56 protein-coding genes (1 of these 56 running past the window's edge) are annotated in these 57,671 nt (G+C 40.8%); 14 read left to right on the forward strand and 42 right to left on the reverse strand.

Annotated elements, in window-relative coordinates:
* Window positions 1-98: 98 nt before the first annotated feature.
* Window positions 99-1,523 carry an aspartate ammonia-lyase gene (gene aspA, locus ACNQGS_RS17460; protein WP_491488428.1) on the reverse strand — a complete coding sequence of 475 codons (1,425 nt, stop codon included), beginning with the start codon at window positions 1,521-1,523 and terminating at the stop codon, window positions 99-101.
* A gap of 429 nt (window positions 1,524-1,952) precedes the next feature.
* On the opposite strand from aspA, the gene ACNQGS_RS17465 reads away from it, so the two are divergent.
* Complete coding sequence (locus ACNQGS_RS17465) at window positions 1,953-4,367, forward strand: cytochrome P450 (protein ID WP_491488429.1); 2,415 nt, start codon at window positions 1,953-1,955, stop codon at window positions 4,365-4,367.
* Between the two features lie 711 nt (window positions 4,368-5,078).
* Here the strand turns inward: ACNQGS_RS17465 and ACNQGS_RS17470 are convergent.
* Window positions 5,079-5,507 (reverse strand): MarR family winged helix-turn-helix transcriptional regulator, encoded by a 429-nt coding sequence (locus ACNQGS_RS17470; RefSeq protein ID WP_491488430.1) that lies wholly within the window; start codon window positions 5,505-5,507, stop codon window positions 5,079-5,081.
* Window positions 5,508-5,691: 184 nt separating this feature from the next.
* On the opposite strand from ACNQGS_RS17470, the gene ACNQGS_RS17475 reads away from it, so the two are divergent.
* Entirely contained in the window at window positions 5,692-6,933 is a 1,242-nt protein-coding gene (locus ACNQGS_RS17475; RefSeq protein ID WP_491488431.1) for an MFS transporter, read from the forward strand.
* A gap of 52 nt (window positions 6,934-6,985) precedes the next feature.
* Here the strand turns inward: ACNQGS_RS17475 and ACNQGS_RS17480 are convergent, their stop codons facing one another.
* From ACNQGS_RS17480 to ACNQGS_RS17510, 7 genes are all read right to left on the reverse strand, one after another.
* Window positions 6,986-7,828 (reverse strand): aldo/keto reductase, encoded by an 843-nt coding sequence (locus ACNQGS_RS17480; protein ID WP_491488432.1) that lies wholly within the window; start codon window positions 7,826-7,828, stop codon window positions 6,986-6,988.
* 251 nt (window positions 7,829-8,079) lie between these two features.
* On the reverse strand, window positions 8,080-8,862 hold the full coding sequence (locus ACNQGS_RS17485) for a sirohydrochlorin chelatase (protein ID WP_491488433.1): 783 nt from the start codon (window positions 8,860-8,862) through the stop codon (window positions 8,080-8,082).
* A gap of 15 nt (window positions 8,863-8,877) precedes the next feature.
* On the reverse strand, window positions 8,878-9,477 hold the full coding sequence (cysC, locus tag ACNQGS_RS17490) for an adenylyl-sulfate kinase (RefSeq protein ID WP_491488434.1): 600 nt from the start codon (window positions 9,475-9,477) through the stop codon (window positions 8,878-8,880).
* 11 nt (window positions 9,478-9,488) lie between these two features.
* The gene (sat, locus tag ACNQGS_RS17495; protein WP_491488435.1) at window positions 9,489-10,637 is read right to left on the reverse strand and encodes a sulfate adenylyltransferase; all 1,149 of its coding nucleotides are present in this window, start codon (window positions 10,635-10,637) and stop codon (window positions 9,489-9,491) included.
* Between the two features lie 27 nt (window positions 10,638-10,664).
* Entirely contained in the window at window positions 10,665-11,732 is a 1,068-nt protein-coding gene (cysP, locus tag ACNQGS_RS17500) for a sulfate permease (protein ID WP_491488497.1), read from the reverse strand.
* A gap of 16 nt (window positions 11,733-11,748) precedes the next feature.
* Window positions 11,749-12,468 (reverse strand): phosphoadenylyl-sulfate reductase, encoded by a 720-nt coding sequence (locus ACNQGS_RS17505; RefSeq protein WP_491488436.1) that lies wholly within the window; start codon window positions 12,466-12,468, stop codon window positions 11,749-11,751.
* Window positions 12,469-12,543: 75 nt separating this feature from the next.
* The gene (locus ACNQGS_RS17510) at window positions 12,544-12,654 is read right to left on the reverse strand and encodes a YezD family protein (RefSeq protein WP_378581377.1); all 111 of its coding nucleotides are present in this window, start codon (window positions 12,652-12,654) and stop codon (window positions 12,544-12,546) included.
* A gap of 378 nt (window positions 12,655-13,032) precedes the next feature.
* Here ACNQGS_RS17510 and ACNQGS_RS17515 point away from each other — a divergent pair, with 378 nt between their 5' ends.
* Window positions 13,033-13,902: a cation diffusion facilitator family transporter gene (locus ACNQGS_RS17515; protein WP_423801958.1), complete on the forward strand. Its 870-nt coding sequence runs from the start codon at window positions 13,033-13,035 to the stop codon at window positions 13,900-13,902.
* A 74-nt stretch (window positions 13,903-13,976) separates the two neighbouring features.
* Window positions 13,977-14,834: an MBL fold metallo-hydrolase gene (locus ACNQGS_RS17520; protein WP_491488437.1), complete on the forward strand. Its 858-nt coding sequence runs from the start codon at window positions 13,977-13,979 to the stop codon at window positions 14,832-14,834.
* A gap of 190 nt (window positions 14,835-15,024) precedes the next feature.
* On the opposite strand, the gene htpG is transcribed toward ACNQGS_RS17520, so the two are convergent.
* Window positions 15,025-16,905, reverse strand: coding sequence for a molecular chaperone HtpG (gene htpG, locus ACNQGS_RS17525; RefSeq protein WP_491488438.1), 1,881 nt, complete (start codon window positions 16,903-16,905; stop codon window positions 15,025-15,027).
* Window positions 16,906-17,071: 166 nt separating this feature from the next.
* The gene (locus tag ACNQGS_RS17530; RefSeq protein ID WP_491488439.1) at window positions 17,072-18,544 is read right to left on the reverse strand and encodes a PAS domain S-box protein; all 1,473 of its coding nucleotides are present in this window, start codon (window positions 18,542-18,544) and stop codon (window positions 17,072-17,074) included.
* Between the two features lie 349 nt (window positions 18,545-18,893).
* On the opposite strand from ACNQGS_RS17530, the gene ACNQGS_RS17535 reads away from it, so the two are divergent.
* Complete coding sequence (locus ACNQGS_RS17535; protein WP_491488440.1) at window positions 18,894-19,511, forward strand: YitT family protein; 618 nt, start codon at window positions 18,894-18,896, stop codon at window positions 19,509-19,511.
* Window positions 19,512-19,547: 36 nt separating this feature from the next.
* Here ACNQGS_RS17535 and ACNQGS_RS17540 read toward each other — a convergent pair whose 3' ends face one another.
* The 8 genes from ACNQGS_RS17540 to ACNQGS_RS17575 all read right to left on the reverse strand — a co-directional run bounded on the left by ACNQGS_RS17540 (window position 19,548) and on the right by ACNQGS_RS17575 (window position 26,888).
* The gene (locus ACNQGS_RS17540; protein ID WP_491488441.1) at window positions 19,548-19,934 is read right to left on the reverse strand and encodes a hypothetical protein; all 387 of its coding nucleotides are present in this window, start codon (window positions 19,932-19,934) and stop codon (window positions 19,548-19,550) included.
* A gap of 10 nt (window positions 19,935-19,944) precedes the next feature.
* Window positions 19,945-22,161: a molybdopterin oxidoreductase family protein gene (locus ACNQGS_RS17545; protein WP_491488442.1), complete on the reverse strand. Its 2,217-nt coding sequence runs from the start codon at window positions 22,159-22,161 to the stop codon at window positions 19,945-19,947.
* A 330-nt stretch (window positions 22,162-22,491) separates the two neighbouring features.
* Window positions 22,492-23,052 (reverse strand): hypothetical protein, encoded by a 561-nt coding sequence (locus ACNQGS_RS17550; RefSeq protein ID WP_491488443.1) that lies wholly within the window; start codon window positions 23,050-23,052, stop codon window positions 22,492-22,494.
* A 33-nt stretch (window positions 23,053-23,085) separates the two neighbouring features.
* Window positions 23,086-23,685 carry an adenylyl-sulfate kinase gene (gene cysC, locus ACNQGS_RS17555; protein ID WP_491488444.1) on the reverse strand — a complete coding sequence of 200 codons (600 nt, stop codon included), beginning with the start codon at window positions 23,683-23,685 and terminating at the stop codon, window positions 23,086-23,088.
* On the reverse strand, window positions 23,672-24,841 hold the full coding sequence (sat, locus tag ACNQGS_RS17560; RefSeq protein ID WP_491488445.1) for a sulfate adenylyltransferase: 1,170 nt from the start codon (window positions 24,839-24,841) through the stop codon (window positions 23,672-23,674). The genes cysC (ACNQGS_RS17555) and sat (ACNQGS_RS17560) overlap by 14 nt, the downstream gene beginning before the upstream one ends.
* Before the next feature lie 29 nt (window positions 24,842-24,870).
* Window positions 24,871-25,584, reverse strand: coding sequence for a phosphoadenylyl-sulfate reductase (locus tag ACNQGS_RS17565; RefSeq protein WP_491488446.1), 714 nt, complete (start codon window positions 25,582-25,584; stop codon window positions 24,871-24,873).
* Window positions 25,562-26,137: a histidine phosphatase family protein gene (locus tag ACNQGS_RS17570; RefSeq protein WP_491488447.1), complete on the reverse strand. Its 576-nt coding sequence runs from the start codon at window positions 26,135-26,137 to the stop codon at window positions 25,562-25,564. The genes ACNQGS_RS17565 and ACNQGS_RS17570 overlap by 23 nt, the downstream gene beginning before the upstream one ends.
* Window positions 26,094-26,888, reverse strand: coding sequence for a phosphosulfolactate synthase (locus ACNQGS_RS17575; protein WP_491488448.1), 795 nt, complete (start codon window positions 26,886-26,888; stop codon window positions 26,094-26,096). Before ACNQGS_RS17575 ends, ACNQGS_RS17570 begins: the two co-directional genes overlap by 44 nt.
* Window positions 26,889-27,075: 187 nt before the next feature.
* Between ACNQGS_RS17575 and ACNQGS_RS17580 the strand changes: the two genes are divergently transcribed.
* The 3 genes from ACNQGS_RS17580 to ACNQGS_RS17590 all read left to right on the forward strand — a co-directional run bounded on the left by ACNQGS_RS17580 (window position 27,076) and on the right by ACNQGS_RS17590 (window position 29,488).
* On the forward strand, window positions 27,076-28,308 hold the full coding sequence (locus ACNQGS_RS17580) for an MFS transporter (protein WP_491488498.1): 1,233 nt from the start codon (window positions 27,076-27,078) through the stop codon (window positions 28,306-28,308).
* A 14-nt stretch (window positions 28,309-28,322) separates the two neighbouring features.
* Window positions 28,323-28,604, forward strand: coding sequence for a hypothetical protein (locus ACNQGS_RS17585; RefSeq protein WP_491488449.1), 282 nt, complete (start codon window positions 28,323-28,325; stop codon window positions 28,602-28,604).
* Between the two features lie 119 nt (window positions 28,605-28,723).
* A complete protein-coding gene (locus ACNQGS_RS17590; RefSeq protein WP_491488450.1) occupies window positions 28,724-29,488 on the forward strand; it encodes a sulfite exporter TauE/SafE family protein in 765 nt (254 codons plus the stop codon).
* Window positions 29,489-29,544: 56 nt separating this feature from the next.
* Here the strand turns inward: ACNQGS_RS17590 and ACNQGS_RS17595 are convergent, their stop codons facing one another.
* From ACNQGS_RS17595 to ACNQGS_RS17610, 4 genes are read right to left on the reverse strand one after another with little or no spacing between them, the layout of a single operon-like run.
* The gene (locus tag ACNQGS_RS17595; protein ID WP_491488451.1) at window positions 29,545-30,648 is read right to left on the reverse strand and encodes a GerAB/ArcD/ProY family transporter; all 1,104 of its coding nucleotides are present in this window, start codon (window positions 30,646-30,648) and stop codon (window positions 29,545-29,547) included.
* A complete protein-coding gene (locus ACNQGS_RS17600) occupies window positions 30,645-30,863 on the reverse strand; it encodes a hypothetical protein (protein WP_491488452.1) in 219 nt (72 codons plus the stop codon). The genes ACNQGS_RS17595 and ACNQGS_RS17600 overlap by 4 nt, the downstream gene beginning before the upstream one ends.
* Window positions 30,864-30,866: 3 nt before the next feature.
* Window positions 30,867-32,021, reverse strand: coding sequence for a Ger(x)C family spore germination protein (locus tag ACNQGS_RS17605; RefSeq protein ID WP_491488453.1), 1,155 nt, complete (start codon window positions 32,019-32,021; stop codon window positions 30,867-30,869).
* Window positions 32,018-33,577 (reverse strand): spore germination protein, encoded by a 1,560-nt coding sequence (locus tag ACNQGS_RS17610; protein WP_491488454.1) that lies wholly within the window; start codon window positions 33,575-33,577, stop codon window positions 32,018-32,020. The genes ACNQGS_RS17605 and ACNQGS_RS17610 overlap by 4 nt, the downstream gene beginning before the upstream one ends.
* A gap of 163 nt (window positions 33,578-33,740) precedes the next feature.
* Between ACNQGS_RS17610 and ACNQGS_RS17615 the strand changes: the two genes are divergently transcribed.
* Window positions 33,741-34,016: a YqhV family protein gene (locus tag ACNQGS_RS17615; RefSeq protein WP_213140537.1), complete on the forward strand. Its 276-nt coding sequence runs from the start codon at window positions 33,741-33,743 to the stop codon at window positions 34,014-34,016.
* 114 nt (window positions 34,017-34,130) lie between these two features.
* Here ACNQGS_RS17615 and odhB read toward each other — a convergent pair whose 3' ends face one another.
* Together odhB and ACNQGS_RS17625 are read right to left on the reverse strand one after the other, a co-directional pair.
* Window positions 34,131-35,384 carry a 2-oxoglutarate dehydrogenase complex dihydrolipoyllysine-residue succinyltransferase gene (gene odhB / locus ACNQGS_RS17620; RefSeq protein WP_491488455.1) on the reverse strand — a complete coding sequence of 418 codons (1,254 nt, stop codon included), beginning with the start codon at window positions 35,382-35,384 and terminating at the stop codon, window positions 34,131-34,133.
* A 51-nt stretch (window positions 35,385-35,435) separates the two neighbouring features.
* Window positions 35,436-38,324 carry a 2-oxoglutarate dehydrogenase E1 component gene (locus ACNQGS_RS17625; protein ID WP_491488456.1) on the reverse strand — a complete coding sequence of 963 codons (2,889 nt, stop codon included), beginning with the start codon at window positions 38,322-38,324 and terminating at the stop codon, window positions 35,436-35,438.
* Between the two features lie 166 nt (window positions 38,325-38,490).
* Here ACNQGS_RS17625 and ACNQGS_RS17630 point away from each other — a divergent pair, with 166 nt between their 5' ends.
* Window positions 38,491-39,375, forward strand: coding sequence for a LysR family transcriptional regulator (locus ACNQGS_RS17630; RefSeq protein ID WP_213140540.1), 885 nt, complete (start codon window positions 38,491-38,493; stop codon window positions 39,373-39,375).
* Window positions 39,376-39,541: 166 nt separating this feature from the next.
* On the opposite strand, the gene ACNQGS_RS17635 is transcribed toward ACNQGS_RS17630, so the two are convergent.
* The 6 genes from ACNQGS_RS17635 to ACNQGS_RS17660 form a co-directional block, all read right to left on the reverse strand.
* Window positions 39,542-39,865, reverse strand: a complete 324-nt coding sequence (locus ACNQGS_RS17635; protein WP_491488458.1) for a hypothetical protein — start codon at window positions 39,863-39,865, stop codon at window positions 39,542-39,544.
* A 103-nt stretch (window positions 39,866-39,968) separates the two neighbouring features.
* Window positions 39,969-40,994: a patatin-like phospholipase family protein gene (locus ACNQGS_RS17640; protein WP_491488459.1), complete on the reverse strand. Its 1,026-nt coding sequence runs from the start codon at window positions 40,992-40,994 to the stop codon at window positions 39,969-39,971.
* Window positions 40,995-41,301: 307 nt separating this feature from the next.
* Window positions 41,302-41,460 (reverse strand): hypothetical protein, encoded by a 159-nt coding sequence (locus tag ACNQGS_RS17645; protein WP_491488499.1) that lies wholly within the window; start codon window positions 41,458-41,460, stop codon window positions 41,302-41,304.
* A gap of 38 nt (window positions 41,461-41,498) precedes the next feature.
* A complete protein-coding gene (locus tag ACNQGS_RS17650) occupies window positions 41,499-42,407 on the reverse strand; it encodes a DMT family transporter (RefSeq protein ID WP_491488460.1) in 909 nt (302 codons plus the stop codon).
* On the reverse strand, window positions 42,404-42,811 hold the full coding sequence (locus ACNQGS_RS17655; RefSeq protein ID WP_491488461.1) for a MerR family transcriptional regulator: 408 nt from the start codon (window positions 42,809-42,811) through the stop codon (window positions 42,404-42,406). The genes ACNQGS_RS17650 and ACNQGS_RS17655 overlap by 4 nt, the downstream gene beginning before the upstream one ends.
* A 239-nt stretch (window positions 42,812-43,050) precedes the next feature.
* The gene (locus ACNQGS_RS17660) at window positions 43,051-44,289 is read right to left on the reverse strand and encodes an aminopeptidase (protein WP_491488500.1); all 1,239 of its coding nucleotides are present in this window, start codon (window positions 44,287-44,289) and stop codon (window positions 43,051-43,053) included.
* 256 nt (window positions 44,290-44,545) lie between these two features.
* Between ACNQGS_RS17660 and ACNQGS_RS17665 the strand changes: the two genes are divergently transcribed.
* The 4 genes from ACNQGS_RS17665 to ACNQGS_RS17680 are packed head-to-tail and all read left to right on the forward strand — an operon-like array spanning window position 44,546 to window position 47,261.
* The gene (locus ACNQGS_RS17665) at window positions 44,546-45,106 is read left to right on the forward strand and encodes a tyrosine-type recombinase/integrase (RefSeq protein WP_491488462.1); all 561 of its coding nucleotides are present in this window, start codon (window positions 44,546-44,548) and stop codon (window positions 45,104-45,106) included.
* 54 nt (window positions 45,107-45,160) lie between these two features.
* The gene (locus tag ACNQGS_RS17670; protein ID WP_491488463.1) at window positions 45,161-45,661 is read left to right on the forward strand and encodes a cation:proton antiporter regulatory subunit; all 501 of its coding nucleotides are present in this window, start codon (window positions 45,161-45,163) and stop codon (window positions 45,659-45,661) included.
* A gap of 6 nt (window positions 45,662-45,667) precedes the next feature.
* Window positions 45,668-46,924, forward strand: coding sequence for a cation:proton antiporter (locus ACNQGS_RS17675; RefSeq protein ID WP_491488464.1), 1,257 nt, complete (start codon window positions 45,668-45,670; stop codon window positions 46,922-46,924).
* 16 nt (window positions 46,925-46,940) lie between these two features.
* Window positions 46,941-47,261, forward strand: a complete 321-nt coding sequence (locus tag ACNQGS_RS17680) for a hypothetical protein (RefSeq protein ID WP_491488465.1) — start codon at window positions 46,941-46,943, stop codon at window positions 47,259-47,261.
* A gap of 670 nt (window positions 47,262-47,931) precedes the next feature.
* Here ACNQGS_RS17680 and ACNQGS_RS17685 read toward each other — a convergent pair.
* The 11 genes from ACNQGS_RS17685 to ACNQGS_RS17735 all read right to left on the reverse strand — a co-directional run.
* Window positions 47,932-48,651 (reverse strand): LutC/YkgG family protein, encoded by a 720-nt coding sequence (locus tag ACNQGS_RS17685; protein ID WP_491488466.1) that lies wholly within the window; start codon window positions 48,649-48,651, stop codon window positions 47,932-47,934.
* A 4-nt stretch (window positions 48,652-48,655) separates the two neighbouring features.
* A complete protein-coding gene (locus ACNQGS_RS17690; protein ID WP_491488467.1) occupies window positions 48,656-50,080 on the reverse strand; it encodes a LutB/LldF family L-lactate oxidation iron-sulfur protein in 1,425 nt (474 codons plus the stop codon).
* A gap of 39 nt (window positions 50,081-50,119) precedes the next feature.
* Window positions 50,120-50,836 carry a (Fe-S)-binding protein gene (locus tag ACNQGS_RS17695; RefSeq protein ID WP_491488468.1) on the reverse strand — a complete coding sequence of 239 codons (717 nt, stop codon included), beginning with the start codon at window positions 50,834-50,836 and terminating at the stop codon, window positions 50,120-50,122.
* Window positions 50,837-50,999: 163 nt separating this feature from the next.
* The gene (locus ACNQGS_RS17700) at window positions 51,000-51,662 is read right to left on the reverse strand and encodes a YfjL-like protein (protein WP_491488469.1); all 663 of its coding nucleotides are present in this window, start codon (window positions 51,660-51,662) and stop codon (window positions 51,000-51,002) included.
* 96 nt (window positions 51,663-51,758) lie between these two features.
* Window positions 51,759-52,586 (reverse strand): GNAT family N-acetyltransferase, encoded by an 828-nt coding sequence (locus tag ACNQGS_RS17705; RefSeq protein WP_491488470.1) that lies wholly within the window; start codon window positions 52,584-52,586, stop codon window positions 51,759-51,761.
* Between the two features lie 29 nt (window positions 52,587-52,615).
* Entirely contained in the window at window positions 52,616-53,341 is a 726-nt protein-coding gene (locus ACNQGS_RS17710) for an amino acid ABC transporter ATP-binding protein (RefSeq protein ID WP_491488501.1), read from the reverse strand.
* 51 nt (window positions 53,342-53,392) lie between these two features.
* Window positions 53,393-54,049: an amino acid ABC transporter permease gene (locus ACNQGS_RS17715; protein ID WP_378581338.1), complete on the reverse strand. Its 657-nt coding sequence runs from the start codon at window positions 54,047-54,049 to the stop codon at window positions 53,393-53,395.
* Between the two features lie 12 nt (window positions 54,050-54,061).
* The gene (locus tag ACNQGS_RS17720) at window positions 54,062-54,850 is read right to left on the reverse strand and encodes a transporter substrate-binding domain-containing protein (RefSeq protein WP_491488471.1); all 789 of its coding nucleotides are present in this window, start codon (window positions 54,848-54,850) and stop codon (window positions 54,062-54,064) included.
* Between the two features lie 32 nt (window positions 54,851-54,882).
* Window positions 54,883-55,992 carry a mandelate racemase/muconate lactonizing enzyme family protein gene (locus ACNQGS_RS17725; RefSeq protein WP_491488472.1) on the reverse strand — a complete coding sequence of 370 codons (1,110 nt, stop codon included), beginning with the start codon at window positions 55,990-55,992 and terminating at the stop codon, window positions 54,883-54,885.
* A 95-nt stretch (window positions 55,993-56,087) separates the two neighbouring features.
* Entirely contained in the window at window positions 56,088-57,425 is a 1,338-nt protein-coding gene (locus ACNQGS_RS17730) for a hypothetical protein (protein WP_491488473.1), read from the reverse strand.
* A 115-nt stretch (window positions 57,426-57,540) separates the two neighbouring features.
* A protein-coding gene (locus ACNQGS_RS17735) for a pirin family protein (protein WP_491488474.1) crosses the window boundary here: on the reverse strand, window positions 57,541-57,671 show its 3' end. It continues 568 nt past the right edge of the window; 131 of the gene's 699 nt are visible here — the last part of the coding sequence; the start codon falls outside the window, past its right edge; its stop codon occupies window positions 57,541-57,543.

Below are 57,671 nucleotides of genomic sequence, written 5' to 3' on the forward strand. Positions count from 1 at the left end.
TGACGTGCAAATTTTTTTGCACGTTTTTTTTAACCATAGTCAACTTAGCACATACGGTATTAAAAAAAGCGAACAGCTTCACTGTTCGCTTTTGTCTATTAATTCCTATCTAAAAGAGCAGCTCCGGCAATTCCCGGTTTTGTCATTTCATAGATATTGAGGATTTGATCCAGCTCTTCTTCAGTTAAAACATCATGCTGGAGGCACAGCTCACGTACCGATTTCCCGGTCAGGGTAGCTTCCCTTGCAATTCTTGCCGCTGCTTCATAACCAAGATGCGGATTTACTGCAGTAATAATCCCAACACTCTTTTCAACATATTCTTTTAATCTAGCTTCATTCGCTTCAATGCCAGCTAAACAGTAGTCAGTAAACGAACGGAAGCCATTGTTCATGATACTGATAGATTGCAACAGGTTGAAGACTAAAACCGGCTCCATTACGTTTAGCTCAAGCTGCCCTGCTTCCGATGCCAGACAAATAGTATGGTCATTGCCAATCACCTGAAAAGCAATTTGGTTAATCAGCTCAGGCATAACTGGATTTACTTTCCCCGGCATGATGGAAGATCCTGGCTGGCGTGCCGGCAGTGAAATTTCAGCCAGACCTGCCCGTGGTCCTGAAGCCATCAGGCGAAGGTCGTTAGCAATTTTAGACATATTCATCATACATACTTTTAGAGCGGCAGAAACCTCCGTATAGGCATCGGTATTCTGAGTGGCATCCACTAGGTGCTCCGCATTGACCAATGGCAATCCGCTGATTTCAGCCAACTGTTTTACCACATCTTCAATATACTGAGGGTCAGCATTTAAGCCTGTTCCAACTGCAGTTGCCCCCATATTTACCTCATATAAATGGTTCCGCGACTGAGCAATTCTCTTCATATCCCTTTCAAGCACACGGGAATATGCTTCAAATTCCTGACCGAGGCGAATCGGTACAGCATCTTGAAGGTGAGTTCGGCCCATTTTGATTACTGTTTCAAATTGCTTTGCTTTTGCCTTGAAAACGCTGTGCATATACTGCATTGTCTCTAATAATTTGCTTAATAGATTTAGTGTTGCAATATGGATTGCCGTTGGGAAGGCATCATTTGTCGATTGTGACATATTGACATGGCTATTTGGGCTTAAATGCTTATAATCCCCTTTTTTGTGCCCCAGCAATTCAAGTGCACGATTGCCGATCACCTCATTTGCGTTCATATTCATGGATGTCCCGGCCCCCCCCTGAATCGGGTCGACGATAAACTCGTCATGCCACTTCCCTTCAATGATCTCCTCGGCTGCCTGAACGATTTTTTCCCCAAGTCCGCTGTATAAGCGTTTGGTATTCATATTAGCAATAGCTGCTGCTTTCTTGACCATTGCTAATGCCTTAATTAATTCCTCATGGATTCGGTATCCTGTAATCGGGAAATTTTCAACAGCCCGTAATGTTTGAATCCCATAATAAGCATTTTCCGGTATTTCCTTTTTTCCTAAAAAGTCATGTTCTACCCTAGTTGTATTCGCTTCCATTTTTATACCTCGTCTCGTATTTAGAAATTTATTTTAATAGTATTCTATTAAAAATAATAACCTCTACATACTTTATTGTATAACATTCCTACTATAATTTCATTCGTAAAACAAAAATACTTCAAAATATTATTTTTAAAAAATATTACTCTTGCAACAACCACTTTTAAGAAGACGCCATAATCTTCTTAAATATCACTTCACTCCCTTTATAATATACGATATTTTGAAACCGTTTTCAATAATTTGTTTGTTCTTCAGCCTTTTGCGTAAAAACACAAATAAAAAAATTGTAGAAATTTGTCTGAATATTTACTCATCAAATACTTTATATTAGTAATATATACATGGTATAATCTTCTAAAATATTATTTTAAAATTATTTAAAATTAAATTTTTCGAGGAGAAAGGAAGGTTGTAAAAACAAATATGTCTACTTCCGAAATTGCTGCGGTACCGCAGCCGAAAACGTATGGCCCACTTGGTAACATGCCTTTGATTGATAAGGAGGCCCCGACACTCTCCATATGGAAAATCGCGGAAAAATACGGTCCGATTTTTCGTATGGAATTTTTCGGCGGATTTTCTACCATTTTTGTTTCCGGCCATAAATGGGCCGGCGAGGTTCTGAACAGTGGAAAATTTGATAAAAGTTTGCTCGGCGGCCTCCATCAGGTCCGCGAATTCGCTGGCGATGGGCTGTTTACAGGAAAAACATATGAGCCAAACTGGCAAAAAGCCCATAACATTCTTATGCCTTCGTTTAGTCTGTCGGCTATGAAAGGGTACCACTCCATGATGGTAGACATTGCAAGCCAGCTCGTCCAAAAATGGGCCCGGTTGAATCCAAATGAGAGTATTGATGTACCGGATGATATGACCAGACTTACGCTTGATACCATTGGTTTGTGCGGCTTTAACTATCGTTTTAACAGCTTCTACCGTGAAACGCATGACCCTTTTATTATCAATATGGTGAATGCCCTTGATGAAGCCATGCATAAAGGGACCCGCCTTCCGATTCAAGACAAATTCATGGTGAAAAAACGCCAGGAATTCCAAAAGAACATTCAAGCGATGTTTTCCTTGGTAGACAAACTAATCGCTGAACGGAAGGAATCCGGTGATCAAGGGGAAACAGATTTGCTTGCTCGAATGCTAAGCGCTAAAGATCCGCAAACAGGCGAAATACTTGATGATGAAAATATCCGTTACCAAATCATCACCTTCCTGATTGCCGGACATGAAACAACCAGCGGTCTTTTGTCCTTTACGCTTTACCTGCTGTTAAAGCACCCGGAAATTCTGGAAAAAGCCCGCGCGGAAGTTGACCGTGTATTGACAGGAGCAGTTCCAACCTTCAAACAAGTTTTGGAGCTGAAGTATATTCGGATGATTTTAAATGAATCATTGCGGCTTTATCCAACAGCACCGCAATTTACCCTATATGCCAAGGAAGATATGGTTCTTGGAGGTAAATATAAGATAAATAAAAAGCAGACGGTTGCCATTCTCCTTCCTCAACTGCACCGCGACAAAGAAGCTTGGGGTGAAGATGCTGAAGAGTTTCGTCCTGAACGGTTTGAAGACCCGAAAAAAATACCGCATGATGCCTATAAACCTTTCGGCAATGGACAACGTGCATGTATTGGAATGCAGTTTGCCCTTCACGAGGCAACATTATTAATAGGAATGATTTTGCAAAACTTTGATTTAATCGACCATACGAACTATCAATTAAAGATTAAACAAACAATGACGCTTAAGCCGGAAAACTTCACTATGAGCGTTCAGCTGCGTGATAACCGATTAGTTGAATCATTTGTGCCTGCTGAAGAAAAAAGCTCTTCTGCCCTACATTCAGCTAACCAACAATACGATTCTTCAATTGGAAATAATACACCATTACTTGTTCTATACGGTTCCAACATGGGGACTGCGGAAGGAATCGCAAAAGATTTGGCCACTAGTGCTCGTTTTAAAGGTTTTAAAAGTGAAGTAGCTCCGCTTGATGAATACGTTGGCGTACTACCGAAAGAAGGAGTTACGCTAATTGTTACTTCCTCTTATAATGGCAATCCGCCAAAGAACGCTCGGAAGTTTGTCAAGTGGCTGAAAGAGTCTGATGGCGAGGTACTCAATGGTGTTCGTTATGCTGTTTTTGGCTGCGGAGATACGAACTGGGCGAACACCTATCAAAGTGTTCCTAACTTGATTGACGAAAAGCTTGCTGAAAAAGGTGCCAATAGAATATCTCCAAAAGGCCAAGGGGATGCAAGCAATGATTTTGATCAGCAATTTGAAGATTGGCATGAGCAATTATGGCCAAATGTGTTCGAGGCATTAGGGCTAAAAGTTGAAAATAAATCAGAAGACACGAACCAGGCATTGACTGTCCAATTTGTCCATGAAGTACAAACTGCGAAGCATGCTTCAGGAGGTACTGCGGTACAGACTGTGAAAACGCGCAATTCTATTAAGACGGTCGAACGTGTTCTTAACCGCTTCGCATTAGATACAAACACACAGGTTGTCTTGTGCGGGAATCAGCAATTTGCGACCCGGCTGCCACTAGATATCCCTGTCCGAGTCAGCGACTTACTAAGTCTAAAGGTTAATTTGGAAGAAACCGTTACCCGTCCGCAGCTTCAAGAGCTGGCGAAACTTACAGTATGCCCGCCTCATCAAAAAGAATTAGAAGCACTTATTATAAACGAAGATGCCTATAAGGCTCACGTTGTAGACAAAGGCATTACAATGCTGGATTTACTGGAAAAATACCCAGCCTGCCAAATGCCATTTGAAAAATTTTTAGAGCTATTAGCGCCTTATGAGACACACTAAAATAATGAAAAAAGAGGATGACCTGGTCAATAACGGGTTCCGTTTCCTGTCGTAAAACCCGAAAATGCAATCGAAAATGTAACCCAATTTGTACTGCAATTTGGTTCTGTTTTTGCAATTGAAAATAAAATGGCTCAGTTCACTATACTGAGCCATTTTTAGTTACCTGAATACTACTCGATTTAAAGATGCTAATACCCTCTTCTAGGTCTGTGAGGATCCGCTCTTATCGGTTGAAGGGCAGGTCAAGCACCGAGTTTGATAAATAAGCGGAGAAATTTCTCTTAATTAGGAAATAGCACTGAAAATAGCCAAAATAGACGGAAAGATTCCGACTAATGAATCAAAAAACGTGAAAATGGGTAATTTTTCTTTGCTTAATCGGAAAACCTCCGCTTATACCCCCTGAACCCAGCTCAATTATACTATTTAACCGAAAAATCTCCGCTTATTTTTAATATCGCTGGTTACTCAATTAAGGATTAGTTTTGTAAGATAAATTGTATATCAAATTGTGGGGTACAACAGTCATTGTACCCCTACGATTTGTGGTGCATTTCCCTATACAAATTTTTATGTAATTTTCACCCAATTGGGATTACACCAATAAAAATTGAGTGTCAATTTCATAGGCAAATTGGCACTCATTTTAACTTACATTTTTATTTTTTGCGATAGTTAACGGAATCAGTTACCAGGTCCATCCTCTTTTTATTCTTGAATGGCTGCAATATTAAATCTTGTTAAAAGTTTGCCAAATATGGCCCGTTCTTCATCGGACCAGTCCTTTGTCACTTCTCCTACCCTTATCTTCCTCGCTTGTCTCTCTTCTCTTAATTTCCTTAAACCCAATTCAGTAATATCTAAGAAATATGCCCTTCCATCTGTTGGATCAGGAATTCGATATAGGCAGCCTTTTTGTTCTAACGCGGATGCCTGCCTGCTTATTGTGGAAATATCCAGTTGGGATTGTCCTGCTAATGTTTTTACTCCTGCTGGACCATTTGTTGCGATTTGATGTAAGAGAAGATAAGCCGAACGATCAAGATTGCCAATTCTTTTATGGGAAGAGTAGGATGTGATACGGCGAATCATAATCGCCAGTTCAAGTTCGATAGTTTCAAGAGATTCTTCAGACATAATTATCACCTCTTTAGGGTGTCATTTCTTGTTCTTATAATATCATACGAACGCCCCAAATTATAACTTATAGGCGAATTCACTATTGACGTAGTGAAAAATGGTTGTATAATACAAATATATAGTTTCATTATACAACTATTTTTGATACTTACAAAGAAAAGAGAAAACAAGGGGGATTCAGATGTCATCAACATCACAAACTGTTGTACCAAAAACTTCTACTATGTCTTCTATAGAAGAATCAAGTTTACTTAAGCAGCCAAAGGCCGTTTGGGCTGTCTTCTTTGCCTGCATTATTGCCTTCATGGGTCTGGGACTTGTCGACCCAATTTTACCTGCAATCGCTAACCAATTACATGCTTCCCACAGTGAGGTTACACTTCTTTTTACAAGCTATAATGCTGTAATGGCCGTTGCCATGTTAATCACCGGCACAATTTCATCAAGACTAGGCATTAAATGGACATTAATTGCCGGAATTATCATCATTGCTGTCTTTTCAGCGCTTGGCGGCTATTCAAATGGAATCTGGACACTTGTTGGCCTTCGCGGCGGATGGGGCCTCGGTAACGCACTGTTTGTCGCAACTGCCTTGGCGGCGATCGTGTCTCTTTCTAACAGCGGGACCGCAAAAGCCATCATCCTGTACGAAGCTGCTATTGGTTTAGGGATTTCTGTAGGTCCTTTACTTGGGGGCTGGCTTGGGGCCATTTCCTGGAGAGGTCCGTTTCTCGGTGTTGCCACACTTATGATTGTAGCCTTCGTTGGGCTTTTGATATTAATGCCGCGAACACATCAGCAGCAGAACACACACCAAAAGAAAACTTCCTTGCTTGATCCATTCCGCGCCTTAAAATATCGTTCATTATTGGTATTTGGTATTGCTGCAGCGCTTTATAACTTTGGTTTCTTCACCCTCCTTGCCTACGCTCCATTTGTAATGGGTCTTGACGAACATGGCTTGGGGTATGTGTTTTTAGGCTGGGGTATTTTACTTGCCATTACATCAGTTGTTACTGCTCCAAAGCTTCAGCAAAGGTTTGGAACCATCAATTCTATGGGGGCAATGTTAACATTATTTGCGCTAGTCCTTTTGATGATGGGTATTTGGACATCAACGCAATGGGTTATTATTGCGGCTGTTATTTTTGCTGGGGCTTTACTGGGGAATAATAATACGCTTATTACCACTGCTGTTATGAACTCTGCACCGGTAGAACGCTCGACTGCTTCTGCCGCCTATAGCTTCCTGCGCTTTATTGGCGGCGCCATTGCACCATATACGGCCGGCAAGCTTGCGGAAATTTATACACCGTCAACTCCATTTATTGTGGGTGCTGGATTTGTCCTTGTTTCTGTTATATTTATTTTCATGAATCGTCACCATGTCAAGCATGTCGACGATGTGGAATTAGGACATTAAATTAAACGTAAAAAAGCGAACAGTTTTACGGCTGTTCGCTTTTTTGTGTGCTTTATTCAGTAAATCCGTTCATAAAATTATCCGGATCTGGACCGACCCGCTCATCTTTGTTCAAGCTATCGATTCTTGCCATATCCTCTGTTGATAATTCGAAATCGAAAATATTGGCATTTTCTATGATACGCTGCTCTTTGATGGACTTCGGAATTGTAACTACTTTTGATTGCAAATCCCAGCGTAAAATCACTTGGGCCGTGGATTTTCCATATTTCTCAGCGATCTCGCTTAATGTAGGGTCGTTTAATAATTGACCTTGCTTAAGCGGCGACCATGCTTCTAGTTGAATCCCTTCTTTTTGGCAAAAAGCAAGTAAATCCTTTTGAGTTAAGTGTGGATGATATTCCACCTGATTCACCATCGGCTTTATCTCCGCATCCTTTAATAGTTCCTCTAAGTGATGGACCTTGAAGTTGCTGACACCGATGGCACGAACGCGGCCATCCTTATATAATTTTTCAAGGGCTTTCCACGTTTCTTTGAATTTATTTTTCCCTGGCCAGTGAATGAGGTATAAGTCAAGGTAATCAAGACCCAGCTTATTTAAACTAGTTTCATATGCTTGAAGTGCTGACTCGTAACCTTGATCAGAGTTCCATACCTTTGAAGTGATGAATAATTCCTCACGTGAAACACCGGACTCTCTGATGGCCTGGCCAACGCCTTCTTCATTTTGATAAACTGCCGCAGTATCAATGCTGTGGTAGCCATTTTTAATGGCAGCCTTAACAGAGTCAATTACCTCAGACCCTTCCTTCACTTTAAAAACACCAAGGCCAAACCAAGGCATTTCAACACCATTATGTAATGTAGTCGTATCCTTTAAGCTCTTAACCATTGCTCTCACCTTTTTCATGGATTTTTAGGCATATACCAACCTATTATGGCACTTATACCCAATGAAAATTCTATCTCAACAAGAAAATTCAATCCAATAAAAAGCTTATTTGGGAAGCATTTTCGTATATCTGCGAATTATGTGACGATATCAGCGAATATTTCATTTTATCTGCGAATTTCCGAATATATCTGCGGATTTTTCATTTTATCTGCGAATTTCTGAATATATCTGCGAATCCCAGAAAAAACTTATTCATCTTCCATTGCCCGCTTAATAATGATATCTTCAATAACATGGTGCCTGCTCAATTGACCTGTATGTATAATCGAGTACCCTTCTTTTTCTTTTTTACGCACCTTTTGGGCCACTTCCGTTAATAGAAGTCCTGAAAACAGCAAGTAAGGAACGACAATGATTCGGCCCGCAGCCTCGTTGCAGACCGTTTCCAATCCCTCTGCGAACCTGGGTTCAGCGGCAGCTAAATAACAAACAGAAACACGATTAATTCCTAGACGATTTCGGATTCCATCAACAATGTTTGCAAAATCCGCTAATATATCCGGGTCACTGCTCCCTCTGCCGACAAGCAAGATGCTGTCTTTAGCTGTAAGCGTCCCGGCTTCTTCATTAACAAGTTCTGCTAAACCATCAAGAATGTTCCCCTGCACCCCAAAAGGGTCCTTCACTTTTACCTTAACATGAGGATATTTCTCACGAAGCCCTGCCAAGGCATTTGGAATATCCTCTTTAATATGCCCGGCGGCAAGCAGAAAAAGAGGAACAACCGTTATTTCGGCGGCACCCCTTTCTACACATTGCCTGAAACCATCTTCAATCAGCGGCTCAGCCAGTTCCAGAAAACTCATTTCCTGAATCGGCACATCGATTCGGGCCATGACCCTCTGAATAAACGTCCTTGCCTCATCCGCCCCTTTCCTTGAGCGAGTACCGTGTCCAATGTAGAGAATTGCCTTCATGCTGGCTGCTCCTTTCACCTTTTTTCCAATCAAACGGGTACTATGTGATTTCATAGTACCCGCTTCTTGTTAAATAATATTCTTGTCTCGTAAATATCCTAACACTTGTTCCACCGCTTCTTCAACTGTTACCAAATCAGAGCGAATGATGATTTCCGGATTTTCCGGTGACTCGTATGGTGAATCAATCCCCGTAAAATCCTTAATTTCACCTTTACGCGCCTTCACATAAAGCTGCTTGGGATCACGGCGTTCGCATTCATCAAGAGGGCAATCAATGAAAACCTCAATAAATTCCCCTTCTTGAAATAACGCACGGACATTGTCACGGTCGGAACGGAAAGGTGAAATAAACGCAGTAGTGACAATCTGGCCGCTGTCAACAAACAGCTTTGCCACTTCCCCGATCCGGCGGATATTTTCTGTTCTATCTTCTTCAGAAAAACCAAGATCCTTATTTAAGCCGTGACGGATATTGTCACCATCAAGAACGTATTCGTTAATTCCCTGCCTAAACAATTCGTTTGAAACTGCATTCGCAATTGTTGATTTCCCGGAACCAGATAGCCCTGTAAACCATAGTGTGCAGCTTCCATGACCGTTTTGCGCACGTCTGTCTTCTTTTGTAATGGTAGCGTTATGCCATGTAATATTCGTTGATTTGCTCATTTTCCTACTCCTTATACTGTCGCTTTTTCTCTCATTCCTTCAATTAGGACCTCAACCACTTCTTTACGGCTGAAGGTTGCTGGCGGAAGAACTCCTGAGCGTAGCATCTCTCTAACTTTAGTCCCCGACAGAATTACACGATCTTCCTTGCCATGCGGGCAGGTTTTGTCAGAAGCCATACCATCGCATTTTGTGCAAAAGAAGCTGTGTTCAAAGAATAATGGTTTAATCCCAAGTTCCTCTTCAGTGAAATTGCTGAAAATATATTGCGCATCATAGGTTCCGTAATAGTTTCCTACACCAGCATGGTCACGGCCGACAATAAAGTGTGTGCAGCCATAATTTTTGCGTGCAAGCGCGTGGAAAATAGCTTCTCTTGGACCTGCATAGCGCATTGCAGCTGGGTGGACACCAAGCTGGACCCGTTCTTTTGGATAATAGTTTTCCAATAAAACACGATAGCTTTTCAGACGTACATCAGCTGGGACGTCATCAGATTTTGTTTCACCTACCAGCGGGTTTACGAACAAGCCATCAACGGTTTCAAGGGCAGCCTTTTGAATGTACTCATGCGCACGATGAATCGGATTTCTTGTTTGGAAACCAACAACTGTTTTCCAGCCTTTCTCTTCAAAAAAGGCACGAGTCTGCTTTGGTTCGAACCACACATCCCCGAACACGCCTTTTTCAGGTTTCTTAACAAGCACAACTTCCCCTGCCACATAGACAGGTCCTCTTTCAAATAGCCGCTTAACGCCTGGATGAGCAAGCTCTTCCGTTTTATAAACTTCTCTTGCTTCTTTGTTTAAATCCGGCTCATACCATTCGGAAACCTTAATCACACCGTAAACTTCATCGTTATGTTTTAATTTAATTTCTTCGCCGACTACTAAGGATTCTGCAACTTCATAGGATACAGGAAGTGTTACTGGAATGGACCAGATCGTATTGTCGGCTAAGCGCATATTGCTGACAACAGATTCATAATCCGCTTTACCAAGAAAACCTGTTAACGGGCTGAAAACCCCTACTCCAATAAGTTCAAGATCGCTTAAAGCAATCGCATCAATTTCTAATTCTTTTGAAGCATTGGATAAATCATAGTTTGGATCAAAAGCTTGAATAAGTTTGCCTCCGTGAGGTTTTGGTAAAAATGACATGTTTGATATCAACCCTTCTATTTGTTTTTATTTATTTGCAATATCGGTAGGCGCTCCAATCGATGCGGATGTAGTGCGTTTCATTAAGAACAGCACTCCCAAAACAGAGATAAGGACGCCTGCCATGACAATAATCGGATAAAAATTCCGAACTATTACTAATTGAATAATGGTGTATGAGAGCACCATTGAAATAACCGGTGAAACAATCCAGACCGTCAGAAGCTGTACGACAATTCCCTTTTTCAAGACTGATTTGCCGTATTTAGCAAAACCAATCCCAATAATGGAGGAAGTCGTAATTTGCGTGAGCGGAACAGGAATTCCAAACAGCGAAGCAACTGTTACGATGCTGGCACCAGTACCGGATATGATACATCCCTCTTCCAAGCGAAGCTTTGTTATTTTCTTCCCATTGGTTTCAATTACTCGGTGACCGAGCAAGAATGCACCAAGCGCTACGGCCAAACCTCCCCAAAGGACGGCTGTCTCTTTAGACATTAAGGATGCGGCAACAAGGGGGCCAACGGCATTGGCCACATTGTTCATCCCTGCCGAAAAGGCTTCGAACAATCCCATAAAGACGACAAGTACCGCAAGAAGTGGTCCTGCTTTTGGTTTCTCGACAAATTTTTTAATAGGTTTGATTTTTAAAAGATTAGCAGCAAGGATTGCCAGGACGAAAGCTGCAACTGGAGTTAACAGCCAAAACACCATAATCCATAGGAGCTTGCCGACAAAAACGGATTGATAGACAATCCCCGCCCCTACCACGGCGCCCACTGCTACTTCACTTGTCGAGAGGGGTATTCCAAAAATATTCGCTAAAAACAGCGACATAGCTGCTGAAGCTAACACGATTAAGGCAATAGCATTTGTAAAGGTACTGCTTGGAACGATACCGCCGCCAATAGTCTTTACGACCTCACCGCCGCCAAGCCATGCACCGAGGAACACCGCTATTCCACAAAGGAATAATGCCAGTTGTTTTTTGACAACGCCGGCACCATAGGAAATTCCCATCGAAGCAGCTGCCCCGCTGGCCCCGATATTGACTGCAAAAAACAAACCTATCATGATAGCAATGATTGTGATCGTTTTGACCGCCCCCTTACGATGAGTGTAATCCACACTCGGTTTTACTGCTGCCGGTCCAGCGTCCGGCACGGGAATCGCCGTCACCGGCAACTGCTTGCGTACAAGGGAAGCAGCCGATGCTTGGGTAGTTGTGGTCATGCAACTCATTATATGGAAGGTCTTTTTCCCGAATATAGGACCATACCTCATCCCATGTCCAATGAATCAGCGGGCATATTTTAATATTTTTAAATTTTTCATCTTTGTTAACAAACTCAGTATCTTTCCTTGTCGGTGACTGTTCTCTGCGAAGACCTGAAATCCAAGCATCTCTTGCTGTAAGAGTTTCCCTAAGAGGAATGACTTTTCGGATCTGGCAGCATTGGTTAGGGTCGCGTTTCCATAATGCTGTCCCATATTGCGCAGCCTGTTCATCAAGAGATAATGCAGGTTTCTTCTTCTCGATTTTCAATGATGGAAAACGTTCTTCGATCCTTTTGATAACATCATAGGTTTCTAGAAAGTGAAGATCTGTATCCAAGAAAACGATGTGCGCATCAGGTTTTACCTGAGCAATCAAGTCAATCAACACAATCGCTTCCGCCCCAAAGCTCGAAGCATAAACAATTTTATTGTCAGAATAATTTTGATAAGCCCATTCCAATACTGCTTTAGCACCTTTCGTTTCATCTTGAATCGAAAAAGAATCAGAAATGGAATTCCAATTTTCATATGTCACTGCGTTTGTCATCATGCAAGCCTCCTTATTCCTTTAAAAAAAAGGCAGCCTTCAACCATTAATGGTGAAGACCGCCTCTAGTTTGTCTAGTCAGCGTGTTTTATTCGATTGAAGACGAACCTTTTCGTTTTTCTCAATTTGCACAACCTTACCGTCCTGGACAACAAGTGTAATCGATCCGAATTTGATTGATTCGAGCATCGGCCTAAGGTGTGCCGCAATTTCTTGCCATTCATCTGGTGTTTTCAGCCGATTCGCCCCCTTTTCCTAAAAAATTCATCCTATTCCAGGAAAGGCATTTTACTGTTTCAATTCCTTAACATTAATCCCACTAGACCAATAGGAATTTATATATATAGTTGATGAAATTAATCCTACTAGACACATAGGGATTTGTCAATATAAATGGTGAAAATATTTTAACTATTTTTTCATCAAAGCAGATATCTGTTTTGCCCATACTAAACTTTTTTTCCTAGTATAAGAATTTTAAGTCAGGACTAAAAAGGTTTCTCTAGACCCACATAATAATAGATTGCTAAGATAATGAAGGGAATGAAAAGCTAAGGGGCAATACATATGGAAAATGAAAAGTATTTAGCACTAAAAAAAGGAGAACAAGCCGCATATATCAGTATTTTGGCATACATTTTTCTATCCATTTTAAAACTGGCAGTTGGCTATGCATCCGACTCGGAGGCACTAAAAGCCGATGGGTTAAACAACAGTACGGATGTCATCGCATCTATTGTTGTATTAATCGGGCTAAAACTTTCACAAAAGCCTGCAGATAAAGACCATCCATATGGTCATTGGAAAGCAGAGACTGTTGCCTCCATGGTTTCTTCCTTTATCATGATGGCCGTGGGTATTGAGGTGCTATATGATGCGGTTACCACCATCATCAACGGAAAGAGCGAGTCGCCAGACCCCCTTTCTGCCGTGACCGGAATTTTTTGTGGCGCAGTCATGTATGCTGTCTATCATCATAACCATAAGCTTGCTGCAAAAATTAACAGCCAGGCGGTAATGGCTGCCGCGAAAGACAATCTTTCTGATGCTTGGGTGAGCCTCGGAACTGCTGCAGGGATTATTGGCGCTCAATTCAATCTGCCATGGCTAGATCCAATTACAGCAGTAATCGTAGGACTTCTTATCTGTAATACAGCATGGGATATTTTTCGCAATGCCTCCCACAGCTTAACCGATGGATTTGATGTGAAGGAAATGTATTCTTTTAAAAATACAATTGAAGGGATTACTGGGGTTAAAGGAATAAAGGACATCAAAGCACGGAATTATGGCAACAGTGCTGTTGTTGATGTGGTAATCCTCGTCAATTCCAATTTAAATATTCGGGAGGCACATGATGTCGCCACAAAGGTGGAAAATGCCCTAATCAAGGAACACGATGTGTTTGATGTTAATGTCCATGTGGAGCCTAACTAAGCTGTTTTTGAATAATCGTTTTAAACTGCGGAAAACTATCCCTAAAATTAGGAAATTGATAAGGGGATTGTTTAATGGATAAAGAAATGTCATATGGTAGTGATTATAAATTTATTCCGGCCACTTCTATTGGCAGCGGGGTCGGGATTCAGGTTTTGCCGGATTTATTTTCTTATACCATCCAAATCGTCAATATTTGTTTTGTCGGTAACCCTGATAACGGCGAGTTTGTTTTAGTAGATGCCGGCATGACGGGGTCTGCAGACGAAATTATCGAAGCAGCAGAGGAACGGTTTGGCGAGGGGTGCCGCCCGAAAGCGATTATTTTAACGCACGGTCATTTTGACCATGTTGGAGCAATAATCGAACTGGTGGATCATTGGCAGGTACCCGTATATGCACATGAAATTGAATTGCCTTACTTGGTCGGGCAAAAGAGCTACCCTGATCCAGACCCCAGTGTGGAAGGCGGGATGGTGGCAAAGATGTCAGCGCTGTTTCCGAATGAGCCGATTAACCTCGGTAACCATGTAGAAAAACTTCCTCCTGATGGGAGCGTTCCACATATGCCTGGTTTTCGCTGGATCCACACCCCAGGCCACACACCTGGACATGTTTCCTTTTTTAGAGATGTAGACCGTGCGTTGATTGCAGGAGATGCATTCATCAATGTGAAACAGGATTCTTTATATAAGGTCATGACCCAGGAGGAGGAAATAAATGGTCCTCCTAGATACTTCACAACGGATTGGAGGGCCGCTTGGGACTCGGTTAAAAAGCTGGCTGAACTAAATCCTTCGACAGCGATAACAGGGCATGGTGCTCCGCTGGCAGGCGAGGCATTAACCAGCGGACTTGAGCGGCTGGTAAATAATTTTGATAGCTTAGCGATTCCGGATTTCGGTAAATATGTGGATGGAAATATTCATTAAGCTTGTATATGTTGAGGTTCTATAGACACTTTCCGGTTTTTTACGGAATTATTTGGTTTTAAAGGGTGATCAAGGACATTTCCTTCTGTTTTTCACCTGGTTTTGTCCTTGATCCCGCCTCTACTCTAAAAATGAAGAAAAATAAAAAGGATTGCCGCATCACGTATCACGGCAATCCTTTCATCAATCATTACACCATAATTTTGCAAATGTTATTCGTAAATTCAACCGGATCCTCAATTGGCAGGCCTTCAATTAGCAGTGCCTGATTATACAATAGGTGGGTATACAATGTCAGCTTATCTTTGTCTCCGGCAAATGATTCTTTTAAGGATGCAAAAACCTCGTGATTTGCATTGATTTCTAGTACCTTCTCAGCTTTAATTCCCTGGTTATTCGGCATTGCATTTAGGATTTTTTCCATCTCGATCGAAACTTCCCCATCTGTTGATAAGCAAACCGGGTGCGACTTCAGGCGTTTGGAAACACGGACATCCTTCACTTTGCCCGCCAATGTCTCCTTCATATAATCAAACAGTTCTTTGTTATCCTGCTCTTCTGTTTCCGAATCCTGAGACTTTTCATCTGCCTCAAAGCCTAAATCACCACTAGAAACGGACTTAAACTCTTTATCTTTGTAGCTCATCAGCATTCTAATCGCGAATTCGTCAATTTCATCTGTAAAATAAAGAATTTCATAGCCTTTGTCTGCAACCAACTCCGTTTGCGGAAGCTTTTCGATCCGCTCATTGGAACTGCCAGTGGCGTAGAAAATATATTTTTGGTCCTCCGGCATTCTAGAAACATATTCATCTAACGTTACGAGCTTCTTCTCTTTTGAGGAATGGAACATCAATAAATCCTGCAATTCTTCCTTATGAGCGCCAAATTCGCTATAGACGCCATACTTTAACTGGCGGCCAAATGCCTGATAAAACTGCTCATATTTTTCCCGTTCATTTTTCAATAAGCTTACCAGCTCACTCTTGATCTTCTTATTAATATTTTTCGCGATTAGCTTTAATTGACGGTCGTGCTGGAGCAGCTCACGTGAAATATTTAAAGATAAATCTTCTGAGTCGACCATTCCCTTAACGAAGCTGAAATAGTCAGGCAGGAGGTCGGCGCACTTGTTCATAATTAAAACACCGCTCGAATAAAGCTCTAGACCCTTTTCATATTCTGCAGAATAATAGTCAAACGGCATGCTTTCTGGAATATAAAGAATCGCGTTATAACGGACCGCTCCATCCACGCTGATATGAATATGCTTTAGCGGTTTGTCAAAGCCATACCGCTTTTCCGCATAAAAATTTTCATAATCCTCATTTGTCAGTTCGTTTTTATTTTTCCGCCAAATCGGCACCATGCTGTTGATGGTTTCTTCGACTTGATAATCTTCATACTCCGTTTCGCTGCCCTCTTTAAGACGGCTTTTCGACACATCCATTTTAATAGGGTAGCGGATAAAGTCAGAGTATTTCTTGATAATCGCTTTTAAACGGTATTCCTCTAAATACTCATCATAATTTTCTTCTTCGCTATTATCTTTGATCTTTAAAATAATCTCAGTACCGACTGTTTCTTTTTCACACGGAACGATGGTGTAGCCCTCGGCACCCTGTGACTCCCATTTATAAGCCTCGTCACTTCCTAATGCCTTACTGATGACCGTAACTACGTCCGCAACCATAAACGCTGAATAAAAACCAACACCAAATTGGCCGATGATATCATAGCCATCCTTCAATTCATTCTCACTTTTGAAAGCTAAAGATCCGCTCTTGGCAATCGTACCAAGGTTATTTTCCAATTCTTCCTTGGTCATCCCAATCCCAGTATCAATTAAGCGTAAAGTTCTATTTTCCTTGTCAGCGATTACCTTTATGTAGTAATTGTCTTTATCGAATGCCAAGGAATCATCTGTTAATGCTTTGTAATAGATTTTATCGATCGCATCACTGGCATTGGAGATTAACTCACGCAGAAAAATTTCGCGATGCGTATAAATCGAATTAATCATCATGTCTAATAAACGTTTCGATTCCGCTTTAAATTGTTTTGTTTCCATACCCAATTCTCCTTCCATTTTTACCCTTTCCATCATAATTGCAGGAAGTCAATAAATCAAATGATTAGCACTCTATCACATTGAGTGCTAACAACTATTTAAATATCATAAAATCCAGTTATCGTCAATAAAAAAAACGGACGGTCTTTTCTCCGTCCGCTTCCATTCACTGTATTGGCAGTAATATCTCCATCGTAGTTCCATTTTCATCACTTGCGATATTTATTGTGCCCTTGTGATTTTCAATAATTTGCATGCTAATCATCAATCCTAATCCATTTCCATTATCCTTGGTTGTAAAAAATGGCTGGCCGATTCGTTCGAGATGCTCTTTCGGAATCCCGCATCCTTGGTCAATAAACCGAATCTTTATTTGGTTAGAATCTGTACATTGAACCTCTATGATGATTTCTCCCCCCTTAGGCATGGCCTCAACAGAATTTTTGAGGAAATTAATAAACATTTGCTTAAGCTGGTTTTCATCGCAATAAACTTCAGGGATTTCAGTCAGATAAAGAATATGAATCCCTATATTTCTCATAATTGCCTGTGTATCAGCAAGCGTTTTAACATGTTCCAAAATGGTCGGCAAATCACGTTTCTCAAATTTCATAGACTGCGGTTTCGCTAGCAGCAATAATTCACTGAGAATCAGTTCAATGCGGTTCACTTCAGAATTGATAATATCCAAATATCCAGAATTAAATTCACGGCCTGTATCCATTAGTTTAATAAAGCCTTTTATAGCGGTTAATGGATTTCTTATTTCATGGGCGATTCCAGCGGCAAGCTGCCCTGCTACTGTTAACTTTTCAGACTGGAGAAGCAATTTTTGCGTTCTTTTCTTCTCCATGATGTCCCGAATGATAATATGACGTGCAGGTTCGTTTTGATAAATGGCCGGAATGGCTTTTACTTCGACTTCAATAATCGTTCCATCTAAACGGATCAGCTTTTCCACGATAAAATCAACAGCCGTGCCGTTTTCAACCTTCTTTGCCCGTTGTTTCACGATATCTGAGTAAGGGCTGTCCAAAAAATCGTGTATGCTTTTTCCAATCACTCCATTTTTATCCTTCGCACCAATTAAGTCCACGGCCGTATCGTTGGCAAATAGGATTTGCTCATCTTTAACAATCGCAACGGCATCAGGTGAATGCTCTACAATATCCCGATAGGTATTCTCCCGCTGCTGAATATCTTCCATAAGCTTTTTCCGCTTTTGTTTGAGTTCCGTAATATCCTTGGCTACTGCATAAATCCCCACAATTTCACCATCGATGACAATCGGATAATTTGTCATATTTAAATCAATTAATTTCCCGCTTTTATGAACGATTTGACAATCGAAATTCTGCAATTTGCCATCAATTGCCTTGTAAAAAAATGAAATGGCTCGATCCAGGTGCTCCAATTTCATTACTTTCATATACGTTAATTTTGAAAATTCATCCGAATTATATCCAAAAGTGTGCGCACAAGCAGGGTTTAATGGAATGAAATAACCATCTAAATCCATCGCATAAATAGCATCAGAATCGCATGCGAACAAAGACTGATAGCTATTCAGGCTGCCATTTAAATGCTTTTCTAACAAGATCCGCTTTTCCTTTTTAATATCAGTTATAGAACTTTGCATCACGATCAAAAGTTCCTTTCATTATTTATAAAAAAGCCAAATTAGAAATAGTCAAATGATCCTACTTCCAATTTGGCTTGTCAAAGGTCTAGGTGTACTAGTTCATTTTAACTATTTCATATGATAATAGTCCATTAATCTTATTATAATATTAATCTTAATAATTTTGATTTTCAATCCTAATATTGCAATTTAAAACATTGGTAGATTGGGAAAACTTTGTTTTTTCACAAAATATTCCTACATATTCTTTTTTCTTCGCTCATAAAATGGACAAGAAAGGCATGTCCAGGGAGGTAAAACAGTGAATGGTATGAAGAGTATTTTTAGAGATTATTTCTTTTAAATAATGAAAAAAACAGTATTAATTTACCTATGCTTGCTTTTTGGTGCAACCTTGCAAGGATTGTCAATGTCCATGTTTTTATTTCCCCATTCCATCCCTTCCGGCGGTGCGGCAGGACTGGCCATCTTAATGAATTATTGGTTTGGTTTATCGCTTGGCTTCTCCCTATGGCTAGCCAATATTGTCTTCTTACTTTTTGCGCTAAAATATTTTGGCTATACATGGACATTTCGAACCATTCTATCAGTCGCTACTACCTCCACAGTTGTTAGCGTGATTACAACCCAAATACCACATCATCACGTTCATATGGTGTTTGATATGGTTTGCGGCAGCATCTTTTTTGGCATCGGCGTTGGCCTTTTGATTCGTGCTGGGGCATCAAGCGGCGGGATGGTCATTCCTGCGCTAATGATTGCCACCTATAAAAATTGGAGTCCAGGAAAAGTGATGATGGGCATCAATATGATGATATTTTTATTAACCGGGTTGGTGATTGATTATAAAATTGTCGTGTACGCCATTGTTTGTCAATTCTTTTCAACCAATATTATTGATTTCATTTATGAATTAAGATTTAATCGATTACTTTTCCTTTCTGCCAATTGGCGAAGACGATAAAGAGACTGCCCCAATGTTAAGGGGACAGCCTCTTTTTCACCAAAGTTCTGCAAGTTCCTGAAATTTAGGAGTAATGATATAGCGCGCTTCATCTTTTCCAAATACATTCACAATATGGTACGTAAAAAAGACCAAGCACTGTTTAATATAATCTACCTCTGTTTTAATTAAAACAGGGGTCGTATTATGGAGCATTGTTGCCATTTCATCAAGAGTATCCCCATCCCGGTAGAGGATACTCCAATGGTACTTTTGCTGCTGTATGCTAATTTCTGCGGAGGCTAAAGCGGTAAAATGGGTTTGAAACTCTTGAAGGATCATTTGAATCCGAAATAGGAGCGGATTCACTTCCTGTTTGGACTTTTCTCTGACCACAGATAGAATTTGCTGGCAGGTTTGAATGATTTCTTCTTTATTCCTCACAAACATATCCTCACAGCCCATCGCCAATACTTATTTTCTCAATTCTACATGCCCCGTTCTTAAAATGGGGCTGCTTGGAAATAAGGTCCCAGGTTTCAAGCGTCAACGTATTCGCTGCTTGGTTATCCGTTAAAGTTCCATAGTGGAAGGGGATAAATATAGCCCCTTGTCTGACCGAATCCGTTATTCTCGCGGGAACTTGAATTGAGCCCCTTTTTGTCGTTACCCTTACTAAATCCCCCATTTGGATCTCAAGATTCAACGCGTCTTCAGGATGAATTTCCACATAGCCTTCAGGGGCCGCCAAATGAAGCATTGGTGCCCTCCCAGTTTTCGTCCGCGTATGCCATTGGTAAACCAATCTTCCCGTATTAAGTTCATAAGGGTATTCCTCTGATGGTAATTCTAATGGCGGTGCCCAATCAAATCCATAAAGAATCGCTTTTCCCATTGTCTGCAATGCTTCAAATTCCTCTCGCGTTCTGGCCCTGCCGGTAAGTAATTCCCTGCCATACGATTCCGCCTCATCAACAAAGGTGTGAAACCTGCCATCAGTGTATAAACGTTCTCGGCCATTCGGGTATTTGTCGTTACACGGCCATTGAATTCCTCCTAGTTGTTCCATTTTTTCATACGTCATCCCCGACATATCACATGGCCTTCCTTTTGATACCCGCCTCCATTCATTAAACGCCTCTTCAGGTGTTTTATAGGTGATCAACGGGCTGCCTGCACGGTCCTTAAAGCCCATTCGCCTGGAAAATTCCAGTAATATTTCAAAGTCAGATGGAAGGTTGTAAGGAGGGGCAACCGCTTTCCTTAGTACATTGACCCTTCTTTCCAAATTTGTCATGGTCCCCTCTTTTTCACCCCATAGGGCTGTTGGGAGAACAAGGTCAGCAAGTTCGGCAGTTTCACTTAAAAAAGGATCTTGAACAACAAGAAAAACCTTTTTCATGATATTGACCATTTTGTTTCGATTTGGCAGCGAAACTGCGGGATTCGTAAAAATCACCCAAAACAGCTCGATTTCACCTTGTTCAATTAACTGCATCATCTCAGTAATATACGTTTGCGGGCCGACTGGAAGTGTTGCCGGGTCGACATTCCATAGCTTGGCAATTTCATTAATATGCTTAGGGTTGTCATTGTTTCGATAACCGGGATAAAATCCTGCTCCGCCCACTTCGCGATTTGACATCGCACTCGGTTGACCGGCGTGCTGAAACGGACCAGAACCCGGCTTACCGATTTTCCCCATTATGAGGTGCATGGAATTGACAAGCGTTGCGGCGGCCGTAGCGTCCATACTTTGATAGACACCCTGCAACAGGACAGTCAGGGTAGTTTTTGATGTCCCAATCCATTCTGCACATTGAATCAGCTCTTGTTTAGGAATGTTGGTAATTTGTTCAACTATTTCAGGTGGGTATCTGGCGGCGGTTTCCTTAAGTTTCACAAATCCCACTGTGTGATCTTGGATAAATTGATGGTCAATCCAGTTATTTACAATCAGCAAATGGATGATTCCATTCAAAACTGCAACATTTGTTCCACTCCGTGGCTGAAGAGATAAATCTGCCATTTTATCGCTTAAATCATTCCTTGTATCAATCTCAATAATTTTCGTGCCATTCCTTTTTCTCGCCTCAAGGACCCGTTCCCAAAAGACGGTATTAGTTTCATTAGAGTTACGGCCTAAAAAGACAATCACGTCGGTCAATTCAACATCCTCTTGGCAGGCCGGCGGCCCATCGGAACCGAAGCTTTCGATTAGGGACCATTCGGCAGTTGCCGTACATAGTCGTGTGTTGGCATCAACATGGTGCATCCCTAGTCCGGCCCGGGTTATTTTCGCGATGGTATAGTATTCTTCAAGGTAGGCTTGACCCGTATGATAGATGCCGAGGCCGCCCGGACCCTTCCGACCGAGGATATCTTTTGTTTTGTCTACTAATAAGGCGTAAGCGTCCTCCCATGTAGCGGTCAACAATTTGCCATGATGTCGAATTAACGGCGCCGCCAGACGGTCCACACTATTATTCGCCCACCATTGGTTCTCACCTTTTGGTCCGAGCCGGCCCTTATTTATTGGATAGTGCTCATTTCCCATAATGCCGACAATCTTGTCATTGTTAACGGCAATAAAACAGCCGCAGCCATTAGAGCATATATTACAGGTCGAGTAGACAAGCCGATCGATTTTTCCTTGGGAATAAATATTCATATCCACTCTCGAGGAATCCCAGCCCATCCTGATCACATCCCTATTATTTGGATTTTAAAATTTCAGTCTGCTGCTGAATGGAAGGATATTTAGGAAATCTGCTAACATTTCGATAAGGAAGAAAGGGGGGAATGACTGGAGTCTCGGTTGAATAGATAGGGAGGTATTGTTTTGGAATGCCCGTTTCTTTGCGATATGGCGGCACTAACAATTGTTTTGAAGAAAGGTCGAGAAAATTTTCCATACAATCACTTCTTTCTTGACTATTTCTACAGATTGCTTAATAATATTCGTCTGATACTTTGTTTATTACTTGCTATGCAGATCCTTTTAACTTTTTAAATATCTAGATACCCATTTAAATACCCGCTTGCTTATCCCCATCCATATCAGACTGTAGAACATGGAGAATAAGAAGATGATAAGAGCAATATATAAATTAAATATAGATGAAACTGCTGGCCCTAAAACCGGAAAACGGAGAACGTAAAGCAAAAACATGATACCAATTGAAAGACCAAATCCGCCGGCCAAAGTGATAGAAATCCAACTTTTCCACAGCTTGAATGCAATTCCCAAGGAAAGTCCTAATAATCCTGTTGTAAAAGGAAAGACAAACAACTCGCTAGGCTGGATAATAGCCAATAGGAAAACGGTAATAACATAAGCCATGAACCCAATCCTTATAGACAACCTGGAAGCAAGAACAATGGGCAGTGTTGTTAACATACTAAAGGCATAGCCAATTCCTGTAAAAAATCCGGCGGCCTGCAGGATGGCTGCGATTCCGGCAAGGAGAGATCCTAGTACTAATTTCGTTGTATTGGAGTAATTTTGAGTTAGAATTGATTGGGGATTTTGTCCTGAAATATTATTTGTTCTTTTTTTCACGGTAGCCCCCCAAATAAGGGAAAGGAAGACCTGTTAAAGGATCTTCCTTTCCTTTAAATAATTTAATATTTCTTTTACCGATTCCTCAATCGACATTCGACCTGTTTCAATAATGATTTCCGGATTATCAGGAAATTCGTATGGGGAGGAGATTCCGGTAAATTCGGGGATTTCTCCAATTCTCGCCTTCCTGTACAAACCTTTAGGGTCCCGGTCTTCACAGATTTGAATCGGGCAATTCAAAAAAATTTCAATAAACTCCCCGTTTTCAAACATATTACGAACCTGCGCCCGGTCCTCGAGAAAAGGGGAAATAAAGGCAGAAGAAACGATTTGACCACTGTCCACGAATAGTTTTGCCACTTCCCCAATTCGCCGGATATTCTCTTTCCTGTCACTAACACCAAAACTTAAATCTTTATTCAAACCATGACGAATATTATCCCCATCCAATACATAACTTCTAAAGCCTTCTTTAAAAAGTGCCTGGTCTACAGCATTTGCCAGCGTAGATTTTCCTGAACCTGATAAGCCAGTAAACCAAAGTACGCAGCTTTTATGTCCATTCTTCTGATGCCGGTCTGTTTTTGTGATCGTTGATTGATGCCAGGTAAGATGATTACTTTTCCCCATTTCCTACACCTTCTAGTTTGTAGACTTCCCTCATCCCCTCGATAAGGATTTCAACGACTTCTGGGCGGCTGAATTCCTTTGGAGGCTGCTCGCCATTTTTGAGCATCCCCCTGACTTTAGTACCAGATAAGATGACATGATATTGCCTGTCATGCGGGCAGGTTTTTGCAGAAGCCATGTTCTCGCATTTTTTACAATAAAAGCTATGTTCAAAAAACAGCGGCTTGATGCCAAGCTCCTCTTCGGAAAAATGGGAAAATATTTTTTGGGCATCATAAGTGCCATAGTAGTTTCCTACCCCAGCATGGTCTCTTCCGACAATAAAATGGGTGCAGCCAAAATTTTTCCGGACAAGGGCATGAAAAATCGCTTCCCGCGGTCCGGCGTAACGCATCGCTGCCGGGAAAACGGACAGAAACACCCGGTTTTTTGGATAATAATTTTCAAGTAAGGCCTGATAGCTTTTCATTCTGATTTCGCCCGGGATATCATCTGCTTTTGTCTCGCCGACAAGTGGATTAAGGAACAGCCCGTCAACTGTTTCCAGTGCCGACTTTTGAATGTATTCATGAGCCCGGTGTACCGGATTACGCGTTTGGAACCCAACAACTGTTTTCCAGCCTAATTGCTGGAACATTTCCCTTGTTTGTAAAGGGTCTAAATAAAAATCCTCAAACTGGCCTTTTTCTGGTCTTTTTATGAGTGTGATCGGTCCCGCCAGATAAACAGCAGGACGTTCAAAAAGTTTTTTTACACCTGGATGAGCTAGTTCCGTTGTCTTGAATACCTTTTCAGCCTCTATCCGTTTATCTGGTGAAAACTTTTCGGTTACCTTCATGACACCATAAACCTTGTCATTATGAATGAGGTTAATGGTCTCACCGATTGTTAATTCGGCCGCTTTGGTTTGGTAGACTGCCAGAGTAATCGGCAGTGACCACGGCAGCCCCGAAACAAGCCTCATTTTGTGTACAACCGACTCATAGTCGGCTTTTCCCATGAAGCCTTCAATTGGACTGTAAGCACCGTTTGCGATTAACTCCAAATCGCTTAATTCCAATTTATCGAGTTCAACATAATTGAGAGAATAGTCCACTACATAATTTAGATTGATTCGATTGACTAATTTCCCGCCGTGGGGAATACTCTTATTCAACGGTTTTACCTCCCCAAATTTCTTTATCTCTACGTTAAATGGAGTCCGCACTCCGTTTTTGATTGTCCTGCCCAGCGCCCCGCCCTCTGGTCACCAGAATCAGTAACCGGCTGGGTACACGGTGCGCAGCCGATACTTGGATAACCGTTATCATGTAATGGGTTATAAGGCAATTTGTTTAAGTCGATGTAAGTCAATATATCATCCCAAGTCCAATGAATAAGCGGACAAATCTTGATATTATGGAACCTTTCATCTTTATTGATGTACTGAGTTTGGCTCCTTATCGCCGATTGTTCCCTTCTGAGCCCTGATATCCAGGCCTTTACGCCCTGCAGCGCCTCCTTTAAAGGGGCAACTTTTCTCATCTGGCAGCACAAATTTGGATTATGACGCCAAAGCTCTTCACCGTGCTCCTTTGCCTGTTCCAATAAAGACAGCTTCGGTTCGATCATTGTGATGTTTAATGAAGGGTAGCGGTCTTTCACCTGATTTATTAATTCGTACGTTTCCGAAAAATGCAGGCCAGTATCAAGGAAGATGATTTTTGCCTGTTTATTAACTTTATGAATTAAATCAATTAACACCATTCCTTCTGCTCCAAAGCTACAGGCGTAAACAATTTCCTCGTCATCATATTCCTGATATGCCCACTTTAAAATATCGAAGTAATCCCTGCTTTGCTCGCTAATTTCTGCTATTTTTTGTTCGTCCCAATTTTCATACGTAAGTATCGAAGCCATTCCCACCCCTCCAAATTGATTCTGAATCCATCGTTAACGTTACAAAGGAGTTATTTTCCAATACTACTTTGTTCATCTCATCAATATGACCATGCTTTGAAAAGGAAATCATAGCTCGAATCCAACAGCCATGGCCAAATACTAACATGTTTTTATATTCCTGATATTTCTCCAAGAACATGGAAATGCGTTTTTCGAGGTGATGGATACTTTCACCTAACACCAGCTTGCTTGGGTTCTCTAACCAGGCATCTCCAAATGCTTTAACTAGCGTTGCCTTTGGCTGGCCTTCAAATGGGCCAAAATCTAATTCATCCAATAAGCATTCGATTTCAGGTTGAAACCCATAACATTGTGCTGTTTGTTGTGTTCTTTTTAAACTGCTGGCCAAAACAACTTCAAAAGGGGCAAGCCTGTTCAACATGTTTTTGTTTTCAGCAATGCCCTTTTGAAATCCCTCGGTTAACGGAGAAATTCCGATATCCCTTCTGCCTTGAAGCATGTTATTGTTATTCCATTCGGTTGGCAAATGCCGGATTAAGGTAATTTGCATCCTGCGCCTCCAAATAAAATGTTTCACTTCTTAGGCCGCAGCGCTGTGCTTCCAACATTAGAACATCCGAAAGCTTCACATTGCCCAAATTTACATTTGGCCCAAGTTCCCTAATAAAATACATCTGATGCTTTGCTGATGGCGCCTCGAAAATAATCTTATTCGGATCCAAATCTCTGACTAATTCCTGAATCAGGTCAGACTTAACCGTACCGCATTTTTCATAAATTCCGGAAGTCCCGGAATCACGCCCTTCTGTAATAACGTATTGACAGCCAGCCTCAAGCAATTGCTTGATTTCTGCTCTCCATTCTGAAATGGGCATCTCTTTCTCGGTATCCTTTGAGCCTACCTCGGCAATTACGTTAAATTTATTTTTTAGCAAATAAATCAATTCCAGCCTCTCGTCAAGGGGAATATCCAAGGTCCCATTTGAAACTTCAACCCATTCAATCCCAAGTTCACATAAATAAGAGAGGTATTCCGGGATTTTGTTTTGGTAATAACATTTTTCAAATAATGTGCCGCCACAATAAGGCTTGATGCCGTATTCCTTATACAGGTCCACCTTCTTCTTTAAATTGGGTGTGACATACGCAGAACCAATTCCAATTTTTGCAATGTCAATGATATGGCTGTAATCGGCCAATATATTCCTTAATTCTCCCATTGGAGTTCCGAAATCGGCGACAGAGGTTAACCCATATGTTCTACTGCCGGAAGTCCGTTCAGGAAGTGTTAAAAAATCCATAGGCATTACGCCTCCTCTTTTTTTCTAGGATAGATTATTCAAAAATTAGGTGAATGTGTAGATATTGGGCCTATTCCTCAGAAATTAGGCATTCGCCTTGTATAAACTTATGTCCCCAGTCAAACAATAAAAGAGCTTATTTAAACGATAGGGGTGCACTCCATTGCCAAAACAAAAACACAAAGGCATGACGATTTTTGCAATTGGTTCAATCCCGATGATTTTAGTCCTAGGAAACTCCATGTTAATCCCAATCCTCCCGAAAATGAAATCGGAGCTAGATATTTCTCAATTTCAGGTAAGTTTGGTTATTTCGGTGTTTTCGATTGCAGCAGCAATCTCCATTCCTGTCTTAGGGTATTTTTCTGATCGCTTTTCAAGGAAAGCGGTCATCATCCCTGCCCTAATTTTATACGGAATCGGAGGGCTTTTAGCAGGTGCTGCGGCAGCGTGGTTTGGCGGCTCTTATACATGGATCCTTACCGGCAGAATCATGCAGGGAATTGGTGCAGCGGGAACAGCACCGATTGCCATGGCGTTAACAGGAGATTTATTTAAAGGCGGAGAACAAAGTAAGGTATTAGGGTTAGTAGAAGCATCAAACGGTTTTGGCAAAGTGATAAGTCCAATCATCGGCTCGTTATTGGCCATTATTTTCTGGTACGCCGCCTTCTTTGCTTTTCCGATTTTCTGTTTCTTATCCGTGTTATTAACCATCTTTTTTATCAAGGAAAAGAAAACAAAAAAAGAGCCTCCGCCAGTTGGAAAATATGTAAAAGGCCTTGTTTCTGTATTTAAAACTGAAGGACGCTGGCTTTTTGCCGCTTACTTGACAGGAGCGGTATGCTTATTTACTTTGTTCGGCATTTTATTTTACATTTCAGATATTCTTGAAAAGGACTATCAAATTGATGGAATATTAAAGGGGGCCATCTTGGCCATCCCACTTTTATTTATGACCACAACCTCTTACATTACTGGTAGTAAAATCGGCAAGAGAATGAAGTTGATGAAAGCACTGATTATTATTGGACTTCTCTTAATGACTGGCTCATTTGCATCGTTAATTTTCTTTAAAAAGCTGGTTCCATTTTTTTCTGTACTTGTTATAAGCAGTATCGGAACAGGACTTGTGCTGCCGTGCATTAACAGCTTTATTACCGGCTCAGTTCCGGCAGACAGGAGAGGATTCGTCACCTCCTTGTATGGCTCCGTCCGTTTCTTAGGCGTCGCCATTGGGCCGCCTATCTTTAGTAAATTAATGGATTGGTCTCGGTCCGGAATGTTTTTAACGACGGCCGGTTTAACCCTCATTTGCGCTTTGCTATGTATGGTTCTGATTCATGTAGCGAAAAAAGAGTCTTCGAAGGAAAAGGAAAAGGAAAATGAAACGCTATTTGAAAAATTGCAGTTTACGTAAGGGAGCTGAAAACAGTGCAAATATATTTTTCACCTGAAGTCATTACTCCTCATTTTCAGGTCCTAAATGTTGTCGATTCCACCAATAAAGCAGTCGGCAATGTTGCCTTCTTATTTGATGAGAAAAAACTATTCGTATATGGAATTTTGGAAGAGGAGGGAGTCGGACTCGACTTTAAGGATCTTGTTACCCCTTATATCAAAGGGATGACAAAAGCGAAACCAGGGCATGATATTTTCTCTTGTTTATATGTTGGCTGTAAAAAAATCAAATTAAATGAAGAAGAGGAAAAATAAAAATTTGCAAAGAGGGCGATTGTCCTCTTTTTTATTTTGAATAAATGGGCTGACAAGGCATTTGACTACTTCATATTTTATTGATGAAATGCAGTTTAGAGATATTGGAGTGTTTGCCTATGAGTGTCGGCATCATTATCATGGGGCTTTTCATTGGCTTTATGGTCGGATTAACTGGGGTTGGCGGAGCTGCTCTTTTAACACCAATCCTCATTTTATTAGGAATCAGTCCTTCTATAGCGGTTGGTACAGACTTATTTTATAACTCGATTACAAAGCTATTTGGTTCCATCCAGCATTGGCGGCAGAAAACCATCAATCTTAAACTTGTTAAGTATCTTGCCATCGGCAGCATCCCCAGCGCCCTTTTAGCGGTTGGACTGCTTCATTTATTTGATTCCTTTTTCCATAACCAGGAGCAGATTATCAAGCATGCCCTTGGATATGTACTTATTTTGGTTGCAGCGGCCACCCTATTTAAAACCTTTATGAAAAAGAAAATTGAGTGGAATCCTATGCAGTTGAAGCCCCTGGAGGAAAAAAAGGCACTAACTATAACAATTGGAGCGGTATTAGGCTTTATAGTCGGATTAACTTCAATTGGTTCCGGATCATTATTTGCCATAGCGATGCTTTACTTGTATCGGATGGGTTCGTCGGAACTGGTTGGAACAGATATAGCCCATGCATTTTTGTTAGTTACCGCGGCTGGTTTTATGCACGCTGGAATCGGCAATGTCGATTATTTATTAACACTGAATCTGTTATTAGGCTCCATCCCTGGAGTTCTAATTGGAAGTACATTATCATCAAAGTTTCCTGCAAAGCCACTAAGAACGATCATGGCATTAATGATTTTATTCAGTGGGATCAAATTAATCTAGCAACAAGTTATATCCCATAAAGAAACACGGCGTTTATACCGTGTTTCTTTCCCCATTCAAGACGTATTAGCTGGTTTAGTTTCCTTCCTTTTAAGAACCGTTCTTTTCAAAAAAAGAAATAAAATAACAATGGATCCTTCTAAAAAGATTCCAAGTGAATTCCACGCATAAAACGAAAAATGGATATGTTCCATGCTGTTTTTAAACAATAGAATCGATAAATACCCGAGTGTAAACGCAATCGGGACAAGAAATTTATTTGTATTGGATTTATAGAAATAACTAAAACAAAAATTAATCACATACATTAGAAATGCTACTTTGCAGAAGAAAACCGGAATCCAAACTGACACAATGACTAAATCCAGCCGGTCAAGAAAATCAGTTAAGTTGATTTGCTGAACAAGTATATAGGTTGGATAGGCTGCCTCCCTGACTATTTTTGTTCCTAAAACCGAGATGTTTAAAATAAGAAGGATCAGAAACAGAAACACACCCAAAGCTGTACCAGTGATAACTGCTTTTCGGGCTGCCTTTAGCGGGTTAACATTTGCAATGATCAGGATGAAAAAAAACAGCTCTCCTATCCAGGAGAAGGATATAAAAACAGATTTCGTTAATGCTTTAAACGAGTGCAGGCCAGGGAGCGGCTGCAGATTTCCGGCATCCAGTTCGTTGAGCAAAAGAAATGGCAGGAAAAGGGACACAATGATGAAAATAAAAAAATGGATGGCATTAATTCTTGCAATGACCTCTATTCCAGCCATGCTGATATAAATGATGACCAAGGTCGATAAAACCATTAACATATTAATAGGGGTGTTTGGCAAAAGTACGGATGCTACAAAATCAACAAGCGCCCGTAAATCACGTACAAAAACCAATAAAGCTAAAAAGAAAAATAAGATGATGATCCCTTTTTCCAAAAGGCTCCCTTTCTTCCCGATGGCAAAGAGATGTTCAAATCGTTCCGCCTTCCCTTTCTTTCCAAAAATCAGATAAATGATCAATAGAAAAAATGGAAATGAAACAATCGGGACAAGCCAAGCGTTCTGCCGTCCCGTATGAACGATGATTTGCGGCAGGCTGATTACGGCTGCACTCATAATAAAGTTTGCGATTAAAAAGATTAACTGAAGATTGGAGATTTTTTCCCTCATATGTTCACAACCATTCTTGACAGCCTGCCAAAGGAATCATTTAAAAATGAGGTAACACTATTTAAAGAAAGATGCAGACCCGTCAAAACAGTGCATCCGACTGTTAAAATAATGAACAGGAACGCCCATTTACGCTCTTTTTTATCAATAATTTTCGCCTTGAAAATAATCACAACATAAATGGCCAGAGATAACCAAACAATCGCTATATCCATATGTTAGTTCCTTTCCTCATTTCCGGTATTCGTTGTTCTTTGAATATCGGCATCCACCTTAACCGTTACCTTTAAAGAGGGGAGCATCGATTTCCAATTCTGCTTCCACTCATGCTCCCATTTTTGATGATGACGTTTAAATAAAAACCATCCGAATCCATAAATATCTATCCCTTGTGTATGAGCATGGTTCAGTATAGAATGGATATCATTCTTTATTTCCTTTTCCATATTATCAATAATTTTGTTATAGGTTGCTGGGTCTTCGATTCGTAAATTTGGTTCATTATCCAGCAGATTCCCTGTTACCCTGACTGAAATGGCAAATTCAGGGTTTCCGTTCACTATTTTTAAGTTTGGGTTCACACTATTTTCGTTAATATGAACCGTCAATTCCTTATTTTTCGAAACAGAAAAAGAGTAGCTTTTCTTTTTCATCCGTTCGAGCAGCCATAGGATTCCCTGCGATTCCCTTTTACTTGTAAAAAAGGAAAGCTTGTCAGCGTTAAACACAGCAAAACTGTCCATTAAAATTTCTTTCCCATCGCTTTCCTTTTTTAATGTCCCAGTTGGTTCCACCATTGGAATGATCAGTGACTTCCCTTGCCGGTCTAAATTTTGCAGGACATCCATAACAGTCAAGTTCGCACCTGCTTTGGCCATTTCCCGTATCGCTTCAGCAGACGATTGTTCCATTCGTGGCTGGGCTTTTAACATTTTAACGGCCTCTCCTTTAGAAACAGTTAGAAAGGTTGATAATCTTGACTGAGGCTGGATAAAAACAGAATTAAGAATTTCCCTTATTCCTTCTTTCGCCTGATCCTCTCCAATTATCAAGACCCTGCGGTGAGCAAAATAAAGCTTTCTTGATAACCTTGCCTGAATGTCCTCAACACCTTCCCTGATGTTTCGCCCGGTCCCGGTTGCGACAAGAAAAGGCCCCTCACCGCTTGTCCCGCCGCCTCCCCCGCTCGAACCTGTTCCGCCTAAAGAGCTTGGCAAAGGTACCTGCACAGTAAAACGGTATTTCTGCTTCGGACCCTTATCAACTCCCGTTGCCACAACAAATGCCAGATCGTTTATTTCCGTCCGATCCCAACAGCCAGTTAATGGTATGAGAAGGAACAACGTCATTATTAAAATGCTGGCCTTCTTCATGATGGACTCCCTTCTTCACCGGCTTTGGGAGGACTAGGCATTAAATGATCAGCTTGTCTGACTACATCCTCTTTTACCAACTGATTCGGTCTCTCGTTCATTGCCCACCATGGTACCCTGATTAAGGTGTCCTTTAAAGCTTTGAAGGACATTGGGGCGATAGGCCAAAAATATGGAATCCCAAATGATCGCAGTTTGCATAAATGTGTCAAAATAATTAAGAATCCCAATATCACACCAAACAGCCCAAACATACCGCCGAGAATCATCAGCGGAAAGCGGAGCATCCGTACAGAAATGGACATATTGTACCTTGGAATTGTGAATGATGCGATACCGGTAAGCGCAATCATAATAACCGTTGGTGCGGAAACTATACCGGCTTCTACCGCCGCCTGCCCAATAACCAGAGCACCAAGAATTCCTACTGCCTGTCCGACAATTTGCGGAAGTCGAATTCCCGCTTCCCGCAATGCTTCAAACGCCAATTCCATAATCAGTGCTTCTACAAACATGGGAAACGGTATGGCTTCCCGGCTTGCGGCAATTGATAAAAGCAGCGAAGTAGGAATCATCTCCTGATGATAGGTGGTTACAGCGACATATATACCCGGTAAGGTGATGGCAATAAACACGAAGGAAATTCTGAGCAGCCTTAAAAAAATAAAAATATGAAACCGATCGTAATAATCTTCACTTGACTGAAAAAACTGCCAAAAGGTTGCCGGCAAAATTAATACAAAAGGTGTCCCATCAACGATGATGGCAATTCTGCCCTCGAGGAGGTTGGCGGCCACTGTATCAGGTCTCTCGGTGTTTTGGATTTGGGGAAACATGCTCCAAGCACTGTCCTCAATGAATTCTTCAATATAGCCACTTTCTAATATCCCATCAATTTTTATTCGATCAAGCCTTGAGAGGACTTCTTCTACCAATTCCGGTGGAGCCAAGCCTTCCACATATAAAATGGCTAAGTTCGTTTGTGTTTCTTCTCCAATGTCTTTTGAAAGAATTTTTAATCGATTGGAGCGGATTTTATGGCGGACCAAAGCCGTGTTTACCCTTAATATTTCGGTAAACCCTTCACGTGGTCCACGGACGGCGGATTCTGTAGTGGGCTCTGAAACCCCTCTTCGTTCTCCCCCTTTAGCATCGAAAATAATCGCTTTCGTCAGACCATCAACCAATAGTACGGTATTGGCTTTCAATACGTTTTTGACCACATCATCCAATTTGATTGTTTCTGATACAGAACTGATGGATATAACTCTTTCTGTCAAAGACTCTGCTGTAATCCGGTTTACTTCATGTTCTTCGATTAGTTGTTTTAACCCATGTAGTTCAATTGATTTTGTATCTACAAAGCCATCTACAAATAGCAAACAGGCATGGACGTTGCCAGCAATCAACGGTCGGAAGACAACATCAGTACAATCCTGAAACAGTTCTTTTAAGATCTCAATGTTGACCTGTAAGTCAGCCTGAATCTCCTTATGAGTCTCATCACTTGATAGTGATTTTTCTTTAGAGGATTTCAATTTTTTTAATTTCTTCATTGGAGTCCTCCGTGTCGATAATTTTGGCCGTGGATATTTCAAAACCATTTTTAATATTACCCAGTAGTTGAAAATTATCCCTTTTGGTATTTTTAAAAACTTGTCCTTGTATACGGATTGCCTTCATATAATGAGATGACTAACTGTTTTCAGGGGGTTACATATGTTTATTTTTATTGAAAAAGCAGTTTTGGCCATGGCTATGCTGAGGGTCTTGTCTGGCAGTATCGAAATCTTTGCTGCTGTGCTGATGATAAAATTTAATTCAATTGAAAAAGCACTTATCGTTAATAGTTCCCTTGCACTGGTCGGGCCAGTGATCCTCATATTGACAACCACCATCGGCGTTCTTGGAATGGCAGGGGGAGAATTATCGATTGTAAAAATATTGTGGATCTTTTTTGGGGTAAGCTGTATTTTAATTGGGGTGAAATGGTGACTAAAAAGGGAGATTACTGGCTGCTCTGCCGCTCCTTGATGAGTAAAAAATAACCTACTCACGTTTAAGAGTAGGTTATCCTGCTATTATTCCATCGGATTCCTCAGTAACTTTTTATCCTTCTAATAAAAGAGAGTGAGGATCTTCCAGTAATTCTTTTACTGCTGCCAGGAAGCTGACAGCCTCTTTACCGTCGACTATTCGATGATCGTATGAAAGAGCAATATACATCATCGGGCGGTTTTCCATTCTTTCTGCATCAATGGCAACCGGCCTTGTTTGGATTTTATGCATACCGAGAATCCCCACTTGCGGGCTATTCAAAATCGGTGTGGACATTAATGAACCAAACACTCCGCCATTTGTAATCGTAAATGTTCCGCCTTGCAAATCATTTAAAGTAAGGGCGTTATCACGAGCTTTTTTACCAAGAGTGCTGATTTCTTGCTCGATTTCGGCAAAGTTTTTCTGGTTGGCATTACGGACAACCGGTACAACCAAACCCTCTGGGGCAGCTACGGCAATTCCGATATCATAAAACTTTTTAAGAATCAATTCATCGCCTTGTATTTCAGCATTTAACAGTGGGAATTGTTTTAAGGCTGAAACCACGGCTTTTGTAAAGAACGACATGAACCCTAGTCGAACACCATGTTTTGCAAGGAATGCATCCTTCCGCTTATTACGTAAATCCATAATGGCGGACATATCCACTTCATTAAAAGTAGTTAACATCGCAGCTGTATGCTGGACTTCCACTAAGCGCTTAGCGATCGTTTGACGGCGGCGAGACATTTTTACACGTTCTACCGGTTTATCAAACTCAACATCTATTTGTTGTGCTGGTGCCGGTTTTGGGCTTGCCTTTTCCACTTTTGGAGCTTCCGGTACTGCTGATGTTTGCGTATGTGCTTTCACATCATCTGGACGAATTCTGCCAAGCGGGTCACTGCTGTTTACTTGGTGTAAATCAATTCCCAACTCTCTTGCCAATTTTCTTGCCGCTGGTGAAGCAATCGGACGGGCAGCTATAGATAGTTCCGGCTCTGGCTGGCTGATTGGTTGATTGGTTGTTTCTTGTGCCGGTTTTTCCGGTACTGCTGCCTGTGCAGCCGGAGCAGCTCCCTCAGCTGCATTCTCTTCAATAATGGCAATTACATCGCCTACTTCTACTGTATCGCCAGGCTCTTTTAATAGCTTAGTGATAACCCCTGAGTCTTCGGCATTTAATTCAATATTCACTTTGTCCGTTTCTAACTCTACGATACTATTCCCCTTGCTGACTTTGTCTCCAATATTAATGAGCCATTGTGAAATGGTTCCTTCTGAAATGGATTCCGCGAGCTCTGGTACTTTGATTTCAATCATGTGTCAAATCCTCCTGAGTATTTTGTTAAGTCTATTATCACAATTTCATATTTAGCGTGTGACGAACTTTTCCTCTTGTTTCTGTGTATCTACTAGACTCTCAGAATTTAATGCCTGATGGACAATGCGTTCTTGTTCCATTTTATGAACGAGTGGATCTCCGCCTGCTGTGCTTGAACGGTATTGGCGGCCAATGTAACCGACGGACAATCTGCCTTCTGCAAGTTCAAATAAGGTTGGGGCAATATAATGCCACGCTCCCATATTCTTCGGTTCTTCCTGCACCCAAACGATTTCCTTCAAGTTTGGATAACGCTTTATAATTGCTTCTATTTTTTCGAATGGGAATGGATACAATTGTTCAACACGAACGATGTGTATCTCATCCAAATTTCGATTTTCTTTACTTGAGTCGATTTCAACTGCCAGATCAATGGCCATCTTACCCGTTGTTAACACTAATCGTTTTACTTTATCTGTCGCTTTTCCGAGCTGCGGCTGTTCGATCACCGTTTGGAAACTGCCTTCGCTGAGAGCGGAAGCAGGAGAAGCGACCTGCGGGTGACGGAGCAGACTCTTTGGTGTCATAATTACCAATGGGCGAACAAATTCTGAACCTAAAGTGGCTGCCTGACGGCGTAAAATATGGAAATATTGGGCCGCACTTGTCAGGTTGGCAACAGTCCAGTTGTTTTCAGCTGCCAACTGCAAGAAGCGTTCCGGACGAGCGCTGGAATGCTCAGGGCCTTGGCCTTCATAACCGTGCGGCAGAAGCAGAGTAAGCCCTGATTTTTGCCCCCATTTTGCTCTTGCCGATGAAACAAATTGATCAAATAGCGGTTGAGCCGTGTTGGCAAAGTCGCCATACTGCGCTTCCCACATGACAAGTGTCTCAGGTGCAAATACGTTATAGCCATATTCATAACCTACTACTGCCGCTTCCGAAAGCGGGCTATTGTGAACCGCAAACGAAGCGGTTGCCTGCTGAAGTTGGTGCAGTGGTGAATACGTTTCGTTTGTTTCTTCGTCATGAAGAACAATGTGCCGCTGTGCATACGTTCCACGCTCAGAATCTTGGCCCGTTAGACGAATCGGTGTACCTTCTTGTAACATCGTAGCGAAGGCCAGTACCTCTGCTACTGCCCATTCCACTTTCCCGTTCCCTTCCAATGCTGTTTCCCGGCGCTCAAGAATCCGTTTTAATTTTGGATAAACATGGAAACCTTCCGGCCATTTTAGCAATTCACGATTTATTTCTTGAAGAGTGCCGATCGGTACTTTTGTTTCCAACGGTGGAATTCCTTTCGCTATAACACCCGGAACGGCTATTTCTGCCGGTGGTTCACTCTGCTTCTTCTCTGACGCTTTGTCATACTCAGTCAACAATAGTTCCTGCACGCTAAGATTGATTTGTTCAACTTCTTGTTGATTTAGAGTTCCGTTATTTAACAGTTGAGTAGAATACAATGCTCTTACAGTTGAATGTTTGGCGATTTTTTTGTACACCTGTGGCTGAGTGACCGCAGGATCGTCCATTTCATTGTGACCATATCGGCGGTAACCAACTAAATCAATCACAAAATCTTTTTGGAAACGAGCACGGTATTGATAAGCAAGGCGAACAGCTTCCAGACATGCTTCTGGATCATCTGCATTCACATGGACAATCGGAATCTCAAATCCTTTTGCTAAGTCACTGGAATATCGAGTTGAACGAGAGTCGTGGCTATCTGTCGTAAAACCGACCATGTTATTCGCAATAATATGGATGGTTCCTCCCGTTTGATATCCCTTTAATCCACCTAAATTCAAAGTCTCCGCTACAATTCCCTGGCCCGGAAAGGCTGCATCGCCATGGACCAAAATCGCAAACGCTCTTTTAACATCCTGCTCCGGATAACCAGGTTTCTTTCGATCTTCTTGGGCTGCCCTTGCAAAACCTTCGACTACCGGATTGACAAATTCAAGATGGCTTGGATTATTCGCCAAGGTAATACGAGTGCGAACGGTGCCAGTGCCTTCAACGAATCGATTGCGTCCTAAATGGTATTTCACATCCCCTGTCCAGCCCTCGCTAATGTCGACTAAATCTGCTGACGGACCTTGTTGTTTGGCGTGGGAATGCTGAAATTCAGCGAAAATCTTGCTGTATGGTTTTTTTAACACATGTGCGAGAACACTTAAACGGCCGCGATGCGCCATCCCAATTGCGACGTTGCGGACTCCTTCTTCCACACCTTCACGCACTGCCGCGTCCAGCATTGGGACAAGCATGTCTACACCTTCAATGGAAAATCTTTTTTGACCAACAAAGGTTTTGTGTAAAAATTGTTCAAATCCCTCAACTTCTGTCAAACTCTTTAACAGGTTTGTTCGTTCTTCTTTAGATAAGGAGCGTTGTAAGGAACCCGACTCCACCATCTGAGTCAGCCAAATTCGTTCCTCCGAATCACTAACATGCGTAAACTCGTAAGCAAGAGCTGACGTATAGCGTTCCATTAAACGATTCATGGCATCAAATGCGGTTTTAACATCTTCCGGTGCCTCTTCCCAAACCAATTTAGCTGGTATCGCTTTCAAATCCTGTTCACTTATTCCATGTTTTATAGGATTGAACAACTCTTGACCCTTTGGATTCTCCTCCAAAGGATTTATGTTTGCTGCCAAATGGCCATTTGTACGAATGTTTTCAAGCAGTTTGGCCGCTTTCAATACTTTCTCTATACTTGCTGAAGGAAGATCAGGTACATTTTCGATGGATTCTTTCGTTTGAATTGTCTCATAGGACAATGGTGAGCCCCATTTAATGAAAAGCTCTTTTAAATTTTGATCAATGGTTTCTTCTCCGTTCGTGAACCGTTCATATTGTTCAATCACGTATCCAAGGTTCGGACCAATAAATTTTTTCCATGGATTTGGTTGGTTGTCCTTTACACCCATTTACAATACCCCCATGATTTAGTTCTTATGTTTATATTTGAAAGATTAATAGTAATAATTATCAATTGCCTATGGATAAGGATAATGTAATAATTGAAATAAATAAAATGCTAAAAAATTATATTTTATTATAAAAATTATTTATATCAGATAGATAGGTGGAACAATGGATTATCGCGATTGGGAAATATTGAAGGTATTATATAATCAAAAAAATCTAACAAAAACAGCTCGTCTATTATTTCTGACTCAACCTGCATTAACGAGCCGATTAAAGCATATGCAAGAAGAACTGGGTGTAAAAATCGTAACCCGTGAAAGCCGTGGTGTACATTTTACCCCACAAGGAGAATATCTTGTCCAGTGTGCCGAGGAAGCACTGGCCCATTTTCAAAAAATCAAAGAAAATGTCCAAAGTATGAGTAATAACGAAAAGAATGAAGTGGCAGGTACGTTGAAATTGGGGGTATCCAATTATTTCGCGAATAATGAACTTCCTTATCTTTTAAAATTATTCAAAAATCAATATCCCCATGTGGAATTCAAAGTGATAACAGGATGGAGCAGAGACGTAACACAGCTCATTCACAATAAGGATGTTCATATCGGTTTTGTACGAGGAGACTATGGCTGGCGGGGGTTATCGATCCATCAATTATTTGAGGAAACCATCTGCATCGCTTCTACCAAGCAGATTGATATAACGGATCTTCCTCGTCTTCCGAGAATTGATTATAGAGGGGATTACTTATTAAAATCAATAATTGATCATTGGTGGGCTGAAAATTATGCGGAAGCACCCTTTATCAGTATCGAAGTGGACCAAGTGGATACGTGTAAAGAGATGGTTATAAATGGTTTAGGCTATGGCATCTTGTCCAGCAGGGTACTTGCCGGAATTGAAGACTTATACAAAATTCCATTAACGGATCAAGAAGGAAGTCCTATCTTGCGAAGAACTTGGATGTATTATCATAAGGAATCTATGGAATGGAATGTTGTTAATGCATTCGTCCATTTCATCGAAAATTTAGATTGGAAAAATCATTAAAAAGACATGTTCAAGATAAAAAGATTCAGACTAATTTGGTCTGAATCTTTTTATTTTATCTAGTTTGTTAAAACTGTCAGTGGCATATCCGTAAGCTCCTTATAAATGTACCATGCCGATAAATAAAAAAACACTCAAACAGTTTGAGTGCCTAAATGGTGCTTGCTTATTTAAATTTTGTCCAATCATACATTTTTTGTCTTTGTTTTCTAAGTCGTTCTTTCTTTTTACTTTCAACTTGTTTTTCTTGGATAAAATTCATGATGAAACCACAATCTTCACAAATGTAGGTAAATAAATTTGATTGCTCCGGAATGTTTTTTAATGGGTGCTCCTCTTCAGATTCCAGTAAGAACTTTAAGTCAGCATCTGCAGTCTCATTAATTTTATAATTCTCATGGTACCTTTCATATTTCACCGCAATATATCCTTTTCGAAAGTGGATACCATTGCAAACAAGGCACTCAAATTCACTTGTTTTATTTTTCAATAACAACACCTCCAATTAAAATTTTATGAAGGTGCCTTATTATTCAAGACCATTTGAACAACCCCCAACCAAAAAAATGACCATTTAGAAAAAAAGTAAATACTTATGGCCGATTTGCCGGCGGTTTGTCGGAACCATCATACCATTCAAAATATTTAAGGGCGAATTCCTTTCCGGATTTCACAAGTGCTTCTTTTCTTTGGCGGTCAAGGTCAAAATCTGTTGTCTTAACTCCTAAAGTGTCGATATAGATTGTTCGTTGCCAATCATCACTATGCAGATGCTGATTTTCCTGGACCTCGAGGATTGTTTCAACCAAATTCCACATGTAGGAAAATAAATTCTCAATTTCATGACGCGGCGGTTCGGATTGGTCCCGGAAAGCAGCAATTTCCCCGGCTGAATCCAGACGAAATCCAAGCGTTTCCTTATTAAAAACATAAGGATTTATGATTTTCCCTATTTGGGTCAAATGATTGTTATGCTTCTCATAGTATTCCGGGACGTGATAGTATTGCTCAACATACTTCATACGGTCAAAGAGCTTAATCGGATAGTTATCTAAAACACCGCCGTCCACATAAACATCACCGCGGCTATTTGTTTTGGCTGTGAAAAACAGCGGGATAGACATCGAAATGCGGACAGCATCGGCGATACACATCCTTGGCGTGTGTTCAAAGGAAAATACTTCTCCAAAATGAGTGGATAAATTGGTGCCTACAAAATATAGGTCACGAAATTGGTTGTTCTGCTTCAGGTTATTAACATCCTTAAAAGTGGCTTCACTATTATTGGTTTTTTCTTTAACAAGATTGGCAATCCAATTTCGAAAATAATCTCCCTTATACCAGCCATATTGATGAATCAATCGATTAGTATCTAACACAAGCCCCCACGACTCATCCATGAAATTTCGAAAATTCAGCTCGAGCAAGATTTTTTTTATTTCCTCTGTGGAAAAATTCAACCCTACAAGCAGGGCAATAATGGCACCCGCTGAGGTACCTCCCACCTTTTGAATATCCTTAAGGATCCCCTTTTCATTTAATACCTCCAAAGCCCCGACATATGCAATCCCTTTAACCCCTCCACCTTCAAATACTAGATTTTTAAAATGATAACCCATAATCCACGCCCCCCATAACAAAGTCATGATATTTTTAATTATAATTTGTTAGAATTGATTTTTTTGTAAAAAAATGTATATCAATAAATGATAAAAAGTGGGATTATCAACAGGAGCCAAATCTATTAAAAAAAATAGGTGAGGGCTTATAGCCTCACCTAAACTTGAGATACATTTAACATTGATTAATCATTTCTTTCCTATTAAAAATTTTAAAATCACTTGCTACTTCATAGTAGGCAGGTGTTATTTTTTTTAGTTGGTCCATTGTGATTTCATCACTCATTCCACTAACCACAGTTGCTGATCAAGCCTGAACTACCTCTTTATTGGTAGTAAAATACGACCCAATCGCTTTCTTAATCCGGCCTTGTTGAAATAGAACATTCAAATTCGTCTCTTTTGTAATATTGTTGCTAATGATGGTCAGATTTTGAAGCTCCGTTCGATCGATTACTCCTTGCAGTAAATATTCCGGAACCCCTGTGGCACCAAATCCCCCTACTAACGTTTTGTTTGTATGTTCCTAGGGATATTTATTATTCCCGAAGCAGTTAACACGCCAAATATAACCAAAATAGCTCCAACAATTTGAAATGACTCTATTGGTGTTCCAGTGGCAAATGCAATAAACATTGTTACAACAGGAACAAGATTGAAAAATACAGAGGTTTTACTAGCCCCAATCTCCTTCATCCCCTTATTCCACCATAAATAACCCAACACACTTGTAAAGAAAGCCATAAAGGCAATCGCGCCCCATGCTTCAATTGGAATCCTTGATAACGGAACCGGGTTAGGCGAGAAAAAGGAAAGTGCGATTAAACTAATAGAACCTATTAGCATTGTATAGGTGGTTGTAGATAGCGGAGTGGCATCCTTAATAAACCGACGGCTTAGTACACCATAAAGGGCCCAACACACGTTTCCAGTTAAGATTATGAAATCTCCTCCTGAAATAGCTAGAGTCCTAATGGTATGAAAGGAACCCTGAGTAATGACTAACATTACACCGAAAAATGCGAGAAATATACTTATTAATTGTTTTTTGGTAATTTTATTCTTTAATATTATTCGAGCAAAAATTGTCGTTAATAAAGGGTTTAACCCCATTATTAATGCCCCGTTAACGGGAGATGTATATTTTAGGCCAACAAAGAACAAAGCGTTGAATCCAAAAATGCCAATTATCCCGAGAACAATATAAACAGGCGCATTTTTCCTTAATTGGTTGATGTTTATCCCTTCAGTAAACATTAATATAATGATCATCACAGCGGCAGCCAAGCCAAATCGCCATGCTGCCGCGGATGTTGGTGAAAAATAGCTGACAGTATATTTTGCTAGATTAAAAGTAACCCCCGTAAAAATTGAGAAGCCAAGTAACATCAGGTAGATTCTAATATTTTTCATTTGGCGTCATCCTCTTTCAAAAGAGAATAATAGATATCTAATTTTTCTTTTGTTGCTGAAATTACTTCTTCCAGCTCCTTTTTTTTCATTTCCATTTTCATTAAATGCCTAGTTAAAATCTCAATTCGGTTATTTAAGGACGGGGTGAGTTCTAACGGATTAATATCTGCATTAATTTTTTCCATAACACAGCCGTCTTTAACAAACTCAATCATATCCTCCAAAGACATACCAGTTTCCTTTAGACTTTTTAAAAAAATCAAGAACTGAGTATCCGATGAGGTATAATAACGATTTCCACCACCTTTTCGTTTCGGCGGTGGCAGTAACCCGATTTTTTCATAATACCTTAATGTATAGGCGCTAATTCCAGTTTGCTCAGCAACTTCACCAATGGAAAACACAACTACATCAACCCTTTCTTTATTAATTAATGTCAGTTTATTACTTAGAGTTAACTCTAAGTCAAGGAGAAAAAAATAAAATCTTTTAAAAGTGAAATATGGAAATTGTAATGGGGAATCAGACTTGTTTGGATGGAAAAGGCATTTACAATGCCGAGGAGTCATGGATGTATACAAAAGGGTCCAGGAAACAGTAGCTGCTGGAAAACAGCTATGCCTCATGGACCCTTTTTACCTTTTTAGATAGCCCAATCACCATTCCGGAAGATTGGTACGACGGTACCGTCTTGTTTGATGCCATCTATATTCATTTGGTTAGAGCCAATCATGAAGTCCACATGAACAGTCGATGTATTCATCCCGTTTTGCTGCAGCTCTTCCTGGCTCATTTTTGTTCCGCCTTCAATCGTCGTCGGGTAGGCCGAGCCGATTGCCAAGTGGTTCGAAGCATTCTCGTCAAATAGAGTATTAAAGAAAATAATCCCAGATTGAGAAATCGGTGATGGATCTGGCACAAGAGCGACTTCACCCAGACCTGTTCCGCCTTCGTTGTCGAATACCAGCTTCTTGATGGCATCTACACCTTTTTCAGCAGTGATATCGACAATTTTCCCGTCTTTAAAATGGACTTCAATTCCTTCAATTAACGTCCCCGCATAGCTTAACGGTTTAGAACTGCGAACTACCCCGTCCATGCGGCGTGTATCAGGAGCTGTGAACACTTCCTCCGTTGGCATGTTGGCGATAAATTCTTCTCCTTTTGGGTTTTGGCTTCCCGCACATGCCCAAATATGGTTTTTCGGCAGGCCGAGCGTTAAATCGGTGCCAGGTGCCGTATAGTGAAGTGAATCAAATTGGATTTCATTTAATTTATCAGCTTTTTCATTCAATTTGTCTTTATGCTGGTCCCAGGCAGCTATCGGGTCTTCTTCGTATACACGGCAGGTTTTAAAAATTTGATCCCAGAGGGCATCAACCTGTTCCTCAGGGGTAGCCAAATCAGGGAATACCTTGGCAGCCCATCCTGCTCCGGCAGCAGCAGCAACTGTCCATTTTAAATCATCGTTCTGGGTCGCCTTACGTTGGGCATGGAAGGCCTTACCAGCAACCTTTTGATACTCAGCAACTTTAGCTGGGTCGACTTCATTCAACAAGCCCGGATCACTTGAAAGAATGGAAAGACGGCTGACACGGTGGTTTAATACGTGGTCCTCAGATTCCTGAATTTCATAGTCAGGAATGCTAGTCAATACTTCCACCGGTTGATGCAAGTAATGTTCTTTTGTAATTTCGTCATCAGACCATTTGATAATTACCTTTTCAGCCCCCAGGGCATAAGCCTCTTTCGTGATGTGGCGGGCTAAAGGCGCCTGATCAACGTTAATGGTCATTTTCACCCAATCACCTGGTTGAACATTGATCCCTTTCGCCACTAAAAGCTTTGCATACTTATGTAAGTTCTCTTCAAAATTAGGCAGCACTATATATTTACCTCCCAAAATTTTTTTGTCACGATAATATAGTAGCATAATTGGGAGAAAAAGATGCAACTGGGGAATGTGCAGCTGTTGGCACCCCGGCATTTTAATTGATTTCTGCTATCAGGTTCTTATTTTTTAAAAATAACTGCAAACTAACCAAAAACTAATGTTGAAATTTTAAGCAGATTTTTTGAATGTTACATAATATCTTGATAAAATATGATTATGTAACATGGATTAAGGAGCGTTTAGCATGGAATATGTTGAAGCATTAAGGGATGTTAAGCAAATCAAGGCTATTAAGAAATATTTGAAAAAGCATTCCGAGCGTGATTATCTTCTCTTTGTATTTGGCATTAATACTGGGTTAAAAATTACCGAAATGCTTGAAATTAGGGCGGCCGATGTTTTAGAGAATAGTCACACAGCGAAGAATTTTTATCAGTATTCACACCTCGATACCATGAAGGAGGTTTACCTTAACCAAAAGGTCAAAAAAGCCCTCCTCCATTTTGTCCAAACCAACCAACTGGACACGGAAGACTATTTATTCAAATCCAACAAAACAGAAAAGCCTATTACTCGCCAACAAGCCTATCGAATCATTCATCAGGCAGCTGAAGCCATTGGTATTGAGGGGAAAATCGGGACCAATTCAATGAGGAAAACATTTGGATATCATGCGTATAAACGCGGGGTGGCCATCTCTATTCTCCAAAAACATTTCAATCATTCAACCCCATCTGAAACACTAAAATATCTTGGCATCTCTAAAGAGGAGAAAATTAAAACTGAAATTGATGTAAATCTATAATGGTCAAATCCCGCTTAATCCATGAAAACAAATTTTTAAAGGAGGAATCAAAAAATGAACGTTCGCGAAATTGAACTCCCCGGAATTGGGAAAAAATTCGAAGTCATCACCAAAAGCAAGGATAAAATTGTGGTGATTATTCACGATGACGGCAGAAGGGATCTTTATTATTTTGATCAAGATGATTACGAGGAGGCAATCGCCAGCACAACATTTGATGATGCCGAAGCCCGGCAGATTGCTGCAATTATTGGCGGAATGACGTATGCGCCAAAGGCATTGGAAACCATTGAAATGGCCTTTGATGAATTGGTTATAGAATGGTTTAAAGTGCAAGACGGGTCGGAAGCAGCGGACCAAACGATCGGGCAGCTCAATATCCGTCAATCCTATGAAGTCAATATCGTCGCTATCATAAAACAAAAGAATCACAAAGAAATTCATACCCCTGGACCTGAAACACTTTTAGAGGAAGGTGATACCGTGATTGTATCTGGACAGCGGAAGCAAGTAAAAATGTTCGTAAAAGAAGTTCTCACAAGAAGGGACGGGTGATACTGGATGACTAACACTTTACTTTTTGAAGTCGGAACAGCTCTGGTCCTGGTTGCCTTAACCGCTTTTCTGGCAAACAAATTAAAATTCTCCTTCATCCCATTTCTCATCCTTTTAGGGATGGCACTTGGCCCCCATGCCCCTGAAATTGGTATATTTGATTTCACATTTATTGAGAGCGCAGAAATAATCGAGTTCTTCGGGCGCATTGGTGTTTTGTTTTTATTATTTTATTTAGGAATTGAGTTCTCAGTCGGAAAATTAATACGCTCTGGCCGTTCTATAGTTGTCGGCGGAACCATTTATGTAGCGATGAATTTTTTCCTCGGCCTGATTTACGGGTTTGCTACAGGATTCCCGATAATGGAAACGTTAATCGTTGCCGGACTCCTAAGCGTTTCTTCTACTGCCATTGTGGCAAAAGTGGTTGTTGATTTAAAAAGAACAGCCAATTCCGAAACAGAATTGATTCTAGGGATCATTCTTTTTGATGATATATTCCTGGCGTTATTCCTCTCTGTCATGTCGGGCCTCTTGTTGGGTGGCTCAACTACTATATTAGGTACCATCATATCGGTTCTCATTTCTCTCGGTTACATGCTGCTATTTTTCGTTATTGCCCGTAAAGGCACCCCGGTTCTAAACAAACTGTTAGATATTAAATCGAATGAAATCTTTATCCTCGTCATCTTTGCATTGCTATTTTTTGTAGCAGGATTTTCTGAAAAACTCCATGTCGCTGAAGCAATCGGTGCTTTATTATTAGGTTTGGCCCTTTCAGAAACAAAACACCGGGAACGAATCGAGCATTTGGTTATTCCCTTTAGAGATTTCTTTGGAGCCATCTTTTTTTTCAGTTTTGGGTTAAGCATTGACCCATTTAGCTTAGGCGGGGCCATATGGCTTGCTCTAGGTGCCGTGATTCTCACAATCATTAGCAACTTTGTAGCTGGAATGATTTCCGGGAGAAAAGCAGGTTTATCACACAAAGCTTCCTCCAATATCGGATTGACAATCGTTTCAAGAGGCGAGTTTTCGATCATTGTTGCTAATTTGGGACTTGCCGGAGGGCTCATGCCTATTCTCAAACCCTTTACCGCGGTATACGTTTTAATTTTGGCGATCCTTGGACCGTTGCTGGCAAAGGAATCTAAGAATATATACAAATTTTTGAACAAGATATTCAAATGGGAGAACAAGGCAAAGAAACGACTCACCCCAGTACCACAAAAGTCAGTAGAGGATCAAAACAATACCTTTTAAAGGAGGCCTCATAAAAGTGGGCATCGAGTTAGCAATTGCATTGTTAACATATGTCTTATTGGTTGTCATGGCATATCTTGTCTTTGTCTTATCTAGTGAGAAGGAGGAACGCGGCTCTCTCATTATTAACCAGGCCTATAACTATGCGTTTGCCATATTATCCTTCGGCATTCTTGTCGTCATTGCCTTGGTCAAACTGCCAAATGTCACGTTGGATAATCAGACTACCAACTATTTAATTTTGGCTAGTAAGTTTATTTCGGTAATTACGCTTGGGGCGAGTGTTTTTATACTGAATAAACAATACAAAAAAAGTGATGATTACCAGTTTAAATAGGTATCTTTGGTGGAGATGAGATTTCTACTTTTATATTATTGGCTCATGAGGACAGTTTCGCCTTTGATTCTGCGGGACTTGTCTTCATGACTCACTAATGAAAGGATTTACTCTGTAGATCCTAGATGCTGACCCTTTATTTTTACCGTGTACTCACTTTTTAAACTCTTTTGGGCAATATAACTATTCTATTTTTACCGTTGGCATCCTCTCCAACACCTTGCCGGGCAATATAACCGCTCTATTTTTACCGCTGACCTTCTCTCAACACCTTCTCGGGCAATATAACCGCTCTATTTTTACCGCTGGCCCTCTCTCAACACCTTCAAGGGCAATATAACCGCTCTATTTTTACCGCTGACCCTCTCTCAACACCTTCTCGGGTAATATAACCGCTCTATTTTTACCGCTGACCCTTTCTCAACACCTTCTCGGGCAATATAACCGCTCTATTTTTACCACTGACCCTCTCTCAACACCTTCTCGGGCAATATAACCGCTCTATTTTTACCGCTGCCACCCTCTTCAACACCTTACCGGGCAATATAACTACTCTATGTTTACCGTTAGCACACTCTTCCACCTTCCACGGGGATAACCACGCCTCCCCCCCATTTTTCCCCCCACAAAAAAATCTGCCTCAAACAAATCCCGAGGCAGATTTTTAAACTTAAAGATCATTAATAACAATATAAGTTGCTTTCACCGGTCCATGCACCCCAACTACAAGGTTCAGCTCAATATCCGCCGAGTTGCTTGGTCCAGTGATAAAATTGATACATGACGCGACGCGGCCGGTTTTTCCGTGGATTTCCCGCATTTTTTGAGCTGCCTGTGTCATTCTTGGTACTAACGAGCTTTTTGGAATAAGGACTACCGAAGCAGCAGGTAAAAAGCTTACTGTCCTCCCCTTATTCTCGTCACTAAATAAGACAGCTGTACCAGATTCAGCAAGCGTAACCTCACTGATTGTGATGCCAATATTGGCGTTTTCCGCTTTTGAAATGTTCTCTGCTCCTTTTACAGGATCCCATTCAAAGACATCAATATTCTGTGATGGCCATTCTGACTTCATTAGGGAATTAAGGCCCCATTCCGCAAATCGCTCATCTCTCCAAGTTACAATTGGACCTCCGCCAAAATCAGCTACCACTCCATTGAGGGTGGAGCCCAAATTGATAAGATCAGAGGTATAAATCGTTGTATGAATCCTTTTACACTGCTCTATTAACACTTCCAATAATTCATCCTGAGAAGCGTCTTTTAACACCTCATCCTGCGGACGGAATTTCCATTGAGGGCGCTCAACTGGTGTGGTGATTCTTGAACGTCCAAGCTGTCCGGCAATTTTATTTAAAAATGCATCGCGATTTTGGATTGTACCAGTCATCGTTCTATTTGCCCCCTTTCTCGCGATTTTTAAACCAATCTCTGAATCTTTCTTTATTCGGTGCTGGGAATTCGCGAATCTCCGTCCAAGCCTTCAATGGCCCAGGTCCCTTCGAGATTTTGTCCCCCACCGTAAACGGATTCATCGCAGTTGGAGCGATTTTCGAGCCAATTTTATATAAAGTCGGTGACGCTGCTCCTAGGCCGAAAGCCTTCATCGCTAGCTTCTCGGAAATAGGTGCTTTGCCTTCCCTTTCCACGATCACTTCCCGATGTTTATGAAGCAGGTTATGCAGCGGAATTTTTACAGGACAAACCTCTGTGCAGGCACCGCAAAGTGTCGATGCGTAAGGCAGTTCTTTGTATTCGTCATAACCGCCAAGCAATGGAGACAACACGGCCCCAATCGGTCCGGAATAGATAGAACCGTATGAATGTCCGCCGACATGACGATAAACTGGACATACGTTAACACAGGCAGCACAGCGAATACATTGCAGGACGGATTGGAATTCCCCTCCTAAAATATTAGAGCGGCCGTTGTCCACGATTACTAGATGAAACTCTTCAGGACCGTCTACATCCATTTCCTCACGAGGTCCAGTCAACACAGTAATGTAACTAGTTAGTTTCTGCCCGACCGCACTCCTTGTTAATAAAGAAACGAGCACTTCCATTTCCTCGAAGGTAGGAACAATCCTTTCCATTCCCATCACGGTTATTTGCGTTTTTGGCAATGCCGTAACTAAATCCGCATTGCCTTCATTCGTAACTAGAGTAATCGAGCCTGTTTCTGCCACCGCAAAATTACAGCCGGTGATACCAATATCAGCAGACAGGTATTCCTGGCGCAGCATTTGCCGGGCGTGTCCAGCCAATTCCACTGGTTCAGAGGATTTATTATAACCCAATTTTTTTTCAAAAACTTCACGGATTTCCTCTCTATTTTTATGTAGAGCAGGAGCAACGATATGGGAAGGGGGATCGTGATCATCCACTTGGAGGATGTATTCGCCAAGGTCTGTTTCAATAACCTCGCAGCCTTCTTCCTCCAACGCCTGATTTAAGCTGATTTCTTCGGTTACCATCGATTTCGATTTCACTATCTTTTTAGCATTTTTCCGTTTAGCCACTCCGCGAATATATTCAACGGCTTCTTCCTTCGTCTGGGCAAAAAAGACATGACCGCCACGCTTTGCCACATTTTCACTTAATTGCTCCAAATAATAATCCAAATGTTCAAGAACATGCTGGCGAATTTCTTCGCCGTGTGAGCGCCATTCTTCCCAGTTCCCCAGCTCATCGGCTGCCAGTTGTCTCTTCAGGCCCATTCCGTCCTGGGCACTTGAAACCGCACCGCGCATAAAGTCATTATGGATTCCCTTATCGACACGTTCTTTAAATTGCTCATTGCCAATTTTCATAGCCATCCAAAAATCCCCCCATTTCTATCAATCTTGCAACAATCATTAACGGCTATTCAATACCTCAGCAATATGCAAAACCTTAACTGGTTTTCCTTTTCTATCGATACGGCCGCCAATATTCATGAGGCAGCCGGCGTCTGCACCAATCAAATAATCCGCACCTGTTTCTTCGACGTGGCACACTTTTTCATCGACCATTTGCTCAGAGATTTGTGCCATTTTTACAGAAAAGGTCCCGCCAAAGCCACAGCATTGTTCCTTGCCAGGCAATTCAGTAAACTTTAGACCTTTTACATGTTTTAATAGAGTCATAGGGGCTTCCTTTACTCCTAGCAATCTCGTCATATGGCAGGAGGTATGATAGGTGGCATTCCCTTCAAATGTGGCCCCGACATCCTCAACCTTTAAAACATCTACAATGAATTGAGTAAGTTCATAGGTTTTCTCCGCCAATTTCCTAGCTTTCGGTTCCCAAACAGGGTCGCCTTTAAAAATATGAGGATATTCCTTAAACATAAACGCGCAAGAACCGGAGGGCGATACGACATATTCAGCATCTTCAAACGTTTCAATCATCCGTTTCATGGCTTCCTTCGATTCTTTTACATATCCGCTATTATATGACGGCTGTCCGCAGCAGACTTGTGATTCTGGAAAATCTATCTCGCAGCCAAGCCGCTCGAGCAGTTCAACCGAAGATTTCCCTACATTGCCCTGAAACATATCAACCAAGCAGGTTGCAAATAGACTCACTCTCATTGTTGTATGCCATCCCCTTTGTCCGAAAAATTTGTTACGAATCGGATTTATTATTGTTCTATTATAATATATTTCAGTTTATTTTGAATTGTTATATGTGAAATTATTAACCTAATGTCGAAAAAGCCGCCAAAACAAAACCGTGGCAGCTCTAATAGTTCTATTATTTTTGAACAATTCCCCCTTTTTCAGTGATAAAAATAGCCTTTCGGTTGTTGTAATCTTCCGTTTGAAAGAAGATTCTCGTAAGAACAGGTAAATGAATTGACTGGAGATAGGTTGCAAGCTTTTTAATATTTTCCATATAGATTTGTTGTTCTTCGGGAGTTTTTAAAAACCAATCTTCTGGCAGATTGATGATCATGACACTTTGATAGCCCATATCATAATGAAGGGAACTGTATGTCGGTATATGTGGACCTGCGTCCTCACTTAATTGACGGTCGATGATAAAACTGGATTGCTCTAGATGTGGAAACAGTTGGAGAATATATTCTTTGATGGGTTTAGCTTCAGGAGAATTCCACAAAACCGCGGGATACAAATCTGCATATCCCGAATTTGAATCGTGTGAAACAGCTACCTCAAAAACTAACTCAGGATTGTGCTTAGGTACGGCCTTTGCATAATAGCCAGAACCAAGGCTATTATATTGCATACTTTTAATAGAAAAATCCATTTCATATTTTCCATCCAAATAAGAGAGCATCGCCTGCTTTTGCTGGTATTTCCCCCAAGGAGTTCCATTAAAAATCGAATAAATATAAAATCCTATTCCGACAACCAAGCCGAAAAAAATAGCCATAACGATCTTCCGAGGCTTCATAAAATATCACTCCCTTTTTACCATTTTATTCGAGGCTGATTTCCTTAACAATAAAAAAAAGAAGACCCGACGAGTAGCCGGGTTTCAACTGTGCTTTTATCTATCAATCGCTTTTTGCAATACATAATAATAAAGAGATGATTGATCACTTTTCTTTAAGGCTGTTGCCATCCAGCCATTATTAAAGTAATGGGTGAATACCTCCCGCGTCCGCATCCTCCATTCTAAGGCGAGAGACATCCGCTGGATTTTAATTTCCTGGATATTACCCGGAACTGGAACATATAAGAGCTCTGCATTATTTCCGTAATCAAGGTGGACGGGCTCTGGCACAGGAAATCCCAGCTCATCATAGATCACATTTATCAATCGTGGAACATCACCAGTTACATTTACATCAGGGGCCGCTTCAGCCTTTTCTTCAACAATTTGCCACTCGACTAGAAACCGGTCGGACGGCATGCCGGCATTAAGAACATCGGGCATATCCCCATAGCAATTTTCAATATATTTCTTACAAATCCCGCCTAACTTGCTTAAATTCAAATATCCGTTTACGGTTTCAAGCGGATCATATGTCCACTCAATATGCTTGTAGCCTTTTTCCAAGGCGACTTCCCGCTGCTTTCGTTTTAATTTTTCGCCAATCCCGATTCTTCTATAATCAGGATGAATCCCCATACTATGTGAGCATAAATAGACGCTCGAGCCGTTAAAGCCTGGAAAGCTGTATTGGAAACCGATTAGTTTTTCATTCAGGAAAGCTCCAATGACCAGCCCTCCGTTTTTTACTACTGCAACGTAATGGTTGACAGGCACGGGATCATCATCTGCCCAAACAATGCGTTCAAGGTTGGTGACTAAAGCCAGTTCCTCGGGAGAAGTAATTGTTCGTAAAGAGATGTTTTCTTTTATTTCTTTCAAAATTATTCCTGCTTTCTGATAAACAATGATTATACGACCCTTTTTAAGAAGCTTTTTAACCGGTCACTTCTTGGATTGCTGAAGAGTTCGGCCGGCGGACCTTGCTCTTCAATCACACCGTTACTCATATAAATTACTCTATCCGCAACCTCTTTGGCAAACATCATCTCATGGGTTACGACAACCATGGTCATGCCTTCCTCCGCTAGCTGTTTCATAACGTTCAGAACCTCACTGACAAGTTCTGGGTCAAGGGCAGAGGTTGGTTCATCAAATAACATGATTTTCGGATTCATGGCAAGTGCACGTGCTATGGCTACCCGCTGCTTCTGTCCACCCGATAACTTGCGGGGGTAGACATCTTTTTTGTCTTTCAGTCCGACTTTATCTAAAAGGGTTAAGGCTGATTCAATTGCTTCCGCCTTTGATTTTTTCAAGGCGTGCATCGGTGCTTCAATGACATTTTCCAAGACAGTCAAATGCGGGAATAGATTAAATTGTTGAAAAACCATCCCTACCTCATGACGTCGGATTTGCTGGATAATTCTTGGTGTATAATTTAGCTCAATTCCGTCAATGACAATTTTTCCGCTGGTTAATGTTTCGAGTCCATTCAGGCAGCGAAGAAGGGTGCTTTTTCCGGATCCGCTGGAACCGATTAGGGAAACTACTTCTCCGGGATAAACCTGCAAATCTATTCCTTTTAATACTTCCAACTGGTTAAAACTCTTATGGACATTTTCAATTTGAATAATAGGATGCAGATGATCCTTTACTTTATTTGACACCCACAAGCCCTCCCTTCTTTAATGTTCGCTGATGGACATTTTAAATTCTATCTTGCTTAGGAAAAATGATAAGATCGTTGTCATAATTAAGTATAATAGGGCTGCGGAAATATAAAATTCGATAAAGGCATAGTTTGTTGAGGCGAACCTTTGTGAGGTCATCATCAACTCTGAAACGGTGACAAGGGACGCTAGTGATGAATCTTTTAATAGTGTAATAGATTCATTGCCGATTGCCGGAATGCTGACCCGAAATGCCTGTGGAAAAATAATTCTGCGCATAATAGTCGGATAGCTTAACCCCAACGATTGGGCCGCTTCCATTTGCCCCTTCGGTATTGAGAGAATACCGCCCCTTAAAATTTCCGCAATATAAGCACCGGCATTGATTCCAAGTGCCAAGACGGCTGCAGGGAATGGCGCTAATTCAACCCCTATTTGCGGCAAACCGAAATAAACCAGAAATAATTGAACTAATAAAGGCGTTCCACGCAGTGTCCAAATATAAAAGTTAGCAAACAATGAAAATGGCTTAAATTTTGAGATCTTCATGATGACAATGATAATTCCCATTACTAATCCTAAAGCGATGGAAAAAATGAAGATTTCAAGTGTCGTCACAGATGCTTTTAGCAGAAATGGAACGTATTGCTCCACTAGAGAAAAATCTAACATTTTTTCAGCCCCTTATCGGATGTCTTTTCCGAACCACTTTTTGCTGATGGCTTCAAAGCTTCCGTCTTTTTGCATATCAGCTATTACCTTATTGATTTCTTTACGAAGTTCATGATCTTCCTTGCGAATGGTCATACCAGCCTTCTCCGTATTCAATAAGCCATCAATAGCCTTATAGGAATACTTTTGATCGATAATGATTTTTGCACCGACACCTTGGTCCGTTGCTACGCCATCAAGCCTTCCTGCTGCTAGGTCCTCAAAAGCAAGAAAGTCATTTTTATATAATTTGACATCTGCTCCATTCTTAGTAGCCATTTCTGCAGCTGTAGTAGAAATCGTTACACCGATTGCTTTGCCTTTCATATCTTTTGCTGTTTTAATAGATGAATCGTTTGGAACAAAGAGCTGGTTTCCGGTCGTGAAATAATTGTCGCTAAATGAAACCTTCTTCTTTCTTTCTTCCGTAATCGCCATATCAGAAATGATAATATCAAACTTTTTACCGATTAATGCAGGAATCATACTATCCCAAGGAGTGGCTACAAGGACGGGTTTCACACCAAGTCTTTTGGCAACTTCATTAGCGATTTCCACGTCAAAGCCTTCTAACTCATTGCTTTTGTTGATGTAGTTATACGGAGGATACGCTCCTTCAATGGCGACATGAATTTCACCTTTATCCTTTATCTTCTTAAGGGTACCGCCATCTGCCGAACCATTGGTCTCTTTACTGCCGCCGCACGCTGCCATAATCATCATTAAAAAAATTAAACCCATTCCTAGTACATACTTTTTCATTTGTAATTCACTCCTTTATATTAGTTTTAAAATTAAGATACCGTCTCTTTTTTAATCATTAATTCTTGGAGCGTATTCTCCTTCACTTCGATGCCCAGTCCCGGTTTGCCACTTAAATGGACGAATGGGATTTGATATTCCAGGTTGCCAATGTCCTTACTAAAAAGTAATGGCCCGGTTAACTCCGTACTGGTAATATTTTTTCTGGCAATGGCGGTATGATAGCCGGCCGCAGAACCGATAGAGGATTCGACCATCGAACCAATCTGGCAGGAGATTCCTGCAGATTCTGCGGTTTTTGCCATATGAATGGCTGGATAGATCCCGCCTGTTTTCATTAATTTAATATTGATTTTATCTGCAGCACCTTTTTTAATAATTTCGATCACATCTGAACCGCCATGAACTGTCTCATCAGCCATAATCGGAATAACCGTTTTCTTTCGCAATTCCGCGAGCCCATCAAAATCTCCCATTTTAATCGGCTGCTCCAGCCATGAAATACGAAGCGGGTCAAGTAATGGCAGAACTTGAGCTGCTGTTGCGTAATCATTCCAGCCCTGATTAACATCAACCCGAATTGGGACGCCGTATCCAACTGCTTCACGGACGGCCTTTATTCGTTCAACATCTTTAAAAGCCTCTGTTCCAACCTTTAATTTTAAAGAGCGGTATCCTCTTTCGACGGCTAGTTTTGCTTTTTCCGCCATTACCTCTGGCTCCTCGATGCTTAACACTTTAGGAAAAGTAAGTTCGTCATGATATTTTCCGCCAATGAGATCATAAACCGGCTTCACTAAATATTTCCCCATCAGATCATAACAAGCTATATCAACTGCTGCCTTGGCTGCCGGGTTGGCATTGATGCGACTGTCCATAATATGGTGAATTTTTTCAATTTCAAATGGGTTCTCTCCCATCACAGCAGGCAATAATTGGTGTTTTAGCACCTCCATTGCACTAAAGAAAGATTCTCCTGTCACATGCTCATCAGGAACTGCTTCCCCATATCCTGTTAAACCATCATCCGTTTCCAGCTTTACAATGACAGAAGGCATGTAGTCATAAGTGTCATATGAAATAATAAAAGGTGTTTCTAAAGGCAGGTGAATCCCAATGATGTCTGCTTTAATGATCTTCATGTTGATCTCCCCTTCATGTTAGCGACAAGTGTCGTTTCACTGTCGCTAATTGGTTGTTTTTATAATATACTGAAAAATCCCAAAAATCAATCGTTTTATCGGTTTAATATAAAATAGTTTTTTAGTTTCTCAGAGATGTTATAAAGGGCACGCGGACGGCCTTGATCATATGGCTGCTCCTCCCCTGTAATGTGTATAAAATCATGATCAAGAAATCTTTTTATAAACCTCTCTGCTGAACGCCTGCTTACCGCTAAGTAATCGGCCAATTCCTGCGCTGAAAATGAACGAAATTGGTTAAGCCTAATAAAATCAAAAAACCTTAGCAAATTTTTAGAGGTCATTTTAAGCTCATCGGCTAATAATTGAATATCGTGATCTTCATTTTTTAAGATATATTGTTTTTCATTTTCAAATAAGGGACCTATTAATTTTTTGTCTTCGTCCAGCAGGAAAATAGTTGTCTTTTCTGTTGAATGTTTTTCAGTAAAGTATAATGCCCCTTTTGCATGATTTTCCGCATCTTTCATGGTATAACCGTACCCGATACCAATTTGCATGGAGGATTTAATTTTCTCTTCTAGTTCAAAAACTTTTTGCAAATGTTCCTTCTGAACTTCCTCTAAGGATCCTCGATTAGTATAAATAAGAAACGGCTGATAGTGATCTAATGAAACCTTTGCATTTAATTGTCGTGCCATTTCGTTTAAATATTGCAGCATTTGGAGCCGGAATACCTGATCATCCTGAGTGTCTGGCTGATTTACTTTCAATGAAATGACAGCAATTTGCGAATCCTTGGTTTTCTTCAGTTTAGTCAATGTAATGGCTTTTTCCAGACTCTCTTTTAAGGCTTGCTTTGGCTGGACCATATGAATGGTCGGAACACCTAAATTCTGAAGCTCTTTATAAACAGCATGTATACTTGTTAAAGCAAACTGTGTTTTTTTTGCAAAATAAAGGTCTTTGTGAAATCGGACAAACTGTGAAATATCAAAAGCAGACTTCTCTTTTTCTAACTGATAGATCCACGGGTAATCCTTTACATAAAGAGGACCATTTGAAATCTTTATTTCTTTTAAGACATTGTCTAGGAAGTCCTTTTTGGGCAAGTCAATTGAAATCTTTTCAAGCGAAATTTTCTCATGAAGGGAAACCGAAAACAAGGATAAGGAAACCATAAACTCGTTAAATGTAGAGTACGTTGCCAATATCCGAGATTCGTTTATTTTTTCCTGACCGTAATAATAGGCAATAACTCCTGATAATAGCAAGATATCTGTCTCTATCCCTGCCTTTTCAATCAAATGATCGATTTCCCACGGAGAGTCATACGTGTAGTTGATAAATTCAACATCAGGAAATAAGTCGTAGAATTCGGAAATAGCATCAATAAATAAATTTGAACCAATTACCCCAATAACGTCCAACATAACACTCCTTCCTAATTTATTTAATTTCGAGTATATCATGCAACAAGAAAAGTGTAACCAAGTATTTACATATTAAATAGTTTTGCCAATGCCAATGAAAAAAGACTGAGCTGCCTCAGTCTTTTTTCATCTCAATCAATAATAGATGGGATGTTTCATTTGCTTTAATTTGAATATCTTCTTCAACAATTTCCATAGCATCTCTCGTATTTAAAGAAAGATCATTGATCGTTGAACTTCCTTCGA

The sequence above is a fragment of the Neobacillus sp. PVCKKU3 genome (assembly GCF_058323225.1).

Bases quoted from the DNA above. Each gene is read 5' to 3' on its own strand.
- ACNQGS_RS17650 (WP_491488460.1), bottom strand. From the start codon at position 42,407: ATGAAAAATATTAGAATCTACCTGATGTTACTTGGCTTCTCAATTTTT.
- ACNQGS_RS17715 (WP_378581338.1), bottom strand. From the start codon at position 54,049: ATGTTAGATTTTTCTCTAGTGGAGCAATACGTTCCATTTCTGCTAAAA.
- ACNQGS_RS17535 (WP_491488440.1), top strand. From the start codon at position 18,894: ATGAAAAAAACAGTATTAATTTACCTATGCTTGCTTTTTGGTGCAACC.
- ACNQGS_RS17475 (WP_491488431.1), top strand. From the start codon at position 5,692: ATGTCATCAACATCACAAACTGTTGTACCAAAAACTTCTACTATGTCT.
- ACNQGS_RS17615 (WP_213140537.1), top strand. From the start codon at position 33,741: ATGTTTATTTTTATTGAAAAAGCAGTTTTGGCCATGGCTATGCTGAGG.
- htpG (WP_491488438.1), bottom strand. From the start codon at position 16,905: ATGGAAACAAAACAATTTAAAGCGGAATCGAAACGTTTATTAGACATG.
- cysC (WP_491488444.1), bottom strand. From the start codon at position 23,685: ATGGGGAAAAGTAATCATCTTACCTGGCATCAATCAACGATCACAAAA.
- ACNQGS_RS17725 (WP_491488472.1), bottom strand. From the start codon at position 55,992: ATGAAGATCATTAAAGCAGACATCATTGGGATTCACCTGCCTTTAGAA.
- ACNQGS_RS17625 (WP_491488456.1), bottom strand. From the start codon at position 38,324: ATGGGTGTAAAGGACAACCAACCAAATCCATGGAAAAAATTTATTGGT.
- odhB (WP_491488455.1), bottom strand. From the start codon at position 35,384: ATGATTGAAATCAAAGTACCAGAGCTCGCGGAATCCATTTCAGAAGGA.
- ACNQGS_RS17565 (WP_491488446.1), bottom strand. From the start codon at position 25,584: ATGGCTTCGATACTTACGTATGAAAATTGGGACGAACAAAAAATAGCA.
- ACNQGS_RS17685 (WP_491488466.1), bottom strand. From the start codon at position 48,651: ATGACTGGTACAATCCAAAATCGCGATGCATTTTTAAATAAAATTGCC.
- ACNQGS_RS17675 (WP_491488464.1), top strand. From the start codon at position 45,668: ATGACTAACACTTTACTTTTTGAAGTCGGAACAGCTCTGGTCCTGGTT.
- ACNQGS_RS17470 (WP_491488430.1), bottom strand. From the start codon at position 5,507: ATGTCTGAAGAATCTCTTGAAACTATCGAACTTGAACTGGCGATTATG.
- ACNQGS_RS17580 (WP_491488498.1), top strand. From the start codon at position 27,076: ATGACGATTTTTGCAATTGGTTCAATCCCGATGATTTTAGTCCTAGGA.
- ACNQGS_RS17480 (WP_491488432.1), bottom strand. From the start codon at position 7,828: ATGGTTAAGAGCTTAAAGGATACGACTACATTACATAATGGTGTTGAA.
- ACNQGS_RS17545 (WP_491488442.1), bottom strand. From the start codon at position 22,161: ATGAATATTTATTCCCAAGGAAAAATCGATCGGCTTGTCTACTCGACC.
- ACNQGS_RS17590 (WP_491488450.1), top strand. From the start codon at position 28,724: ATGAGTGTCGGCATCATTATCATGGGGCTTTTCATTGGCTTTATGGTC.
- ACNQGS_RS17720 (WP_491488471.1), bottom strand. From the start codon at position 54,850: ATGAAAAAGTATGTACTAGGAATGGGTTTAATTTTTTTAATGATGATT.
- ACNQGS_RS17515 (WP_423801958.1), top strand. From the start codon at position 13,033: ATGGAAAATGAAAAGTATTTAGCACTAAAAAAAGGAGAACAAGCCGCA.
- ACNQGS_RS17690 (WP_491488467.1), bottom strand. From the start codon at position 50,080: ATGGCTATGAAAATTGGCAATGAGCAATTTAAAGAACGTGTCGATAAG.
- ACNQGS_RS17605 (WP_491488453.1), bottom strand. From the start codon at position 32,021: ATGAAGAAGGCCAGCATTTTAATAATGACGTTGTTCCTTCTCATACCA.
- ACNQGS_RS17665 (WP_491488462.1), top strand. From the start codon at position 44,546: ATGGAATATGTTGAAGCATTAAGGGATGTTAAGCAAATCAAGGCTATT.
- ACNQGS_RS17520 (WP_491488437.1), top strand. From the start codon at position 13,977: ATGGATAAAGAAATGTCATATGGTAGTGATTATAAATTTATTCCGGCC.
- ACNQGS_RS17695 (WP_491488468.1), bottom strand. From the start codon at position 50,836: ATGAGAGTGAGTCTATTTGCAACCTGCTTGGTTGATATGTTTCAGGGC.
- cysC (WP_491488434.1), bottom strand. From the start codon at position 9,477: ATGAGCAAATCAACGAATATTACATGGCATAACGCTACCATTACAAAA.
- ACNQGS_RS17575 (WP_491488448.1), bottom strand. From the start codon at position 26,888: ATGGATTTTTTAACACTTCCTGAACGGACTTCCGGCAGTAGAACATAT.
- ACNQGS_RS17730 (WP_491488473.1), bottom strand. From the start codon at position 57,425: ATGTTGGACGTTATTGGGGTAATTGGTTCAAATTTATTTATTGATGCT.
- ACNQGS_RS17610 (WP_491488454.1), bottom strand. From the start codon at position 33,577: ATGAAGAAATTAAAAAAATTGAAATCCTCTAAAGAAAAATCACTATCA.
- ACNQGS_RS17505 (WP_491488436.1), bottom strand. From the start codon at position 12,468: ATGATGACAAACGCAGTGACATATGAAAATTGGAATTCCATTTCTGAT.
- ACNQGS_RS17630 (WP_213140540.1), top strand. From the start codon at position 38,491: ATGGATTATCGCGATTGGGAAATATTGAAGGTATTATATAATCAAAAA.
- ACNQGS_RS17700 (WP_491488469.1), bottom strand. From the start codon at position 51,662: ATGAAGCCTCGGAAGATCGTTATGGCTATTTTTTTCGGCTTGGTTGTC.
- ACNQGS_RS17485 (WP_491488433.1), bottom strand. From the start codon at position 8,862: ATGAAATCACATAGTACCCGTTTGATTGGAAAAAAGGTGAAAGGAGCA.
- ACNQGS_RS17640 (WP_491488459.1), bottom strand. From the start codon at position 40,994: ATGGGTTATCATTTTAAAAATCTAGTATTTGAAGGTGGAGGGGTTAAA.
- ACNQGS_RS17670 (WP_491488463.1), top strand. From the start codon at position 45,161: ATGAACGTTCGCGAAATTGAACTCCCCGGAATTGGGAAAAAATTCGAA.
- ACNQGS_RS17600 (WP_491488452.1), bottom strand. From the start codon at position 30,863: ATGGATATAGCGATTGTTTGGTTATCTCTGGCCATTTATGTTGTGATT.
- aspA (WP_491488428.1), bottom strand. From the start codon at position 1,523: ATGGAAGCGAATACAACTAGGGTAGAACATGACTTTTTAGGAAAAAAG.
- ACNQGS_RS17595 (WP_491488451.1), bottom strand. From the start codon at position 30,648: ATGAGGGAAAAAATCTCCAATCTTCAGTTAATCTTTTTAATCGCAAAC.
- sat (WP_491488435.1), bottom strand. From the start codon at position 10,637: ATGTCATTTTTACCAAAACCTCACGGAGGCAAACTTATTCAAGCTTTT.
- ACNQGS_RS17465 (WP_491488429.1), top strand. From the start codon at position 1,953: ATGTCTACTTCCGAAATTGCTGCGGTACCGCAGCCGAAAACGTATGGC.
- ACNQGS_RS17510 (WP_378581377.1), bottom strand. From the start codon at position 12,654: ATGCTCGAATCAATCAAATTCGGATCGATTACACTTGTTGTCCAGGAC.
- ACNQGS_RS17530 (WP_491488439.1), bottom strand. From the start codon at position 18,544: ATGCAAAGTTCTATAACTGATATTAAAAAGGAAAAGCGGATCTTGTTA.
- ACNQGS_RS17570 (WP_491488447.1), bottom strand. From the start codon at position 26,137: ATGCAAATTACCTTAATCCGGCATTTGCCAACCGAATGGAATAACAAT.